This window comes from Variovorax sp. Varisp36 (assembly GCF_047304235.1).
Classification (GTDB): Bacteria; Pseudomonadota; Gammaproteobacteria; order Burkholderiales; family Burkholderiaceae_C; genus Variovorax.
The window spans coordinates 1-51,846 of the sequence record NZ_JBGLYU010000045.1 but is presented as its reverse complement, the minus strand read 5'-3'; the positions used below and the strand labels follow the sequence as shown (position 1 = coordinate 51,846).

Below are 51,846 nucleotides of genomic sequence, written 5' to 3'. Positions count from 1 at the left end.
CCGAACATGCCATGAGCGATGGTTGCGCCGCTTGCCCCCACCCCTGCCCTCCCCCCGGAAGGGGGAGAAATACCGGGCTCAGTCCGGCGTGAACTTCCTGTTGAAGATTTCCACGTCCGCCGCGTCCTCGAACGTCGCCACCTGCCCCATCCTCCCGTCGCTCATCCTGCAGGCCGAGAACAGGCTGTAGCGGCCCTTGAAGTAAAACTCATCCATCACGATCAGCGCGTACGGATACGGCACGAAGACCTGATGCTCGAAGATGATGCGATGCACGTTCCTCGGCGACGGGAAGAGCTTGTAGTCGTTGGTGTCGATCGACTTGGCGGTGGCCATGGTGTGCTCGCTCGCTTCTTCTGCGTTCAGGCCGGATCGCGCACGTCGGCCACGGGGTTGTTGCCGAAGTCTTCGCGCGCCAGGTAGTTGAGCACCTTGGCCGCTGCGGTGGCGGGGCTGTCGAGCCGGCCGTCCTCCTTCATGCTCACGAAGCGCGTGCGGTCCGGAAACTTCTCGGCCGATGCGCCGCGCAGCTGCACCTGCATGTCGGTGTCGATGATGCCAGGCGCCAGCGAGACGATGCGCGCACCGTTCGGTGCATTCGCTTCTTCCAGCGCCACGGCGCGCGAGAAATGGTCCATGCCGGCCTTGGACGCGCAGTAGGGCGCCTGGCTGCCCATGGCGTTGCGGCCCAGGCCCGACGAGATGTTCAGCACCTTGCGTGCACCACGCCATTCGCGCGTCGCGCCCAGGAACGCGGCCGTCAGCAGCATCGGCGCTTCGAGGCCGATGCGCAGGGCCAGCGACAGCTCGGCCTCGACGGCGCTGGACAGCGGCGCGGGGTTGCCGACGGTGCCGGCGTTGTTGATGAGCGTGACGCTGTCGAAGCGTAGCGCGTCAATGGTCTTGAGCCAAGCCGACACGCGGGCCGATGCGGCCACGGGGTCGGACAGGTCCTGCTCCCATTGCACGAGTTCGGCCCCGGCGGCCTTGGCTACCTCAGCAAGCGCCGGATCCTGCTTGCGCGAGATGCCCAGCACCGTGTGGCCGGCCTGCAGCAGCTGTTCGGCCATGGCACGGCCCAGGCCACGCGAGGCGCCGGTGATAAGGGTGAGGTGGGAAGCGGTCATCGGGAAGCTCTTTCTTGAACGAAGGCGGGGAGGTTAAGCGGTATCGAGAGGCCCTGGTGCTCAACCGGTACGGAACTGCTTGCGCAGGAAGTTGCGGTGGCGGGCGATGTGCTGCAGCTGCGCAGGCGCGATGGTGCCGTCGAGGTCGACCTCGTCTGCGCCGTTGAGTACCGCATTGGCATTGGCCATGGCACGCGCGACGACTTCTTCCTCGCTCACGCCGAGCTGCGCCGCAAGGTCGAGCGCCACGCGTCGCATCGCGCGCTGCGAGAGCATCCACATCGCGCCGAAGCGGTCCCACGCGAGCGCGGCCTCTTCGGACTTCTCGCGGTCGGCAAGAATTTCGCTGAGCGGCTTGGCCAGTATTTCGTTGAGCGCATCGAGCTTCTCGTTCAACGCGTCGTTGCGTTCGATGGCCTCCTGCAGCGTCGGGCCGGCGTCCTCGGCCTTCGTCTTCGGCGCCTCTGACGGCGAGATGAAGGCGGCTTCCGCGTTCGCGGGCACCACCTGGAGCTGGTCTTTGAGGGTCATGTGTTTTCCGTTTCCGCCGAGGCGTTCTTCTTGTTCGACATCGCGGTCGCGCGCAGGCCCGGCAGGTCGAGCACGCGCAGCCCACCGTACTCCACGCGGATCAGGCCCTGTGCCGAGAGGCCGTTCAGCGCCTCGTTCACGCGCTGGCGCGAGAGGCCGACCAGGTAGGCCAGCTCCTGCTGCGTGATGCGCAGCACCTCGCCTACGCCCGGGTACAGCACCGGATTGAACAGCGACACCAGGTTGCGTGCCACGCGCGCGTCAGGGTTGTTGAGCCGGTCGATCTCCAGCGCCGCGATGAACTGGCCCAGCCGCTCATTCAGCTGGTTCATCACGAAGCGGTTGAAGCCGATGGAGTGGTCGAGCAGCCAGTGGAAGCTTTCGATCGGCAGCCCCGCCACCAGGCTGCGCCGCAGCGCCTGGATGTTGTAGCGGTAGGGCTCGCGCTTCATCACCGTGCCTTCGCCGAACCAGCCGCCTGGCGGCACGCCTGTGTAGGTGACCGAGCCGCCGTCGGCGTTGTCGTTGCTCATCTTGAGCAACCCCTCGACCACGCCGAACCAATAGGTGGGCGAGCGCCCGACGCGGCACACGAGGTCGCCGGGCTCGGCCTCGCCCACAACCAGCGCGGCTTCGGCGCGGCGGCGCTCGGCGGGCGTGAGCGTGGGCAGCCAGGGGATGCCTTCGAGTTCCGCGGCATTGGCGGGACGCACGCGATCCTTGATCGAACCGCCGAGCACGTTGTGGTTGAGATTGCCGTGAGGCATCGGGAAACTCCGGGGAGTAGTGTCCCTAGGATTGTCGTTGGAATGACAACCGGGCGTCAAAGTGAGACCTACGATCCGCCCACTGTGCAAACAACCGCCCCCACCTTCCCCCGTCTGCTGCTCGCGCATGCCGAGGCCCAACCCGAGGCGCCCGCCGTGCGCGAGAAGGACCTCGGCATCTGGCAAACCTGGACCTGGAACGCCGTGGCGCAGGAAGTGCGCGAGATGGCCTGCGGCCTCGCGAGCCTCGGCTTCAAGGCCTTCGACAACCTCGCCATCGTCGGCGCCAACCGGCCACACCTCTACATGGCGGTGATCGCCGCGCAAAGCCTGCGCGGCGTGCCGGTGCCGCTGTACCAGGACGCGGTGGCGAGTGAAATGGTCTTCATGCTGCAGGACGCGGCCGTGGAGTTCGTGGTCGTCGAAGACCAGGAGCAGGTCGACAAGCTGCTCGAGTGCCGCGAGTTGCAAAAAGACCAGCAGCACGGCATCCGCCACATCATCTACGACGACCCCAAGGGCCTGCGCCACTACGACCAGCCGGGGCTGATGAGCTACGAACAGCTGCGCGCGCTGGGTCGCGAATTCGACAAGGCCAACCTGGGCTACTACGACCGCGCCGTGGCCGGCGGCGAAGCCACCGACGTGGGCGTGATCCTCTACACCTCGGGCACCACCGGGCGCCCCAAGGGCGTGTGCCAGACGCATGCGAGTTTCATCGCAGCGGGTCGCGGCGGCGTGGAGACCGACAGGCTCGGCCCCGGCGACAACATCATGAGCTACCTGCCGATGGCGTGGGTGGGCGACCACCTGTTCTCGGTGGCGCAGTGGCTGGTGGGCGGCTTCACGCTCAACTGCCCCGAGTCGGCCGAGACGGTGATGAACGACATGCGCGAGATCGGCCCGAGCTACTACTTCGGCCCGCCGCGCACCTTCGAAGGCTTGCTCACTGCAGTGTCGATCCGCATGGAAGACGCGGCGGCGCCCAAGCGCTGGCTGTACGCGAAGTTCATGGCCCTGGCACAGCGCGTGGGCGCGGACATCCTCAACGGCGCGCCCGTGGGCACCGGCGACCGGTTCATGTACAGCCTGGGCAACCTGCTGATCTATGGGCCGCTGCGCAACGTGCTGGGCATGAGCCGCATCCGCGTGGCCTATACGGCCGGTGCCGCCATCGGGCCCGACCTGTTCCGCTTCTACCGCTCCATCGGCGTGAACCTCAAGCAGTTCTACGGCCAGACCGAGACCTGCGCCTACGTGTGCCTGCAGCAGGACGGCAAGGTCAAGCTGCAGACCGTGGGCACGGCCGCGCCGGGCATCGAGCTGAAGATCGCCGAGGACGGCGAGGTGCTGGTGCGCGGCGTGTCGGTGCTCAAGGAGTACTACAAGCGCCCCGACGCCACCGCCGAGGTGCTCGATGCCAACGGCTACTTCCACACCGGCGACGCGGGCGTGCTCGACAGCGAGGGCCACCTGCGCATCATCGACCGCGCCAAGGACGTGGGCCGGCTCGTGGGCGGCGCGATCTTCGCGCCCAACTACATCGAGAACAAGCTCAAGTTCTTCCCGCAGATCAAGGAAGCCGTGTGCTTCGGCAACGGCCGCGACGAAGTGTGCGCCGCCATCAACATCGACTACGAGGCCGTCGGCAACTGGGCCGAGCGCCGCGGGCTGGCGTACGGCGGCTACGTCGACCTGGCCGGCAAGCCCGAGGTTCTGGCGCTGGTGGCCGACTGCATCGCCAAGGTGAATGCCGACCTTGCAAGCGAGGACGGCATGGGCGAGACGCAGATCGCGCGCTTCCTGGTGCTGCACAAGGAGCTCGATCCCGACGACGACGAGCTGACCCGCACGCGCAAGGTGCGCCGCGGCTTCATCGCCGAGAAATACGCGGTGCTGGTCAGTGCGCTCTACGGCGGCAAGACCGAGCAGTTCATCGAGACGCAGGTCAAGTTCGAGGACGGACGCACGGGCTCGGTGAGTGCCACGCTGAAGATCGTCGACGCGAAGCGCTTTCCACTGGTCAAGGCGGCCGCATGAACGCGCACAACCACACCGAGGCCTCCATGCTTGCAACAACGACCCGAGGCGGCCGCAAGGACGGCGAGGTCATCCTCGACGTCCAGAACATCTCGCTGAGCTTCGGCGGCGTGAAGGCGCTGACGGACATCAGCTTCAACGTGCGCGAGCACGAGGTGCGCGCCATCATCGGGCCGAACGGCGCGGGCAAGAGCTCGATGCTGAACTGCATCAACGGCGTGTACTGGCCGCAGCAGGGCTCCATCACCTTCCGGGGCCAGACCTTCAAGCACATGAACTCGCGCCAGGTGGCCGAGATGGGCGTGGCGCGCACCTTCCAGAACCTGGCGCTGTTCAAGGGCATGAGCGTGCTCGACAACATCATGACGGGGCGCAACCTCAAGATGAAGAGCGGCCTGTTCGCGCAGGCGCTGCGCTGGGGTCCGGCCGAGCGCGAGGAATTGCGGCATCGCGAGTTCGTCGAGCACATCATCGACTTCCTGGAGATCCAGGCGCACCGCAAGACGCCGGTAGGCCGCCTGCCCTACGGCCTTCAGAAGCGCGTGGACCTGGGCCGCGCGCTCGCGATGGAGCCGCAGGTGCTGCTGCTCGACGAGCCGATGGCCGGCATGAACGTGGAAGAGAAGCAGGACATGAGCCGCTTCATCCTCGACGTGAACGACGAGTTCGGCGCAACCATCGTGCTGATCGAGCACGACATGGGCGTGGTGATGGACATCTCCGACCGCGTGGTGGTGCTGGACTACGGCAAGAAGATCGGCGACGGCACGCCGGATGAAGTGCGCAACAACGAAGACGTGATCCGCGCCTACCTCGGCGTCGAGCACTGATCACGAAAGAACACGATGGGCTTTTTTCTTGAAACCCTCTTCGGCGGCCTCATGGTCGGCATGCTCTATTCGCTGATCGCCATCGGCTTCGTGCTGATCTACAAGGCCTCGGGCGTCTTCAACTTCGCACAAGGCGCGATGGTGCTGTTCGCGGCGCTGGCCATGGCACGCTTCTCCGAGTGGTTCCCGCTGTGGTTCGGCTTCCAGAACCAGATCCTTGCGAACATCCTGGCATTCGTTGCCGCGATGGCGGTGATGGTCGTGGTGGCCTGGCTGATCGAGCGGCTCGCGCTCAGCAAGCTGGTGAACCAGGAAGGCATCACGCTGCTGATGGCCACGCTGGGCATCGCCTACTTCCTCGACGGCGTGGGCCAGACGATCTTCGGCAACGACATCTACAAGATCGACGTGGGCATGCCCAAGGAACCGCTGATGGTGCTCGAAGGCACCTTCCAGGGCGGGCTGCTGCTGAGCCAGGAAGACCTGATCGCCGCGCTGGTGGCGGCAGGGCTCGTGGTGGTGCTGGCGATCTTCTTCCAGAAGACGGCCACGGGCCGCGCCCTGCGCGCGGTGGCCGACGACCACCAGGCCGCGCAGTCGATCGGCATCCCGCTCAAGCGCATCTGGGTGATCGTGTGGTCGGTGGCCGGCTTCTCGGCACTGGTGGCCGGGATCATCTGGGGCTCCAAGCTGGGCGTGCAGTTCTCGCTCTCGCTGGTGGCGCTGAAGGCGCTGCCGGTGGTGATCCTCGGCGGGCTCACATCGATTCCGGGCGCCATCATCGGCGGCCTGCTGATCGGCGTGGGCGAGAAGTTGTCCGAAATCTATCTCGGCCCCATGCTTGGTGGCGGCATCGAGATCTGGTTTGCTTATGTGCTGGCACTGGTCTTCTTGCTGGTTCGCCCGCAAGGCCTGTTCGGCGAAAAAATCATCGATCGGGTCTGAGCAATGTTCTATAGAGAAAACGGCCAGTTCAAGTCGAGCTACCGCGCCGACCAGCAGATCTTCCCGATCGCGCAGGACCGCCTCGCGATCCTCGTGCTGCTGCTCGTGGCTTTCGTCGTGGTGCCGCTCGGCGTGTCCGACTACTGGATGCGCGCCATCCTCACGCCCTTCCTCATTCTTTCGCTCGCGGCCCTGGGCCTCAACATCCTCGTGGGCTACTGCGGGCAGATCTCGCTGGGCACCGGTGCCTTCATGGCGGTGGGCGCGTACGCGGCCTACAACTTCCAGGTGCGCATCGACGGCATGCCGCTCATTGCCTCGCTGCTGCTGGGCGGCCTGTGCGCGACGGTGATCGGTGTGCTGTTCGGCATTCCGAGCCTGCGCATCAAGGGCCTGTACCTTGCAGTCGCCACGCTGGCCGCGCAGTTCTTCACCGACTGGGCGTTCCTGCGCATCCAGTGGTTCACCAACAATTCGTCCTCGGGTTCGGTGAGCGTGGCGGGACTCAACGTGTTCGGCGTGCCCATCGAGTCGCCGGTGCAGAAGTACCTGTTCTGCCTGATCTTCGTGGCGGTGTTCGCGCTGCTTGCAAAGAACCTGGTGCGCAGCGCCATCGGCCGCGAGTGGATGGCGATGCGCGACATGGACGTGGCCGCCGCCGTGATCGGCATCCGACCGGTGTACGCCAAGCTCACGGCCTTCGCGGTGAGCAGCTTCATCGTCGGCGTGGCCGGCGCGCTGTGGGGCTTCGTGCACCTGGGTGCATGGGAGCCGGCGGCGTTCAGCATCGACCGCTCGTTCCAGCTGCTGTTCATGGTGATCATCGGCGGGCTCGGCTCGATCATGGGCAGCTTCTTCGGCGCCGCATTCATCGTGCTGCTGCCGCTCTTTCTGAACCAGCTGCCGGGGTGGCTGGGCTTCTCGATCTCCACCGCGCTGGCCTCGCACCTGGAGACCATGATCTTCGGTGCGCTGATCGTGTTCTTCCTGATCGTGGAGCCGCACGGGCTGGCGCGCTTGTGGTCCACGGCCAAGGAGAAATTGCGGCTCTGGCCCTTCCCCCACTGAATTCCCGTTCGTACGTAAAAACCGGCACCGAGGTGCCCACATAAGGAGACAGGCATGAAACTGAAATCGCTCGCTCTGACCGCCGCCCTGGTGGCCAGCACCCTCGGCGCCCTGCTGGCGCCCTCGCTCGCGCAGGCACAGGCCAAGGAACAGTTCTTCCCGCTGCTGGTGTACCGCACCGGCCCCTATGCGCCCAACGGCACGCCCTGGGCCAACGGCAAGCAGGACTACATCAAGTACATCAATGCCACCGGCGGCATCAACGGCGTGAAGATCGCGTACGAAGAGTGCGAGACCGGCTACGCCACCGACAAGGGCGTGGAGTGCTACGAGCGCCTGAAGGGCCACCCCGGCGTGGCGTTGTTCGACCCGCAGGCCACCGGCATCACCTTCGCGCTGACCGACAAGGTGCCGACCGACAAGATTCCGCTGATCACGCTGGGCTACGGCCTCTCGGCCTCGCAGGACGGCGGCGTCTTCAAATGGAACTTCCCGCTGATGGGCTCCTACTGGACCGCGGCCGACATCCTGATCCAGCACATCGGGAAGAAGGAAGGCGGCATGGACAAGCTCAAGGGCAAGAAGATCACCCTCGTGTACCACGACTCGCCGTTCGGCAAGGAACCGATTCCGCTGCTGCAGGAGCGCGCGAAGCAGAACGGCTTCGAGCTCTCGCTGATCCCGGTGACCGCGCCCGGCGTGGAGCAGAAGTCGGCCTGGCTGCAGGTACGCCAGCAGCGGCCCGACTATGTGCTGCTGTGGGGTTGGGGCGTGATGAACTCCACCGCGCTCAAGGAGGCCGTGGCCACGGGCTACCCGCGCGAGAAGATGTACGGCGTGTGGTGGGCCGGCGCGGAACCTGACGTGAAGGACGTGGGCGCCAACGCCAAGGGCTACAACGCGCTCGCGCTCAACACCTCGGGCACGCAACCCAAGGTGATCCAGGACATCCTGAAGCAGGTGCATGACAAGGGCCAGGGCACGGGGCCGAAGGAAGAAGTGGGCTCGGTGCTCTACACGCGCGGCGTGATCATCCAGATGCTCGGTATCGAGGCCGTGCGGCGCGCGCAAGAGCGCTTCGGCAAGGGCAAGGTCATGACCGGCGAGCAGGTGCGCTGGGGCATGGAGAACCTCGCGCTCGACCAGAAGAAGCTCGACGCGCTGGGCTTCTCGGGCGTGATGCGCCCGGTGAGCACCTCGTGCCAGGACCACATGGGCTCGACCTGGGCGCGCGTGCACACCTGGGACGGTGCCAAGTGGGGCGGCATGTCCGACTGGTACGAGGCCGACAGCCAGATCATCAAGCCGATGGTGAAGGCCGCCGCCGACAAGTACGCAGGCGAGAAGAAGCTGACGCGCCGCGAAGCGGCGGACTGCAGCTCCTGACGCGCAGCTGATCCGTGGCGGCTCGCGAGAGCCGTCATTCGAAAGAGCAGCGTCGTCGTTGTTCTTTCGAATGCTTCGGACCACACCATGAGCGAACCCAACATCCTTCTCAACGTCAACGGCATCGAGGTCATCTACAACCACGTGATCCTCGTGCTCAAGGGCGTGTCGCTGACCGTGCCCGATGGCGGCATCGTGGCGCTGCTCGGCGGCAACGGCGCGGGCAAGACGACCACGCTGCGCGCGGTGAGCAACCTGCTCGCGGGCGAACGCGGCGCCGTCACCAAGGGCACCATCGAGCTGCGCGGCGAGCGCATCGAGGCGCTGTCGCCGGCCGAGCTTGTGAAGCGCGGGCTGATCCAGGTGATGGAAGGCCGCCACTGCTTCGCGCACCTGACGATCGAAGAGAACCTGATGACCGGCGCCTACACGCGCACCGATGGCAAGGCCGCGGTGCAGCAGACGCTGGAGAAGGTCTACGCGTACTTCCCGCGCCTGAAGACGCGGCGCACTTCGCAGGCGGCCTACACCTCGGGCGGCGAGCAGCAGATGTGCGCCATCGGCCGCGCGCTGATGGCCAATCCGAGCATGGTGCTGCTCGACGAACCCTCGATGGGCCTGGCGCCGCAGATCGTCGAAGAGGTGTTCGAGATCGTGAAGGACCTCAACGCCAAGGAGCGCGTGACCTTCCTGCTGGCCGAGCAGAACACCAACATGGCGCTGCGCTATGCCGACTACGGCTACATCCTGGAGAACGGCCGCATCGTGATGGACGGCGCGGCGCAGAGCCTGCGCGAGAACGAGGACGTGAAGGAGTTCTACCTCGGCGTTGGCGGTGCGGACCGCAAGAGCTTCCGCGATGTGAAGAGCTACAAGCGGCGCAAGAGGTGGTTGGCTTGACAGATGTGCGTGGTTCTTCGGGGCGCGCTCACGCCGACGGCGTGCTTCTTTTCTCGAATGTCCACCGCCCTTCGGGCTCCTCCTTTATTTCGCGAAAAGAAGCCCACCGCCGACGTGATCGTTCAGAGCAGTCGTTGAGGAGCCCGAAGTGCGGGGGACATTCGCGGAGGGGAGTACCCGGCGGCCTGTGCACGCGCCCCGCACAACCCCAGCGTAGTTGGAAAACCGAATTGAAAGACAAAGGGGACGGACATGACCGACCACTACGACAAGCTTGAAATCCGCGACCCCGCCGAACGCGAGCGCGACCTTCTGGCCGCATTGCCGAAGCAGATCGCGCAAGCGCAGACCGCCGCACCGGCGTTCGCGAAGATCCTCGACGGCGTCAAGCCCGCCGACATCACCACGCGCGAAGCCCTCGCCAAACTGCCTGTCACGCGCAAATCCGAACTGCTCGAGCTGCAGAAGGCACGCCGCGCGGACGATCCGTTCGGTGGCTTTGCCTCCATCGTGCGCGGGCCTCGCATGCTGCGCATCTTCGCGAGCCCCGGCACCATCTACGAACCCGAGGGCGAGGCCCGCGACTACTGGCGCACCGCGCGCGCGCTGCATGCGGCGGGCTTTCGCGCCGGCGAACTCATCCACAACAGCTTCAGCTACCACATGACGCCCGCGGGCTCCATCATGGAAAGCGGCGCGCGCGCCATCGGCTGCACCGTGTTCGCGGGCGGCACCGGCCAGACCGAACAGCAGCTCGAGGCCATCGCCGACCTGAAGCCCGAAGGCTATGCGGGCACGCCGAGCTTCCTGAAGATCCTGCTTGAGAAAGCTGCGGAGAAGGGCATGAAGCTGCCCTCGCTCACCAAGGCGCTGGTGTCGGGCGAAGCCTTTCCGCCGAGCCTGCACGACTGGATTGCCGCGCATGGCGTGAAGGGCACGCAGTGCTACGCCACGGCAGACCTCGGTCTCATCGCCTACGAAACCAGCGCGCGCGAAGGCCTGGTGATCGACGAAGGCGTGCTGGTCGAGATCGTGCGCCCCGGCACCGGCGATCCCGTGCCCGACGGCGAGGTCGGCGAGATCGTCGTCACCAGCTTCAACCCCGACTACCCGCTCGTGCGCTTCGGCACCGGCGACCTCTCGGCCGTGCTCGCGGGCACCTGCCCCACCGGCCGCACCAACAAGCGCATCAAGGGCTGGCTCGGCCGCGCCGACCAGACCACGAAGGTGCGCGGCATGTTCGTGCATCCCTCGCAGGTGGCCGAGATCGTGCGGCGCTTTCCCGAGGCGCGGCGCGCGCGGCTTGTGGTGTCGGGCGAGATGGGCGACGACAAGATGACGTTGACGCTCGAATGCGCGGGCGCCGTGCCCATAGGGTTTCAGGCCCGCGTGGGCGATGCGATTCGCGAAGTGACCAAGCTACGCGGCGAAGTGGTCGTCGTGGGCGCAGGCGAACTGCCCAACGACGGCAAGGTGATCGACGACGTGCGCAGCTACAAGTAGCGGCGGTACAGCCCGCGCGTGGTGGCGCGCATCAGCACCACCACGAGCACCGAATAGGCCAGCACGAGCGCCAGGGCGAAGCCGATGAGCCCGCCCGCGGAGTCATGGCCGCGCGCCCACATCGACAGTACCAGCCACGCCAGCGCGATGGCGATGCAGCTCGCCTGCACCAGCACGAAGGCCAGCACCGCCGCCGCCACGGCCCTGAAGGGGCGCACACGCACCAGCCCGGCGCTGGCGCCGAGCCAGCCGCCCCACAACGCGAGCGCGAAGGCCACCAGCGGCGGCACCATCCAGGCGAGCAGCAGCTCGAGCCCCTCCATGCCACTCGCCACGGAAGTCCAGCGGCTCACGACCACACCGCTCCACATCTGCAGCGACGCGAACAGCGAGGCACCCACCAACGCCACGGCGCGACGTGGCGATGAGCCGATGGCTTCGTCGTCTTGCATGGCAGAGGGTGCGGCGCGGCCTGCCCTCAGCGCGAACCAGGCTGCAACCCACACACCGAGCACGAGCACGATCAGCTGGACAACGGACTGCAGGAACATGAACGCGGCCATCGCAGTGCGCATGGAATCCGGGCCAAAGAAGTCCTGCAGGCGGCCGCCCGGCATGAAGAGCAGTTGCACTTCGTAGAGCAGCGGGCTCAGCGCGTAGAAGTTCAGCACCAGCACCACCGCGTATGCCGCGCCATAGCGGCTGCGGAGATGGGACAGCTGCGCCACGCTGTCCACGCCGCGCTTTTCGAGCGCGTTGCGCCCATGGCTCCAGGCCAGCGCCGCTGCCAGCAACCAGGCCATGCCGACACTGAACACCATTGGAATCCACACGCCCGGAAGGGCATAGGTGCTGCGCAGCTGCTTGCTGTCAGGCGAGTCGGGCCAGAGCAGCATGACCATGTTGACCGCCAGCATCGCGGCACCGATGGCCACGGTGACGAGCGCGAGATCGCGCGGCAGTCGCCGCGCACGTGCGTGAGAAGGGGTTGCCGTCATTGGAATACTTTCGCCTTGCAGGGCGCATGCCGCTGCATGCGAAGAGAGCAAGGGTATCGGATGACGGCGCGTGTGCGGTGCAGGTTCAGTGCACGAATGCGCCACGCGGCCAGCCGCGTCGGTCAATGAAGCTCAGGCTCGTGCGCCAGCTCGAAGAGCTTCGTCATCTCGCGGTTGAATGCCGGCAGGTCGTCGGGCTTGCGGCTCGTCACGAGCGCCTGATCGACCACGACATCCTTGTCGCTCCACTTCGCTCCGGCGTTCTTCAGGTCGGTGCGCAGCGAAGGCCACGAGGTCATCTTGCGTCCCTTGACGCCGCCCGCCTCGATGAGCGTCCACGGCCCATGGCAGATCGCCGCGATGGGCTTGCCCGCTTCGACGAAGGCGCGCACGAACGCCACGGCCTTCTCGTCGATGCGCAGCGCGTCGGGGTTCATGACGCCACCGGGCAGCAGCAGCGCGTCGAAGTCACCTGCGTCGGCGCGCTTCAGCGGCACGTCGACCGCAAAACTGTCGGCAGGCTCATGGTGGTGCCAGCCGCGCACGGTGCCGGCGAGCGGCGAGACGATCTCCGTCTGCGCACCGGCACCGTCGAGCACCTTGCGCGGCTCGGTCATCTCGACCTGCTCGAAGCCGTCCGACACGAGGATGGCGACCTTCATTCCGTCGAGGGAAGAGGAGGTGATGGGCATGAGTGAATCTCCTTCGGGGTTGCTGCATAAAAAAAGCAATGAAGATTCACCCTAGGCCACGCCCACCTCGCCCGCATCGTCCTGCGCCGGATCCGCCTGTCGGACAGTTCGACAGGCGGCAAACTCCTCTTACGAGCCGCAGGATTTGTTTGCCCGATTCCGCAGGGCAGACATATTTCACCCGAAGGAATCGTCGAGCCCGGGCGCCCTCGGCCCCCGGCCGCCTCTAAGGGCTATCCGGTATAGGTCAGGCTGTGGTCAGCCTTTAAGATCGCGGCCTTTTTATCCCCCTCCCGGAGACGTCATGAAGAAACTGTTCGCCCTCGCGGCGATTGCCGCCGCAGCCGCCGGTGTCCACGCCCAGGATTTCCCTGCGGGCAAGACCGTCACGCTGGTGGTGCCTTTCGCGGCCGGCGGCCCGACCGACCGTGTCGCACGCGACCTGGCGGAAGCCATGCAGAAGACGCTCGGCACCACCATCGTGGTGGACAACACCGCGGGCGCGGGCAGCTCCATCGGCACAGCCAAGGTAGCGCGCGCCGCGCCCGATGGCTACACGCTGCTGCTGAACCACATCGGCATGTCGACGATGCCGGCGCTCTACCGCAAGCTGCCCTTCAACGTCGAGAACGACTTCGAGTACCTCGGCATGGTCAATGAAGTGCCGATGACGCTGATCGGCAAGCCCGGCCTGCCCGCCAACAACTACAAGGAACTGACGGCCTGGATCGCCGCCAACAAGGGCAAGATCAACCTCGGCAACGCCGGCCTGGGCGCCGCCTCGCACCTGTGCGGCCTGCTGTTCCAGAGCGCGCTGAAGGTCGAGATGACGCCCGTGCCGTACAAGGGCACGGCCCCGGCCATCGCCGACCTGCTGGGCGGCCAGATCGACCTGCTGTGCGACCAGACGACCAACACCACCTCGCAGATCGAGGCCAAGAAGGTCAAGGCCTATGCGGTCACCACGAGCAAGCGCCTGACCACGCCGGCCCTGAAGGACCTGCCCACGCTCGACGAGTCGGGCCTCAAGGGCTTCGAGGTGACGATCTGGCACGGTGTGTATGCGCCCAAGGGCACGCCCGCGCCGGTGCTGAAGAAGCTCAACGAGGCCATCAAGGCCGCGATGAAGGACCCGGGCTTCGTCAAGCGCGAAGAGGCGCTGGGCGCGGTGATCACGACCGACAAGCGCACCGAGCCGGCCGAGCACAAGAAGTTCGTCTCGGCCGAGATCGCCAAGTGGGGCCCGATCATCAAGGCGGCTGGCGTGTACGCCGACTAGCTGTTGCTCGCCCCCCAGGCGGCGCGGCAAAGCCGGTTCCGCGGTGTTCCTGGATTTGAATTCGCAGAAGCCGCCGTACTCTTGAGGACGGCGGCTTTTTTCGTTGCGGCTACTTCGGCCGGATGGCGTCAGCCGTCCCCTGGATGAAGGCCTTGATGCTCTCGATCTCGTCGCCCGAGAGCTTGCCCGTGAAGTCAGGCATGCCGCGCACCATGGCCGGGCCCTTCAGGATGAACTTGTCGAGGTTCTCGATGTAGGCCGCATCCATGTAGCCGAGGTTCGGAATGTTGCCGCCGCGGTCCACACCGGGCACGCCGTGGCAGAAGACGCAGTTGCTCACGTACAGCATGGTGCCGGCCTGCACTTTCGCGGGGTCGTACTTCACGCCCTGCACCAGCTTGTCCATGCGGTACTGGACGAAGTCCGGCATCTTCGCCGTGCCGCCGACCGCGAAGGTGTAGACCGTGCCGGGCCCCTGACGCTCGGTGGCACGCTGCGCGAGGCCGTACACGCCGCCCCAGCCCACCGCGACCGACACGTACTGCTTGCCGTCGACCATGTAGGTCGAGGGCGCCGCCACCACGCCGGTGCCGGTGGGCGTTTCCCACAGCTTCTCGCCCGTCTTCGCGTCGTAGGCCAGCAGGCGACCGTCGGCCGTGCCCTGGAACACGAGATTGCCCGCGGTGGTGAGGGTGCCGCCGTTCCATGGCGAAGCGTAGTCGACGCCCCACGCTTCCTTCTGCGCGACCGGGTCCCAGGCCACGAGGCGGCCGAAGGGCTTGCTCTTGGGCGGCTCGGCATTGGCGAACTTGCCGAGGTTCCAGCCGAGGCCCGAGTGCGGTCGGCCCGGCACGTCCTCGTTGAACTTCCAGTCCTTGTCGTCCATCAGGTTGATCGGCACGTGCTGCGCAGGCAGGTAGGCGAAGCCGGTCTGCGGGTTGAACGACATCGGGTGCCAGTTGTGCGCGCCGAACGGCCCCGGAATGGAGTCACCGGGCTTGGTGGTGTCGCGCGCCGCGGCGATCTCGATGGGACGGCCGTTCTTGTCATAGCCCGTGGCCCAGTTCACTTCGACGAAGTTCTTCGCCGAGATGAACTTGCCGTTGGTGCGGTCGATGACGAAGAAGAAGCCGTTCTTCGGCGCATGCAGCAGCACCTTGCGCGGCTTGCCGCCGAGCTTCATGTCGGCCAGGATCATCGACTGCGTGGAGGTGTAGTCCCAGTTGTCGCCCGGCGTCTCCTGGTAGTGCCACACGTACTTGCCGGTGTCGGGATTGAGCGCCACCACCGAGCCGAGGTACAGGTTGTCGCCGCCCTTGGGACTGCGCGCCTTGTGCGACCAGGGCGAGCCGTTGCCGGTGCCCACGTACATCAGGTTGAGCTCGGCGTCGAAGGCGAAGCTGTCCCACGCGGTGCCGCCACCGCCGGCTTCCCAGTACTTGCCGCTCGGGTCCCAGGTCTTGGCGGCACGCGCCATCGATTCGTCCTCGAAGGGCTTGCTGGGGTCGCCCGGCACCACGAACCAGCGCCACCTCTGGTCGCCGGTCTTCGCGTCGTAGGCGGTGACGTAGCCGCGCACGCCGTACTCGGCGCCGCCGTTGCCGATGATGACCTTGCCCTTGAACACGCGCGGCGCGCCGGTGATGGTGTAGCTGCCCTTCTGGCCCTCGATGGTGTTCTTCTCCCAGACCTTCTGGCCGGTGGCCGCGTCGAGCGCGATGAGCCGCCCGTCGTAGGCCGCCACGTAGACCTTGCCCTCGTGGATCGCCACGCCGCGGTTCACCACGTCGCAGCAGCCCCTGAAGCCCTTGGACTTGTCGACCTGTGGATCGAAGGTCCACAGCTTCTGCCCGGTGCGCGTGTCGATGGCGTGCACCACGCTCCACGAGGCGGTGACGTACATGATGCCGTCCACCACCAGCGGCGTGGCTTCCACGCCGCGCGTGGATTCGAGGTTGTAAGACCAGACCAGCCCCAGCTGCTTCACGTTGCCGGCGTTCACCTGGTCGAGCCTGCTGAAGCGCGACTCCGAATAGTCGAGGCCGACGCTGGGCCAGTCGGGCGTCTTCTTCTGCGCCGCGTTGGCGCGGATGAAGCTGCCGTCGACGCGCTTGGTGGCAGCGGCTGCGCGGTCCTGTGCGTTCTGGGCCGAGGCCGTGATCGATGCGCCCAGGCACAGCAAGGCGCCGGCCAGCATGAGCAGCCCGGAGTGTGTTTTTTTCATCGCAGGTCTCCTTTGTCCCTCAAGGATCGTGCGCGCGGGCTCCGGGTTCACCCCCGGGATTTCCCCAGGCCGGCGCTGTTCCATTGCGGAACACATTCAGCGCTGGTCCCGACCCCGACCCCACCCAGGGAGGCAGCGAACCCATGGCCCTCGACAGAATCGGCACGCCGGACGCGCCGCGCCAGCTCTTTGCCAACACGCCCGCACAGCGCGTGGCGCTCGCGCGGCAGCAGTTCTTCGAGGAAGGCGTGCGCCCCTCGGGCCTCGTGGGCGAGGCGGTGATCCAGTCGTGGATGCGCTGCAGCCGCACGCACACCGACCGCCAGCGCATCGTGACCTTCGACGCGGTCACGCCGAGCCGCCTGCACGCCACGCTCGCGCGCAGCCGCGAGCTGCTCGATGCGGCGCGCCAGGAGCTGGCGCAGATGGAGCATGCACTCGCGGGCACCGACTGCCGCGTGATCCTCACCGACCGCGAGGGCGTGGTGGTGCACGTCACGCAGCAGCCCGCCGCCGCGCACCAGCCGGTGCTGCGCAAGACATCGCGCGTGGGCGTGAACATCTCCGAGCGCGTCGTCGGCACCACGGCGCCGGGCATCGTGGCGAGCACCGGGCAGGCCTGCGCGGTCGATGGCGCCGAGCACTATTTCGACGTGCTGGGCCACATGCAGTGCGCGGCGGCGCCGATCCGCGACGTGGCGGGGCAGCTCGCCGGCGTGCTCGACCTCACGGTGGAGGCGCGCCGCTTCGGCTTCGACGCGGCGTCGATGGTGGCGCTCCATGCCACGACGATCGAGAACCGGCTGCTGCAGGCGCAGTCGCGCGACCACCTGATCCTGCGCTTCCAGGCCAGCCCCACGCTGCTGGGCACGCCGCTCGAAGCGCTGGCAGGCGTCGCACCCGACGGCACGATCGCCTGGCTCAACAACGCGGGCGCGCGGCTGCTCGGGCGGCTGCCCGAGGCGGCGGACGAGCGCGACGTCGAATACCTGCTGGGACACGACCTCGCGAGCCTGCTGCGGCTCGGGCGGCGCGAGGCAGCGCAGCCGCTGCGGCTTGCGAGCGGGCTGGGCGTGTGGGTGCAGGCACGGCTGAAGGGCGCGGACGGCGCGGACTTCAGGCATGCGGTGGCGATGCCCGGCGAGGCGGCACCATTGGCCATCGAGCGGCAGGACGATGCGCGGATGCAGGCGCCCGAAGCCTGCGAGTGCACGAACCTTGTCGAATCCGCGTCTCCTGCGCAGGCGACGCTGCGCGAGCACAGCCGCAAGCTGATCGAGGAAACGCTCGCCGCGCATGGCGGCAATGTGTCGCAGGCGGCACGGCAGCTGCGCGTGTCGCGCGGCACGCTCTATCGGCGGCTGCACGGCTGGCGCGACAACAACGGCGCGGAAGAAGGCGCGTCGCCGGCCTGATCGATCAGGCCGCGGCGCGCGCCAGCGCACGCGCGCGGCGTGCCTTTGCGTCGGGCTGCAGCGGCCGCAGGTATTCGTGCAGCGCCAGCGCGGCCGCGCCCACTGCGGGCGCCAATGCGCCATAGCGCGCGGTGCGCAGGTCGGGCGGAGGCATGCCGGCACCGTCGGCGTGGCGCTTCACGCTCTCGAACGCTGCCTGCGCAAAGCCGCGATGGTCGGCGCAGGCCTTGCCGCCAAGCACGATCGCGCGCGGATTGAAAGTGACCCACAGGTTCTGCAGCAGCACGCCGAAGAAGGCCGCGGCGCGCTGCATGTCGGCGCCCTCGCGCTCCAGCACGCGCGAGCCGAAGAAGGCCTCGGCGCAGCCGCGGCGGCCGCACGAGCACAACGGCCCGTCGAGTTCGAGGATGGTGTGGCCGATCTCCCCGGCCATGCCCTGCGCGCCGGTGAAAAGCCGGTCGTTCAGCACCACGCCGGCGCCCACGCCCACGTCGCAGTTGACAAAAATCAGCGGGTCTTCGCCGTCCTGGCCTTCACTCGCCGCGAACTCGTACTCGCCAAGCGCGGCCGCATCGGCGTCGTTCTGCAGTTGCACGGTGACGCCGGGCAGGCCGACGGCGGCAAAGGCTTTCTCCAGCGCAGGCAGCAGGCTCACGTTGCGCCAGCCGAAGTTGGGCGCGAAGCGGACCACGCCGGTGCAGTCGTCCACCGCGCCCGGCACGCATACGCCGATGCTCGACAGGCGCAGGCCGAGCCGCTCGAGCACCACGAGCGCGGCGGCGGCCATGCGCGCGACCTGCGCGCACGCGCCGGCCGGCGAGCCGTCGGTCAGCGCACGGGTGTCGGCGTGCAGCACCTCGCCCTGCAGCGACACGCACACGAGGCGCACGGTCTCGACGGCGATCTCCACGCCCATCAGCGCGCGCACGCCGACGTTGATCTGCAGCGGCGTCGAAGGCCGGCCCATGCCGTCGGCCACCGTCGCGCCGGCCTCGCTGAGCCAGCCTTCCTCGAGCAGCTCGCGCACCAGCAGGCTGACGGTCGACTTGGTGAGCCCGCTCTCGCTCGCCAGCCGCGCGCGCGACAGGCCGGGCTGCGCGCGCAGCAACCGCAGCAGCACGCTGCGGTTCATGCGCTTCAACAGTTGCTGGTCGCCGATGGTGGTCACATCAGGAGAGCGCTGCGGTCTCGGCGTGATGGGCCTGCTCTTTGCCCTCGGGCCGCTTGCCGGCAATGATCATCCCGAGCACTTCGTCCTCGGTCACATCGGTGGTGCGGTAGGTGCCGACCAGCTTGCCGTTCTTCATCACCGCGAGGCGATCGCTCAGCGAGAACACGTCGGGCATGTCGTGCGTGATCAGGAAGATGCCCACGCCGTCGGCCTTGAGCTGCTTCACGAGCCCGCCGACCATTGCGGTTTCTTCCGGGCCGAGCGCCGCGCATGGCTCGTCCATGATGAGGATGCGCGCATTGAAGTAGAGCGCGCGCGAGATCGCCACCACCTGCCGCTGCCCGCCCGAGAGCCGGCGCACCGGCACGCGGATATTGGTGAAGTTCCTGTTGAGGCGATGGAATACCTTGCGCGCCTGCACTTCCATGAAGTGATCGTCGAGCGTGCGCCACGGCGTCATCTTCTCGCGGCCGAGGAAGAGGTTCGACACCGAGTCGAGGTTGTCGGCCAGCGCGAGCGTCTGGTAGATGGTCTCGATGCCCTGGGCCTGCGCTTCGGCGGGCGTGCGGATGTGGACCTTCTCGCCCGCGATCAGCGTGTCGCCCGAGTCGATGGGGTAGGCGCCCGCGAGCATCTTCATCAGCGTGGACTTGCCGGCGCCGTTGTGGCCCAGCAGCGCGACCACTTCGCCCGGGTAGAGGTTCACGCTCACGCCATCCACGGCCTTGACGCCGCCGAAGGCCTTGCGGATCTCGCGCAGCTCGACGAGCGGTTTTGTCTTGTCGATGTCGGCCATGTCAGTTCTCCCCGAACTTGCGGCGGTACAGAACGTCGAACACGACAGCCACGATCAGCACCTGCCCGATGATGACCATGCGCTTGCCGATCGGCACGTCGAGCAGCAGCATGCCGCTGTCGAGCGACTGCATGATCAGCGCGCCCAGCACCGAGCCGAAGATCGAGCCGCTGCCGCCCGCCAGCGCCGTGCCGCCGATCACGGCCGCGGCGATCACGTACAGCTCCATGCCCGTGCCCAGCGAATTGGTGCCCGCGTTGAGCCGCGCGATCGACACGATGGCCGCGACCGTGACCAGCACCGCCAGCAGCGCGAACAGCATCAGCGTGACGCGCTTGACCGGAATGCCCACCAGCGCCGCGGCATCGGGGTTGCCGCCCATCGCGAACACATAGCGCCCGAAGCGCGTGCGGTGCACGATGAACGACAGCACGATCGCCACCACCGCCCAGATCAGCACCGGGATCGGAATGCCCTGCGGCTCGCTCTTCGACGAGATCTGGTAGTTGTTCATGACCCACGCGAAGCCGAACACCACCGCCACCGGCACCGCGGTGATCAGCACGTCGAGCCACAGCGCCTCGGTCGGCATCTCGTAGCGCTGGCGCGCGCGGCGCTTCTGCAGCATGCGCCCGAACAGCACCAGCGCGACCAGCCCTGCGAGCACCCAGCTCGCCGTGACGCCGATGCCGCCGTCGTAGCCGCCGCCCAGCCGCTGGAAGAACTCGTCGTTCACCGGCTGCGTCTTGCCGTCGGCCACGAGGAAGGCCGCGCCGCGGAACGACATCAGCCCGCCGAGGGTGACCACGAACGAGGGCACGCCGAGCACCGCCGTGAGCCAGCCTTGATAGATCGACACGAGGAGTGCCACGGCAAGCCCCGCGAGGCAGGCCGTGGGCCACGACCAGCCCGAGGTGTATTGGAGGTACGCGATCAGCACGCCGACGAAGCCCATCACCGAGCCGACCGACAGGTCGATGTGGCGCGCGACGATGACGAGCACCATCACGGTCGAGACGATGCCGACCACGGCCGTCTGCTGCGCGACGTTGTAGAGGTTCTCGGGCGACAGGAATACGCCGCCCGACATGACGCTGAACACCACCGCCATCACGGCCAGCAGCACGCACATCAGGATCAGCCGCAGGTCGATGCCCGTGCGGCGCCACCAGCCCGGAGTTTCATTGCTCATTTTTGAAGGTGCCCCTTGGAACGGCAGGTGCGCGACCGCGTACCGGCCAGCCCCAGGGGCCGGCCGGACGCCGCGTGGCGCGGATTGGCAGACTCGTTACTTGCAGGCGGCGGGCGCGCTCGCACCCGTGGCACCCTTGCAGAGCTCGTCCTTATTGATCCAGCCGGCCTTGACGACCACGTCGAGGTTGTCGCGCGTGATCGGCACCGGCGTCAACAGGCGCGAGGACAGCGATATCTTCTTGGCGCCGCCGGCCCACGGTGCGGCCTTGTCGACCGGCTTGCCGGCGGCCAGCGCCATGGCGGCGGAGGCGGCTTCGCGGCCGAGTTCGCGCGAATCCTTCCAGACGGTGGCGGTCTGCGTGCCCAGCGCAATGCGGTTGAGCGCCGCGAAGTCGGCGTCCTGGCCCGACACCGGGATGCCGCGCAGGCCCTTGGCGGTGAGCGCCGCCACCGCGCCGCCGGCCGTGCCGTCGTTGGCCGCGACCACCGCGTCGACCTTGTTGCCGTTCTTGGTGAGCATCTGCTCCATGTTCTTCTGCGCGACCTCGGGCTTCCAGCCATCGGTGTATTCGTCGCCGACGATCTTGATGTCGCCCTTCTTGATCGCGGCGTCCAGCACTTCCTGCTGGCCGGCGCGCAGGAAGTCGGCGTTCGGGTCGCTCGGCGAGCCCTTGATGATCACGTAGTTGCCCTTGGGCTTGACCTTGAAGACTTCGCGCGCCTCCATGCGGCCGACCTCGACGTTGTCGAAGGTGATGTAGAACACGCCCGGCGCCTCGATCAGCCGGTCATAGGCCACCACGGGCACCTTCTGGCGCGTGGCCTTGGTGATGGCGGGCAGGATGGCGTCCTTGTCCATCGCCAGCACGATGAGCGCCTTGGCGCCCTTCGACATCAGGCCCTCGATGTCGCCCAACTGCTTCTCGGGCGAGCCGCCTGCATCGGCACTGATGTACTTGGCGCCGAGCTTCTCGAGCTGGGCCTTGATGGCGGCCTCGTCGGTCTTCCAGCGTTCTTCCTGGAAGTTGGACCAGCTCACGCCGACCACGGTTTGCGCCAGGGCGCCCACGGCCGTGAAACCGAAGGCCATGGCGGCCAGGGTGTGTTTCAGTTGCATCGATGTCTCTCCAGTGTTGGTGCGCCCCGCAGGAACCAGCGGTAAGAAATTAGTTAGTTTGAAGGGCGAACTAACTATCCCATCGGGGCGTGCCTCTGGGCATCCGGGAATTCCCGGAGCGCCATCCGGGCGAAGGCGCACGCGAAAAAGGCCGGGAGGTCCCGGCCTTCTCGTGAGCTCGCGCCGCTTCAGGCGGCGAAGCCACCGTCGATGTTCAGGCTGGCGCCGGTCACGAACGCGGCTTCCGGGCTGGCCAGGTAGCCGACCATGCCGGCGATTTCTTCGGGGCGGGCGTGGCGGGCGAGCGCCATCAGGCCGTGCATGGCAGCGGCGTTGGGGCCGTCGACCGGGTTCATGTCGGTGTTGACCGGGCCCGGCTGCACGTTGTTGACCGTGATGCCGCGCGGACCGAGGTCGCGCGACAGGCCCTGCACCAGGCCGACCAGCGCCGACTTGCTCATGGCATAGGCGCTGCCGCCGGGCCAGGGCATGCGCTCGGCGTTGGTGCTGCCGATGTTGATGATGCGGCCACCTTCGCCCATGTGGCGCGAGGCTGCCTTGGCCGCAACGAACACGGCGCGAACGTTGACGTTCAGCGTCTTGTCGAAGTCCTCGAGCGAGAAGTCGTCGAGGGTGCCGCCGAGGAACACGCCGGCGTTGTTCACAAGGATGTCGATCTTGCCGAGCGCGCGGGCCGCTTCGTCGATGCCGGCGGTGAGCGCGGCGGCATCGGCGCTGTCGATCTTCAGCGCAAGGGCACGGCCGCCTTCGGACTGAATGCTGCGCACCAGTTCGTCGGCCGGGGCGCTGGAACTGGCGTAGCTGAAGGCTACGGCGGCACCGTCGCGCACCAGCCGGCGCACGATGGCGGCGCCAATGCCGCGCGAACCGCCGGTGACGAAGGCGACCTTGCCGGCCAGGACAGGAGAAGAAGAAGCAGTGTTGGAGGCCATGATTTTTCCGTGCAGGTGGAGGAGGAAGGCCTTCAGTGTCGGCAATTCATTCCTGTGGCGGTAGCCATCAATCGAGGCAATCAAATTCAACCCGGAGTTGAAGATGGGAATGACAATGCGGCCATGGAACCGCTCAGTCACCTCGAATCCTTCGTGCAGAGCGCCGAGGGCGGCAGCTTCTCGGCAGCGGCCCGGCGCCTGGGGCTGACGCCGGCGGCCGTGAGCAAGAACGTTGCACGGCTCGAAGCACGGCTGGGCGTGCGGCTGTTCCAGCGCAGCACGCGCCGCCTCACGCTGACCGAGGGCGGCGAGCGCTTCCTGGCGCAGGTCGGCGGCGCGCTCGCCACGCTGCAGGAGGCGGTGGCCGGCATCGACAAGGACGACGGCCAGCCCGCCGGCACGCTGAAGGTGAGCATGGGCCAGGCCTTCGGGCGCGAGCACGTGCTGCCGATGATGGGCGACTTCCTCGCGCGCTACCCGGCCATCCTGCCGGACTGGCATTTCGACAACCAGCAGGTGGACCTGGTGGGCGAGGGCTTCGACGCGGCCATCGGCGGCGGCATCGAACTCGCGGCCGGGTTGATAGCGCGGGAGCTGGCGCGCATTCACGTGGTGGCCGTGGCATCGCCGCGCTACATGGAGGGGCGCGAGCGGCCCCGGCATCCCTCGGACCTGGCGGCGCTCGACACGTTGCTGCGCCGGTCCTCGCCCACAGGCCGGCTGCGCGGCTGGACGCTGCGGCATGCGCGCGGCGAAGAGGCCACGGTGGAGCTGCCCCGGCCGCGCGCGATCTTCAACGACCCCGAGGCCATCGCGCATGCAGCGTTGATGGGCCTGGGCGTGGCGATGCTGCCGATGCCCTTCGTGGAGCGCGGCCTGCGCAGCGGCGAGCTGCTGCGGCTGCTGCCCGACTGGCACCAGGATGCGGGCGCGGTGTGGCTCTACTACCCGAGCAAGAAGCTGCTGCCGCCGAAGACGCGCGTGTTCATCGACTTCGTGCTCGAACGTTTTCGCGACGAGCGGTTTGCGCAGCGGATGCAGGTGGCCTGAGCGGCCTGCCGGCCCACGGGGTTTTCACCCGCGACGTGCGCGGCGCGCGCCTGTACAAACGCGCGCATGACTTCTTTCTTCTGCTCTTCCTTCCGGACCCATCGCCGCGCCGCGCTGGCCGCTTCCGTCGCCACCGCCCTCACGCTGATGGCCGCTCCTTCGTGGGCCCAAGGCACCTGGCCGACCAAGCCCGTGCGCATCGTCGTGCCCTTCGCGGCCGGCGGCACCACCGACATCCTGGCGCGCGCCGTCGCGCCCGAGCTGTCGAAGGCCTTCGGCCAGCAGTTCATCGTGGACAACCGCGCGGGCGCGGGCGGCAACGTGGGCGCCGAGCTTGTGGCCCGCGCGCCGAACGACGGCTACACGCTGCTGATGGGCACGGTGGGCACGCACGGCATCAACCGCGCGCTGTACCCCAAGCTGCCCTTCGACCCGATCAAGGACTTCGCGCCGATCACGCTGGTGGCCGCCGTGCCGAATGTGATGGAGATGAATGCCGACAAGGCGAAGACGCTGAACATCCGCAATGTGCAGGACTTCATCAAGTACGCCAAGGCCAACCCGGGCAAGCTCAACATGGCGTCGAGCGGCAGCGGCACGTCGATCCATCTCGCCGGCGAACTGTTCAAGAGCATGACCGGCACGTTCATGGCCCACATCCCGTACAAGGGCTCGGGCCCGGCGCTGCTGGACATGGTGGGCGGCAACGCCGACGTCATGTTCGACAACCTGCCCTCGTCGATGGCACAGATCAAGGCCGGCAAGCTCACCGCGCTGGCCGTGACGAGCGCGCAGCGTTCGCCCGCGCTGCCGGACATTCCGACGGTGGCTGAAGCGGGAGGCCCGTCGCTCAAGGGCTACGAGGCAAGCTCGTGGTTCGGGCTGCTGGCCCCGGCCGGAACCTCACCGGAGATCGTGAACCGCATCCAGCAGGAAGTGGCCAGGTCGCTGGGCACGCCGGCCATCAAGGAAAAGATGCTCGCGCAGGGCGCGATCCCGAGCGGCAATTCGCCCGCCGACTTTACGAAGCTCATTGCGAGCGAGCACGTGAAGTGGGCCAAGGTGGTCAAGGACTCCGGCGCGAAAGTTGACTGACCCCCAGGCTTCGCGCACTTCGTGTCGCTGACGCCAACCCCCTTGCAGGGAGCAACGCCTGCGGCCCGGCAAAGCCGGTTCCGCGGCGTTTCGCGACTGGAACCGTTCGATCTGGTCGATCAGGTCTTCCAGGTCACGTCTTTTTTCTCGGCCAGCGAATCCTTGAGCATGTGCAGCAGCGGGATCGCACGCTGGTGCAGCCCGACATGCTGCTTCTCGGCCTCGCTGGCGTGGCCTTCGACCGCATAGTCGTCGTTGTTGTGCACGTTGGCGGCCTCGCGCGCCAGCGCGGCTTCGAGGGCCGCAATGGCGCCCGGGATCTGCTCGACCGTGATGATGCCTTGCGGCGCAATCGCCTTGCCGACGATGTCGAACAACTGCCGGGCATGCACTTCGAGCATCACGAAGTCGGGAGAGGCTCGGGACTGGAATCGATAGAGCATGGTGTTCTCACTCACTTGTAGATGTAGTCACGGGCAAAAGGGTACACCGATTGCGCGCCGCGCAGAACGCCGTGTTCGACCTTGCCGTCTGGCTTGGTGGACAGCATCTGGTGCAGCGAGATCCAGCCCTGCTCGAAACTCATGGCCGAGCCTGCGAGGTAGAGACGATAGGCCCGCAGGATGCGCTCGGCGTTGTCGCTCTGGCGGCCGCCGCTGCGCCGCAGCACTTCGCGCGCGGCGTCGAGCTGCGCCTCCAGCGCGTCCGACCAGGCCCAGAGCGTGCGCGCATAGTGCGGGCGCAGGCTCTCGGTATCGACCATCTCCAGGCCGGCCGCGGCCGTCTCGCGCAACACGTGCGTCACGTGCAGCAGTTCGCCGCCCGGGAAGATGTACTTCTCGATGAAGTCGCCCATGCCGGCGCCGAGCTGGCGGTAGTTGAGTTCGCCCGAGGTGATGCCGTGGTTCATCACCAGCCCACCCGGCCTCAGCAGCGAATGGATCTTGCGGAAGTAGGTCGGCATGTTGGCCGCGCCCACGTGCTCGAACATGCCGACCGAGGAAATCTTGTCGAAAGGCTGGCCGACCGACAGCTCGCGGTAGTCGCGCAGTTCGACGCGCACGCGGCCTTGCAGGCCCTTTTCCTCGATCAGGCGCTGCACGTACGCGTGCTGGTTCTTCGACAGCGTGATGCCGGTAGCGTCCACGCCGTAATGCTCGGCCGCCCACAGCAGTAACGCGCCCCAGCCCGAGCCGATGTCGAGATAGCGCTCGCCCGGCTGCAGCATGAGCTTGCGGCAGATGTGGTCGAGCTTGGCTTCCTGCGCCTGCGCCAGCGTGAGATCGGGCGTACGGAAGTACGCACATGAATAGACCCGGCGCGCGTCGAGCCACAGCGCGTAGAAGTCGTCGGACACGTCATAGTGGAACTCGATCTGGGCCGCATCCTTGCGCAGCGAATGCGAGCCGTGCGACTTGGCCATGTGCTGAAGGCGGCTCCACCAGCCTGTGTCGGTTTCGGCCGGGTTGCCGGGCAGCATGCCGACCGTGGCGTCGATCAGGTCGCGCATGGCCCCCTCGATCTGCACCTTGCCCTCGACATACGCCTCACCGATGGCGCCCACCTGCCGCGCTGCCAGCTTGGCGAGCACGGCCCACTCCTTGAAGGCCAGCGTGACGCGGGCTCCCGCCTGGGCAACACGCCGGCCATCGGGCAGTTCCAGCGCGATGGGGACAGGCAGCGAAGCCAGCTGCGACTCGATCTTGGGTATCAAGTTTTGCATGGAGCCCATGGTATTGATTTTTCAAAGTTTTTGCATGACTGCCCTTGTCGGCCGAAGCCGCGACCCGCGCGCCGGACGGCCGTTACGAATCGCCATTGACAGCAGATTGTTTATGTCTAAACTATTGAACCATGAACAGCCTAAGCCCGGTCAAACCCGCTCCCGCCTCGGACCTCCAACGCATCCTGTGCATCGGCGGCGGGCCGGCGGGCCTGTACTTCGCCCTGTTGATGAAGGCGCGCAACCCCGCGCTGCAGATCACGGTGGTGGAACGCAACCGCCCCTTCGACACCTTCGGCTGGGGCGTGGTGCTGAGCGACCAGACGCTGGGCAACCTGCGCGCGGCCGATGCGCCAACCGCGGCGCTGATCGGCAACGAGTTCCACCACTGGGACGACATCCAGGTCTTCTTCAAGGGCCGCCAGGTGCGCTCGGGCGGCCACGGCTTCTGCGGCATCGGCCGCAAGCGGCTGCTGAACATCCTGCAGGAGCGCTGCCTGGCACTGGGCGTCGAGCTGGTGTTCGAGACCGACGCCACCGACGACCAGGCGATCGCCGCGCAGTACAAGGCCGACCTCGTGATTGCCAGCGACGGCCTCAACAGCCGCATCCGCCAGCGCTATGCCGACGTGTTCAAGCCCGACATCGACCTGCGCAACTGCCGCTTCGTGTGGCTGGGCACGCACCAGACCTTCGACGCCTTCACCTTCGCCTTCGAGCAGACCGAGCACGGCTGGTTTCAGGCGCATGCCTACCAGTTCGACGACAAGACCTCGACCTTCATCGTCGAGACGCCCGAGGCCGTGTGGAAGGCCCACGGTCTCGACCAGATGGAGCAGCCCGAGGCCATCGCCTTCTGCGAGAAGCTCTTCGCCAAGTACCTGGGCGGCCACCCGCTCATCAGCAACGCCACGCACCTGCGCGGCTCGGCCAACTGGATCCGCTTTCCGCGCGTGGTGTGCGAGCGCTGGACGCACCGCATCGACGTCGAAGGCCGCTCGGTGCCCGTCGTGCTGATGGGCGACGCCGCGCACACGGCGCATTTCTCGATCGGCTCGGGCACCAAGCTCGCGCTGGAAGACGCGATCGACCTGGCCAACGAGTTCGCGCAGGGCGGCACGGTCGACCATGTGCTCGAAGGCTACGAGGCGCGCCGCAGCGTCGAGGTGCTGAAGATCCAGAACGCCGCGCGCAACTCCACCGAGTGGTTCGAGAACGTGCCGCGCTACACGGGCATGCAGATCGAGCAGTTCGCCTACTCGCTGCTCACTCGCTCGCAGCGCATCAGCCATGAGAACCTGCGCGTGCGCGACACGCAGTGGCTCGGCGGCTACGAGCAGTGGCTCGCAGGCGGCAAGGCGATGGCGCCGATGCTCATGCCCTACAAGGTGCGCGGGCTCACGCTGAAGAACCGCATCCTCGTGTCGCCGATGGCCACCTATAGCGCGGTCGACGGTGTGCCGCAAGACTTCCTGCTGGTGCACCTGGGCGCACGCGCGCTCGGCGGCGCCGCGATGGTGTTCGTCGAAATGACGAGCCCGACGCCCGAAGGCCGCATCACGCCGGCATGCACGGGCCTGTACAACGACGCGCAGCAGGCCGCCTTCAAACGCATCGTCGATTTCGTGCACACGCAGTCAAGCGCGAAGATCGCCATGCAGCTCGGCCACAGCGGCCCCAAGGGCTCGACCCGCGTGGGCTGGGAAGGCACCGACGAACCGCTCGAAAGCGGCAACTGGCCGGTGCTCGGCGCAAGTGCCGTGCCTTACGGCGAGCAGAACCAGTTGCCCGCAGCGATCACCCGCTCCGAGATGGACACGCTGCGCGAGCAATTCGTAGCCTCCACCCGCCGCGCCGCCGAATGCGGCTTCGACTGGCTCGAGCTGCACTGCGCGCACGGCTACCTGCTGTCGGCCTTCATCAGCCCGCTCACCAACCTGCGCACCGACGAATATGGCGGCGACATCGAGGCGCGCTGCCGCTACCCGCTCGAAGTGTTCCGCGCCATGCGCGCGGTGTGGCCCGCCGACAAGCCGATGAGCGTGCGCATCTCCGCGCACGACTGGGCGCCCGGCGGCAACACCGATGCCGATGCGATCGTGGTCGCACGTCTTTTCAAGGAAGCCGGCGCCGATTTCATCGACGTGTCGTCGGGCCAGACCACGCGCGCCGCGAAGCCGGTGTACGGGCGCATGTACCAGACGCCGTTCTCGGACCGCATCCGCAACGAGGTCGGCATCTCGACCATCGCCGTGGGCGCCATCACCGACGCCGACCAGGCCAACAGCATCATTGCCGCCGGCCGCGCCGACCTCTGCGCCGTGGCCCGCCCGCACCTCGCCGACCCCGCGTGGACGCTGCACGAGGCCGCAAAGCTGCAGAGCCGCGACGTCGATTGGCCCAAGCAATACCTGAGCGGCCGCGACCAGATGTACCGCGAGATCGCGAAGCAGCAGCAGATGGCCGCGGCTGCAGTGACGGCACAGAACAACGAGGAGACGCACTGACATGGACCTCGAAGCCCGCGCCCACAGCGAACACCCCGAGGCCCTGCGCCTCTGGCTGCGGCTCCTGACCTGCACCCAGCTCATCGAGAAGCAGGTGCGCAACGAACTGCGCTCCCAGTTCGCCACCACGCTGCCGCGCTTCGACCTGATGTCGCAGCTCGAGCGCTCGCCCGACGGGCTGAAGATGAACGAGCTCTCGCGCCGCATGATGGTGACGGGCGGCAACGTGACCGGCATCACCGACCAGCTCGTGGCCGAAGGACTGGTCGAACGAATCAACGTCGAAGGCGACCGGCGCGCGTGGCGCGTGCGGCTCACCGCGCGCGGGCGCAAGCTCTTCAACGAGATGGCGCAGCAGCATGAAGACTGGATCGTCGAGGCCTTTGCGGGCCTCAGCGGCAAGGAGATCGCGCAGCTCCACAAGCTGCTCGGCAAGGTCAAGCAACACTCACACAACCAACTATTGATGGCGGAGACCGAATGAAGCACTACATCGGCGCAGGCAACCCCATGCGCGCGCAATTCGAGGCGAAGGCGGCCTACAAGGCCGAGCACTTCGCGTGGAGTTTTGAAGCCGGTGTCGGCACCATCACGCTGAACCGGCCCGAGCGCAAGAACCCGCTGACCTTCGACTCGTACGCCGAACTGCGTGACCTGTTCCGCGCACTGGCCTACGCCACCGACGTGAAGGTCATCGTCGTGACCGGTGCGGGCGGCAACTTCTGCTCGGGCGGCGACGTGCACGAGATCATCGGCCCGCTGACCGGCATGCGCATGCCCGAGCTGCTGGAGTTCACGCGCATGACGGGCGACCTGGTCAAGGCGATCCGCGCCTGCCCCCAACCGATCGTCGGCGCCATCGACGGCGTGTGCGCCGGTGCCGGCGCGATGATCGCGCTGGCCTGCGACCTGCGCTACGGCTCGCCCGCCACGCGCACCGCATTCCTGTTCACGCGCGTGGGCCTGGCCGGCGCGGACATGGGCGCGTGTGCACTGCTGCCGCGCGTGATCGGCCAGGGCCGTGCGTCGGAACTGCTGTTCACCGGCCGCGCCATGACCGCGCAGGAAGGCCATGCCTGGGGCTTCTTCAACGCCCTGCACGAAAGCGATGCGTTGCTCGAAGCCGCCATCAAGGTGGCGCGCGACCTGGCGGAAGGTCCGACCTTCGCGCATGGCATGACCAAGACCATGCTGTCGCAGGAATGGTCCATGACCATCGACCAGGCCATCGAGGCCGAGGCGCAGGCGCAAGCGATCTGCATGCAGACCGAAGATTTCAAGCGGGCGTACGAGGCCTTTGCGGCCAAGCGCAAACCCGTGTTCGGTGGAGATTGACGCGATGATGACCAAAGCACCTGCACCGCCATCGACCGCGCACCTCGCGCTGCCGTTCTTCGACGATGCACATCGCGCATTGGCCGATGGCCTGCTGCCCTGGGCCGCCGCGCAGGAGGTGGACGAGCGCGACGACCGCGCGGCGTGCCGGGACTGGGTGAAGCGGCTCGGCGACGGCGGCTGGCTGCGCTATGCCGTGCCCGGCAGCGCTGGCGGTGCGCTCGAGCGCCTCGACTCGCGCGCACTCGTGCTGCTGCGCGAGACGCTGGCCTTCCATTCGCCGCTCGCCGACTTCGCCTTCGCCATGCAGGGTCTCGGCAGCGGTGCGATCACGCTCGCTGGCACGCCAGAACAGCATGCAAGCTACCTGACTGCCGTGGCGAAGGGCAGCAAGATCGCGGCCTTCGCGCTCAGCGAACCCGAGGCAGGCTCCGACGTGGGTGCAATGGCCATGCGCGCCGAAGCGGCCGCCGACGGCTGGCGCCTGAACGGCGAGAAAACCTGGATCAGCAACGGCGGCATCGCCGATTTCTACTGCGTGTTCGCGAAGACCGATCCCACGGGCGGCACGCGCGGCATCACGGCCTTCATCGTCGACGCGACGACGCCCGGCCTCGACACCTCCGCGCACATCGACGTGATGGCACCGCATCCGCTCGCCACGCTGCGTTTCGAGAACTGCATCGTGCCGCGCACGGCGCAGCTCGGCGAACTCAACGGCGGCTTCAAGCTCGCGATGCGCACGCTCGACATCTTCCGCGCCTCGGTGGCGGCGGCAGCGCTCGGCATGGGTCGCCGCGCACTGGCCGAAGCCATCTCGCATTCGAAGAACCGCCGCATGTTCGGCCAGACGCTCGCCGACTTCCAGCTCACGCAGGCCAAGCTTGGCGAGATGGCCGCGCTGATCGACAGCGCGGCGCTGCTCACCTACCGCGCCGCATGGATGCGCGATGACGCCGAGCAGCGCGGCGCGCCTGCGGTCGGCGATGTGTCAGCCGCTGCCGCAATGGCCAAGATGTGCGCCACCGAGAACGCCAGCCGCGTGATCGACATGGCACTGCAGATGCATGGCGGCCTCGGCGTGAAGGTTGGCACGAAGATTGAGAGCCTCTACCGCGACATTCGCTCGCTGCGCATCTACGAAGGCGCGACGGAGGTTCAACAACTGATCATTGGCAAATCCGTTCTGCGGGGATAAACACCGTGTCTGCCCAAGTCGACCGCTTCGTTCACGACCGCCTGCCGCCCGCCGAGCAGCTGCCCGTCTTTCGCTACGACCTGCCCGAGCTGCAGTTGCCCGACCAGCTGAACCTGGTCGAGGAACTGCTCGACAAGGCCGCGTCGAAGGGCTTCGGCGACAACCCGATGCTGCGTTCACCGCAGGGCACGCTGACGTATGCGCAGGCCGCCATCGAAGTCAACCGCATTGCGCAGGTGCTGACCGAGGATCTCGGACTCGTGCCGGGAAATCGCGTGCTGCTGCGCGGTGGCAACTCGGTGGCCATGGCTCTGTCGTGGCTCGCGGTGGTGAAGGCCGGACTGATCGCGGTGGCGACGATGCCGCTGCTGCGCGCAAAGGAGCTGGGCGACATCATCGAGAAGGCGCAGCCCGTTGCTGCGCTGTGCGATGGCCGCCTGCTCGACGAACTCGCGATCGCACAGCGCGAGCACCCCGTGCTGGCCACCGTGATCGCATTCAACAGGCCCGAAGCGCCGGACTCGCTCTCCGCGCGCGCGGCGAAGAAGAGCGGCGTGTTCACGGCCTGCCCCACGGCTTCCGACGACATCGCGCTGCTGGCCTTCACCTCGGGCACCACGGGCAAGCCCAAGGCGCCCGTCACCACGCACCGCGACGTGCTCGCAATGTGCGAGACCTGGCCGCGCCACGTGTTGCGCGCGCGCAGCGACGACATCGTGATCGGCTCGCCGCCGCTGGCTTTCACCTTCGGGCTCGGCGGGCTGCTCGTGTTCCCGATGTGGGCCGGCGCTTCGGTGTACTTTGCCGACGCGCCGTTCACACCAGAAGGGCTGGTGAAGCTCATCAACGAGGTGGGCGCGACGATCTGCTACACGGCGCCGACCTTTTATCGCCAGATGGCGCCCTTCGTGAAGCAGCACGGCATGCCCAGCCTGCGCATCAGCGTGAGTGCGGGCGAGGCGCTGCCCGACGCCACACGCCAGCTGTGGAAGGAAGCCACCGGCATCGAGATGCTCGACGGCATTGGCGGCACCGAGGTGTTCCACATCTACATCTCCGCCGCGGGCGGCGACGTACGCCGCGGCGCGGTGGGCAAGGTGGTTCCCGGCTTCACCGCCAAGGTGGTGGACGACGAAGGCAACGAAGTGCCGCGCGGCACGGTTGGCAAGCTTGCGCTGCAAGGCCCGGTGGGCTGCCGCTATCTCGACGATCCGCGCCAGGCCGACTACGTAAAGAACGGCTGGAACTACCCGGGCGATTCCTTCGTGCAGGACGACGACGGCTATTTCTTCTACCAGGCGCGCGCGGACGACATGATCATCACAGCCGGCTACAACGTCGGCGGGCCGGAGGTCGAAGACGCGCTGCTGAAGCACCCGGCGGTCGCCGAGTGCGGCGTGATCGGCAAGCCCGACGCCGACCGCGGCATGATCGTGAAGGCATTCTGCGTGCTCAAGCCAGGGCACGAAGGCGATGCGGCCCTCGTGAAGGCGCTGCAGGACCATGTGAAAGCGACGATCGCACCGTTCAAATACCCGCGGGAGATCGAGTTCGTCGCGGTGCTGCCGCGCACCGAAACCGGCAAGCTCCAGCGATTCAAACTGAGACAACTCAACACCACACCATGATCAACAAACTCCTGCAGCCTGAAGGCTGGCTGCCTCCCAAGGGCTATGCAAACGGTGTCGCTGCACGCGGCACGATGCTGTTCGTCGGCGGCCAGATCGGCTGGAATGCACAACAGCAGTTCGAGTCGGACGACTTCATCGAGCAATGCGGCCAGGCACTGCGCAACATTGCCGAGGTGTTGCGCGCAGGCGGCGCGGGCCCCGAGCACATGGTGCGCATGACCTGGTACGTGACGGACCGCGACGAATACAGCCGCCGGCTCTCCGAGCTCGGCCCCGTCTATCGCGATGCCATGGGCCGCAACTTCCCGGCCATGACCTGCGTGCAGGTGGCGGCGCTGGTCGAGCACCGCGCAAAGGTGGAGATCGAAGTCACGGCAGTCGTTCCCGACTGATTGGGCGGCAACGGCCGGCGGAAATAAAAATGCCCTCTTCGAGAGGGCATTTTTATTAATTCAGCGACAAAAGAAAAAGGCCCTTTGAATTTCAAAGGGCCTTTTAAATTGGTTGCGCGAGCAAGATTTGAACTTGCGACCTTTGGGTTATGAGCCCAACGAGCTACCAGGCTGCTCCATCGCGCGGCAAGATAGAATTATAACTTATTCTGCAGCGCTTTGCTCGGCTGCTTCTTCTTTAATTTCAGCACGGTCGACCAGTTCGACGAGCGCCATCGGGGCATTGTCGCCCACGCGGAAACCCATCTTCAGGATGCGGGTGTAGCCGCCCGGACGCGCTGCGAAACGCGGGCCGAGTTCGCCGAAGAGCTTGACGACGCTGTCGCGGCTGCGCAGGCGGTCGAAGGCCAGGCGCTTGTTGGCGAGCGTGGGCTTCTTGGCGAGCGTGATCATCGGTTCGATGACGCGGCGCAGTTCCTTGGCCTTGGGGACCGTGGTCTTGATGACTTCGTGCTCGATGAGCGAATTCATCATGTTCTGCAGCATCGCGAGGCGGTGCGAGCTGGTGCGGTTGAGTTTGCGGAGTCCGTGTCCGTGACGCATGGTGCTTTCCTTTACTTTATAAAAACAGGCAGCCGTGTCAGGTACTGCCCGGTGCACTGGCCCTTTCAGGGGCCAAATTCAAAAATTCAAATCAACGCTTGTCGAGACCGGCCGGCGGCCAGCTTTCGAGCTTCATGCCCAAGGTCAGGCCGCGCGAAGCGAGGACTTCCTTGATTTCGTTGAGCGACTTGCGACCCAGATTCGGGGTCTTGAGCAGCTCGTTTTCGGTGCGCTGGATCAGATCACCGATGTAGTAGATGTTTTCGGCCTTCAGGCAGTTGGCCGAACGCACCGTCAGTTCGAGTTCGTCGACAGGGCGCAGCAGGATCGGATCGAATTGCTGTGCGCTGCGCGGTGCGGGTGCATCGAATGCAGCGAGTTCGCCGCCTTCGAGCTGCGCAAACACGGCGAGCTGTTCGACCAGGATTTTAGCCGAAGCGCGCACGGCATCTTCGGCGGTGATCGCACCGTTGGTCTCGATTTCGACCAGCAGCTTGTCCAGGTCGGTACGCTGTTCGACACGGGCGCTTTCGACCGTGTAGCTCACGCGCTTGACCGGCGAGAACGAGGCGTCCAAGACGATGCGGCCGATCGACTTGGTCGGCTCGTCGGCGTAGCGGCGCATCGTGCCGGGCACGTAGCCGCGACCCTTTTCAACCTTGATCTGCATGTCGAGCTTGCCGCCTTGCGACAGGTGCGCGATCACGTGGTCGGGGTTGATGATCTCGACGTCGTGCGGGGTCTGGATGTCCGATGCCAGGACCGGACCTTCGCCGTCCTTGCGCAGGCTCAGCGTGACTTCGTCGCGGTTGTGGAGCTTGAACACCACGCCCTTGAGATTCAGCAGGATGTTGACGACATCTTCCTGCACGCCGTCGATCGACGAGTACTCATGCAGAACGCCGGCGATCGTGACTTCGGTGGCCGAATAGCCCACCATGGACGACAGCAGAACGCGACGCAGCGCGTTGCCGAGCGTGTGGCCATAGCCGCGCTCGAAAGGCTCGAGCGTCACCTTGGCCTTGTTGGCCGCAAGTTGCTCGACCTGGATGGTCTTGGGTTTCAGCAGGGTGGTTTGCATGCAGACTTCCTCTCAATACCCCCGGCTCGTTACACCGGTAAGGCTGGTGAAGCACCTGATCCGCGACGAAGCGCGGAGCAGGAACGTGAACAACAATAACAATCTCCCACACGCGCCGAAGGGCGGGTGCGGGTAGAAAAAATCAACGCGAATACAGTTCGACGATCAGCGATTCGTTGATGTCGGCTGCGAATTCGTCGCGATCGGGCACCTTCTTGAACGTGCCTTCGGCCTTGTCGGCATTCACATCGACCCAAGCCGGGATACCGACTTGCTGGGCGAGTTGCAGCGCTTCGACAATGCGGTTCTGCTTCTTGGACTTGTCGCGCACGGCGATCACGTCACCGGTCTTGACCAGGTACGACGGGATGTTGACCGACTGGCCGTTCACCGTGATCGCCTTGTGCGACACGAGCTGGCGTGCTTCAGCGCGGGTCGAGCCGAAGCCCATGCGGTAGACGACGTTGTCCAGGCGCGATTCGAGGATGAACAGCAGGTTGGCGCCGGTGTTGCCACGGCGACGATCGGCTTCTTCGAAGTAGCGGCGGAATTGCTTTTCGAGCACGCCGTACATGCGCTTGACCTTCTGCTTTTCACGCAGTTGCAGGCCGTAGTCGGAAGTGCGCTGACCCGAGGTGCGACCGTGCTGGCCGGGCTTGGAGTCGAACTTGGCCTTGTCCTGGATCGAACGGCGGGCGCTCTTCAGGAACAGGTCGGTGCCTTCACGGCGGGAAAGTTTGGCCTTGGGGCCGAGGTAACGTGCCACGATTCTTCCTTTGTGTATCTGCCGCAGTTGCCTGCGGGAGCCACTTGCGAAACGCGAGTGGCGGTGGGCTTAGATAAAAAACAAATGCGCAGCCGCTATTCAAAGCCGGCTGCGCCTTGCGGACTGACGATCAGATGCGGCGACGCTTCTGGGGACGGCAGCCGTTGTGCGGAACGGGCGTCACGTCGGCAATGGAATTGATCCGGATGCCGAGCGCAGCCAGTGCGCGCACCGACGATTCGCGACCGGGGCCCGGGCCCTTGATCTCGACGTCGAGGTTCTTGATACCTTGTTCGACAGCAGCACGGCCGGCCACTTCGGAAGCGACCTGCGCAGCGAACGGGGTCGACTTGCGCGAGCCCTTGAAGCCCTGGCCACCCGACGAAGCCCACGACAGGGCGTTGCCCTGGCGATCGGTGATCGTGATGATGGTGTTGTTGAACGAGGCATGCACGTGGGCGATGCCGTCCGCAACGTTCTTGCGAACCTTCTTGCGAACGCGCTGTGCGGCGTTGTTTGCAGGTGCTTTAGCCATGCTTGTCTATCCTTATTTCTTCAGGGACTGCGCTGCCTTGCGCGGACCCTTGCGGGTGCGGGCATTGGTGCGCGTGCGCTGGCCGCGCATCGGCAGGCCGCGACGGTGACGGAAGCCGCGATAGCAGCCGATGTCCATCAAACGCTTGATGTTCATCGTCGTCTCGCGACGCAGATCGCCTTCGATGGTGAACAGAGCGATCTGGTCGCGGATCTTCTCGAGATCGGCGTCGGTCAGATCCTTGATCTTCTTCGAATATTCGATGCCGCTCGCTTCGCAGATCTGACGGGCGCGGGTGCGACCGATGCCGAAGATGGCGGTCAGGCCGATTTCAGCGTGCTTGTGCGGCGGAATGTTGATGCCAGCAATACGTGCCATGTGCGTCCTCTAATACTCTTCAATCAACCCTGGCGCTGCTTGTGGCGCGGGTCGGTGCAAATCACACGCACCACACCTTTACGGCGGATGACCTTGCAATTACGGCAGATGGTTTTGACCGAAGCCGAAACTCTCATTTCATTCTCCTAAAACTGTTTAACGTGGCGGTCTACCGCCCGGACTCAATACTGCAACACAGCCCTACGATGTCTTGAAGTTCGCCTTCTTCAGCAGCGATTCGTACTGCTGGGACATCATGTAGTTTTGCACCTGGGCCATGAAGTCCATCGTGACGACCACGATGATCAGCAGGGAGGTACCACCGAAGTAGAACGGCACGTTGTACTTCAGGATCAGGAACTCGGGCAGCAGGCAGACGAAGGTGATGTACACCGCGCCGGCCAACGTCAGGCGAACCAGAATCTTGTCGATATAGCGAGCGGTCTGGTCACCCGGGCGAATGCCAGGAATGAATGCACCACTCTTCTTCAGGTTGTCGGCCGTTTCCTTGCTGTTGAACACGAGTGCCGTGTAGAAGAAGCAGAAGAAAACGATCGCGGCAGCATACAACAGCACGTAGATCGGCTCGCCAGGACGCAGTGCGCCGGCAACGTCCTTGATCCAGCGGAAACCACCTTCACCGGTGCTGAACCAGCCAACCACCGTTGCGGGCAGCAGGATGATCGACGAAGCGAAGATCGGCGGAATCACACCGGCCATGTTCAGCTTCAAGGGCAGGTGCGACGATTGGCCGCCATAGACCTTGTTGCCGACCTGGCGCCGCGCATAGTTCACGAGGATCTTGCGCTGGCCGCGTTCCACGAACACCACGAAGTAGGTGACCAGCACCACGACAGCGATGATGAAGAGCGCAATGATCGGATTCATCGCACCGGTCGTCACCAGCGAAGCCAGGCCGCCGATGGCGTTGGGCAAACCGGCCGCGATACCCGCAAAGATCAGGATCGAGATGCCGTTGCCCAGGCCGCGCTCGGTGATCTGTTCGCCGAGCCACATCAGGAACATCGAACCTGCCGTCAGGCTCACCATGGCGGTCAGGCGGAAGCCGAAACCGGGGGCGATGACCAGACCGGCCGACGACTCGAGGGCCACTGCGATGCTGAACGACTGGAACAGTGCCAGACCCAGCGCGCCGTAGCGCGTGTACTGCGTGATCTTGCGGCGGCCGGCCTCGCCTTCCTTCTTCAATTGCTCGAAGGTCGGAAGCACGTAGGTCATCAGCTGCATGATGATCGACGCCGAGATGTACGGCATGATCCCCAACGCGAACACGGTGAAGCGCGACAGCGCACCGCCCGAGAACATGTTGAACAGGCTCAGAATGCCGCCCTGCTGGCCCTGGAACAACGCCGCCAGCTGGTCCGGGTTGATACCCGGCACAGGAATGTGCGCGCCAATCCGGTAGACCACGAGCGCGAGCAGCAAAAAGACGAGCCGACGACGGAGGTCGCCGAACTTGCCTGTTTTTGCGATCGTTGCCGCGTTAGTTGCCACGAAGAACTTCTTTCAGTCCGATGGTGATCAGGCGATGCTGCCGCCGGCCGCTTCGATAGCAGCCTTGGCGCCAGCCGTTGCGCCCACGCCCGTCAGCTTGACGGCCTTGGTGAGTTCACCGGTCTTGACGACCTTGACGACCTTGGCGAGCTGGCCCACGAGGCCGGCTTGCTTCAGCGCCAGGACATCCACTTCAGCCAGACCGAGCTGCTCGAGGGCAGTCAGCGTGACTTCGGCGTTGAACTTCAGCAGGTGCGACTTGAAGCCACGCTTCGGCAGGCGACGCTGCAGCGGCATTTGACCGCCTTCGAAGCCGACCTTGTGGAAACCGCCTGCGCGCGACTTCTGACCCTTGTGACCGCGGCCTGCGGTCTTGCCGATGCCGGAGCCGATACCGCGGCCGACGCGACGCTTCGCGTGCTTGGCGCCGGCTGCCGGCTTGATGCCATTGAGTTCCATATCAGTCTCTCTTACAGAACCTTGACCAGATAACTGATCTTGTTGATCATGCCGCGCACCGCCGGGGTGTCCTGCAGCTCGCTCACGCTGTTGAGCTTGCGCAGGCCGAGGCCACGCACGGTCGCGCGATGCGATTCCTTGGTGCCAATCGGGCTCTTGACCAGTTGCACCTTGAGGGTTTGTTGTTGCGTCGTCATTTGAATGCTTCCTTCAGCCTTGCGAGAGCTTGCGCTCAGGCGAAGATTTCTTCGACGGTCAGGCCGCGCTTGGCAGCCACATCGGACGCGGTCGTCGAGTTCTTCAACCCGTCGAGCGTGGCGCGAACCATGTTGTAGGGGTTCGACGAACCATGGCTCTTGGCCACGATGTCGGTGATGCCCATGACTTCGAACACGGCGCGCATCGGACCGCCGGCGATGATGCCAGTACCCTTCGGGGCGGGGATCATGACGACCGAAGCGGCGCCATGGTGACCCGTCACGCGGTGATGCAGCGTGCCGTTCTTGATCGGAGCCTTGAACAGGTTGCGACGGGCTTCTTCCATTGCCTTCTGCACTGCAGCAGGCACTTCCTTCGACTTGCCCTTGCCCATGCCGACGCGGCCGTCGCCGTCGCCCACGACGGTGAGTGCTGCGAAACCGAGGATACGACCACCCTTCACCACCTTGGTGACGCGGTTGATCGCGATCATCTTCTCGCGCAAACCGTCTTCAGGGCCTTCGTTCTGCGTTCTTGCTTGAATCTTTGCCATTTTGAATCTCGTGTCCGGTTAGAACTGCAGACCGGCTTCGCGAGCCGCCTCGGCCAGCGCCTTGACGCGGCCGTGGTACGCAAAACCTGCGCGGTCGAAGGCGACCTTCTCGACGCCGGCAGCCTTCGCCTTTTCAGCGATGCGCTTGCCGACGGCGGTCGCAGCAGCGGCATTGCCGCCCTTGCCCGAACCGCCGAGCGAGGTACGCACTTCGGCTTCGGCCGTCGATGCGGTTGCAATCACCTTGGTGCCGTCGTCGGAGATGACGGTGGCGTAGATGTGCAGGTTGGTGCGGTTCACCGTCAGACGGGCCACGCCCTGCGTCGCGATGCGGATGCGGGTCTGGCGCGAGCGGCGAAGACGCTGTGCTTTTTTGGTCAACATCATTTTGCTGCCCCTTACTTCTTCTTGGTCTCTTTGATCACGATCTTCTCGTCCGAATAACGGATGCCCTTGCCCTTGTAAGGCTCAGGCGGACGAACAGCGCGGATCTCAGCGGCGATTTGACCAACGCGCTGACGGTCAGCACCCTTGATCACGATTTCGGTCGGGGTCGCGGTGGCCACCGTGATGCCTTGAGGCATGTCGATGTTGACCGGGTGCGAGTAACCGACTTGCAGGTTCAACTTGTTGTTGGAGGCTGCAGCCTTGTAGCCGACGCCGACCAGGTTGAGCTTCTTCTCGAAGCCCTTGGTCACGCCAACCACCATGTTGTTCACCAGCTGGCGGATCGTGCCGCTCATCGCATTCGCTTCACGCGATTCGTTGGCAGGTTCGAAATTCAGCTTGCCGTCATTGCTGACGATCTTGACCAGTGCATTGCGCGCGAGGTTGAGCGTGCCGCCCGTGCCCTTGACGCTGATCTGGTCTTCCTTGATCGACACATCCACGCCAGCGGGGATGGTGATCGGCATTTTTCCTACTCGGGACATTTCAGTGACTCCTCGATGTCTCGGTTAGGCGACGTAGCACAGAACTTCGCCGCCGACACCGGTGGCGCGCGCCTTGCGGTCGGTCATCACGCCCTGGGGGGTCGTGACGATCGCAACGCCGAGGCCGTTCTGGACTTGCGGAATGGACGAGCTTGCCTTGTAGACGCGCAGGCCGGGGCGGCTCACGCGCTCGATGCGCTCGATGACCGGACGGCCAGCGTAGTACTTCAGAACAATTTCAAGTTCGCTCTTGCCGGCTTCGGTCTTGACCTGGAAGCCGTCGATGTAGCCTTCGTCCTTTAGGACTTGTGCGATCGCGACCTTCACCTTGGAAGACGGGACCGACACGGTGGGCTTCGCCACCATCTGCGCGTTACGGATACGCGTCAGCAGGTCGGCAATGGGATCACTCATGCTCATGTTGTTTGCTCCTGCCTGGCTTACCAGCTGGCCTTGGTGACACCGGGGATGTCGCCAGCGAAGGCCAGTTCACGGATCTTGGCGCGAGCCAGACCGAATTGACGGAAGGTGCCACGGGGGCGACCAGTGATTTCGCAACGGTTGCGCTGACGCGTGGGGTTCGCGTTGCGCGGGAGCTTCTGCAGGCCCAGGCGGGCAGCAGCGCGCTCTTCGTCGGTCTTCTTCACGTCGTTGGAGATCGCCTTCAGTTCCGCGTGCTTCGCAGCGAACTTGGCAACCAGCTTGTCGCGCTTGAGTTCGCGCTGGATCAGGGATTGTTTTGCCATGATTCGCCTCAGTTCTTGAACGGGAAACGGAAACCAGCGAGAAGAGCCTTGGCTTCTTCGTCGGTCTTGGCCGTCGTCGTGATGCTGATATTGAGACCGCGCAGGGCGTCGACCTTGTCGTACTCGATCTCAGGGAAAATGATCTGCTCCTTGACGCCGATGTTGTAGTTGCCACGACCGTCGAAGGCACGACCCGAAATACCGCGGAAGTCACGAACGCGCGGCAGCGCGATGGTCACGAAACGGTCCAGGAATTCATACATCTGAACGCCGCGCAGCGTGACCATGCAGCCGATCGGTTGCATTTCGCGAATCTTGAAGCCGGCAATGGCCTTCTTCGACTTGGTCACCACGGGCTTCTGGCCAGCGATCTTGGTCAGGTCGGCGACAGCGTTGTCGAGAACCTTCTTGTCGGCGACTGCTTCACCCACGCCCATGTTGAGCGTGATCTTGGTGAGGCGCGGGACCTGCATCGGCGACTTGTAGCCGAACTTTTCCGTCAGGTCTTTCGCGATCTTTTCGCGATAGTGTTGTTGGAGACGTGCCATGTGAGTACCTCTTAGGCGAACTTGATTTCGTCGCCGCTCGACTTGAAGACGCGAACAGCCACGCGCTTGCCGTCGGCACCCTGGGTGATCTTGATGCCCACGCGATCGGCCTTGCCGGTCGCGGCATTGAAGATCGCCACGTTGGATTGGTGAATGGGCATGGACTTCTCGACGATGCCACCGGTCGTACCCTTGAGTGGGTTCGGCTTGGTGTGCTTCTTGACGAGGTTCAGGCCTTCGATGACGACGTGCGAGTCATCCTTGCGCAGCGAGATGACGCCCCGCTTGCCCTTGTCACGACCGGCCAACACGATGACCTGGTCGCCTTTGCGAATCTTGTTCATGGCGTTGTTGTCCTTACAGAACTTCGGGTGCCAGCGACACGATCTTCATGAACTTCTCGGTGCGCAGTTCGCGCGTGACCGGTCCGAAGATGCGGGTGCCGATGGGCTCCAGCTTGGCGTTGAGCAGCACGGCGGCATTGCCGTCGAACTTGACGAGCGAACCGTCGGCGCGACGGATGCCCTTGGCGGTACGGACCACCACTGCACTGTAGATCTCGCCCTTCTTGACGCGACCACGTGGAGCGGCTTCCTTGATGCTGACCTTGATGACGTCGCCCACGCTGGCATAACGCCGCTTGGAGCCACCGAGCACCTTGATACACAGGACGGATTTCGCGCCCGTGTTGTCGGCCACTTCGAGCCGGGATTCAGTTTGGATCATTTCTTGATATTCCCAACTTGTACCGATGTGCCTCCAGGAGGGAGGCACCGCGGTCAGTCTTGGGCCCGTCGTCCATGCCTCGAACCACTCGAGGCACTTCCGCTTTGGGCTGAAAGCTTCGCCTTTTGAAAGCGAAGCCAGCGATTGTGGCACGCACTACTGCCGATGTCAACAACCCCATTACATCACCGCGCGCTGGTACTAGACTCCAGGCGGTGCGCGACGCCTTGAATTCCTACCTTCCCCAGCCGAAGCGTCGGCGCGTGCTGGCGGGCGCGGCCGGCCTGCTGGCGTTGGGCCTGGCCGGCTGCCAGAGTGCCGCGCCGAACCCGGACCCCGGCCGGCTGCGGCGCATCGCGGAGGCCCGCTGGGCGCACCGCTTCGATATAGAGGGCACCGTGGCCGGAGGCCTCTCGGGCATCGACTACGACCCAATCCGAGGTGAGTACCTGCTTATCAGCGATGATCGATCGGACCTCGCGCCTGTGCGCTACTACATCGCCCGATGGCCCCAGCCGCAAGCCGCGCGCCCCGAGCCCCTCGGCGTGGTGCAGCTGCAACGCCCCGGCGGCGGCCCCTGGCCCAACAGGCGCCGGGCGGTCGAGGGACTTCCGGTTCCCGACCCCGAAGCATTGCGGCTGCGGCCTGCAACCAACACCTTGCTGTGGACCAGCGAGGGCGACATCGCCCGCGGCTTCGGCCCGGCGCTGTACGAGTCGGCTCGCGACGGCCGCTTTCTGCGTGAATTCTCCCTTCCGGCCATGTTCAGGCCCGACCCCGCCCAGCGCCGCGGCCCGCGCGACAACCTGACGCTCGAAGGACTGGCCCTCACGCCCGATGGCCGCTTCGCCTGGCTCGGCATGGAAAACGCCCTGATCCAGGACGGCCCCGAGCCCACCACCGGCGCCCCAGGCGGGCCTTGCCGCTTCACCCGGATCGATCTGGAAACCGGCCAGGCCGACCGCCAGATCGCCTACGTTCCCGACGCCATCCCCCTGCGCCCGCTGATTCCCGGCAGCTACGCCGACAACGGCGTGAGCGAGATCCTGATGCTCGATGCGGACCGCATGCTGGTGCTGGAGCGCGCCTACGCCACCGGCGCCGGCAATTCGCTGCGCCTGTATGAAATCGACACCCGTGCCGCCAGCGACGTGCTCGCCATCGACGCACTGGCGCCGGGCAACCACCGGCCGGCGGCCAAGACCCTGGTGGCCGACTTCGCCGCGCTCGGCCTGTCACGCCTCGACAACACCGAGGGCATGTGCTGGGGACCACCCCTGCCCGATGGCAAGCGCATGCTGGTCGTCGTGAGCGACGACAATTTCAATCCGCTTCAAATCACCCAGTTCGCCGCCTTCGAATACGCCGACCGACCATGACCATCGCCGTGACCTTCCTGCCCCGCACCGGCCCCGCGCCGCTGCCCCCCGTCGCCTTCATCGGAGGCGGCAACATGGCCAGCGCCATCATTGGCGGCCTGATCCAGCAAGGCACCCCGGCGGATGCGTTCGAGGTGGTCGAGCCCTTCGAGGAGGCCCGCACCAAGCTGGCCCAGTCCTTCGGCATCGCCGCGAAGGCCGACGCGGGCGAGGCGCTGTCGCGCTGCGGGGTGGTGGTGTGGGCAGTCAAGCCCCAGGCCTTTGCCGAAGCAGCCCGTCCGGTGCGCGGCTTCACTGAAGACGCGCTGCACCTGAGCGTGGCCGCGGGCATCCCGTCCGACAGCATCGCCCGCTGGCTCGGAACGGAGCGCGTGGTGCGCGCCATGCCCAACACGCCGGCACTTGTGGGCAAAGGCATGACGGGCCTGTACGCCCGACCCGGCGTCGAAGGGGCCGACCGCTCGCTGGTCGGGCAGCTGCTGGCGCCGACCGGCGAGCTGATCTGGGTCGACGCCGAATCGGCACTCGACGCCGTGACCGCCATGTCAGGCTCGGGCCCGGCGTACGTCTTCTATTTCATCGAGGCGATGACCGAAGCCGGCGTCGAGATGGGCCTGACGCCCGAGCAGGCCCAGCGGCTGGCCATCGGCACCTTCACCGGCGCCTCGGCGCTGGCGCACAGCGCAACCGAACCGCCGTCGGTGCTGCGCGAGCGCGTGACCTCCAAGGGTGGCACCACGTACGCGGCCATCACCTCGCTGCAGCAGGCCGACGTGAAGGCGCAGTTCAAGACCGCGATCCGCGCCGCGCAGAAGCGCGCCGCCGAACTGGGCGAGGAATTCGGCCGCGGCTGATTTCAGGCCGGCGGCAGCGCGCCGGGCCCGAGGAAGAACAGCCACTCGGCGGCCAGCGTGACGGTGCCGTCTTCCAGTTCGAGCAGCACCTCCTCCTTCACCATGAAGCTGTCGCCGGGCTTGGGCGTCACATCCACGATGTGCACGCGCGCCCGGAAGCGCGCGCCCACCGGCATCGGCCGCACGAAGCGCAGGCGGTCGAAGCCGTAGTTCAGCGCGTAATTCGAATCGAAGGGCAGCAGCGTGCGCATGGCCTCACCGGTCAGCCGGACCAGGTGCGAGACCTGGAAGAAGCCCTGCACGATGGTGCCGCCGTAGTCCGCCTCGCGCGCCGCGCGCTCGGGATCGAGATGGATCCACTCGCCTTCGCCGTCGCCCGACAGCTCCGAATAGCGCTGGACCATCTCCTGCGTGATGAAGTGCCATCCGGAGAAGCCCTCCTGGCCGATCTTTCGCTTCAACTGTTCCAGCATGCGGGCACTCTCAGCGGACGGCGTAGCCGACCACTATGCCGGCGAACACCGTGAAGCCCAGCCAATGGTTCAGACGGAAGGCCTTGAAGCAGCCCTCGCGCGTGCGCTCGCGGATCAGCCGCCAGTGCCACAGCGCCTGCACCGCGGCCGCGGCGATGCCGGCGTAGAACAGCGTGCCCAGCGAGTTGCTCGCGCCGGCCCAGGTCCAGACTGCGAGGAAGATCGCGTAGCTCGCCATCACCGCCGCCACATCGAAGCGGCCGAAGGTGATGGCCGAGGTCTTCATGCCGATCTTGAGGTCGTCGTCGCGGTCGACCATCGCGTACTCGGTGTCGTAGGCCAGCACCCAGAACAGGTTGCCCGCCAGCAGCCACGCAGCGAAGACCGGCACGGTGGACTGCACCGCCGCGAAGGCCATCGGAATGCCGAAGCTGAAGGCAATGCCCAGCACCGCCTGAGGGACCGAGACGAAGCGCTTGGCGAACGGGTAGATCAGCGTGATGGCCAATGCCGCGAACGACCACAGCACCGTCGCGCGGTTGGTCGTGAGCACCAGCCCGAAGGCCGCCAACGCCAGCACCACGCCCAGCCCCAGCGCCTCCTTGACCGACATCGCGCCGCTGGTGACGGGCCGCTGCGCCGTGCGCTTCACATGGCGGTCGAAGTCGCGGTCGGCCACGTCGTTGACGCAGCAGCCCGCGCTGCGCATGAGGAAGGTGCCGAGCGTGAATACCACCAGCAGGTGCCAGCCGGGCCAGCCGCCCGCCGCGAACCAGAGCGCGCCCAGCGTGGGCCACAGCAGCAGCAGCCAACCCGCCGGACGGTTCCAGCGGATCAGGTCGAGGTACAACGCAAAACGCCCGCGAGGAGGCACGGGCGCGGTGTTGGGGGGAGCGGACTCAGTCTTCAAGGAGCGAACGCAGCATCCAGGCCGTCTGATCGTGCACCGTGCAGCGCGCGGTCAGCATGTCGGCCGTCGGGTCGTCGCCTGCTTCTTCGGCGACCGGAATGAATTCGCGCGCGATGCGCGACACGGTTTCGTGGCCCTTCACCAGGATGCGCACCATCTCCATCGCCTTGGGCGGGGTCTGCGGCACGTCGGGCACGGTGGCGATCTTGCTGAACTCGGCGTACGAGCCCGGCGCATAGTGGCCCAGCGCGCGGATGCGCTCGGCCAGCACGTCGGTCGCGCCCCACAGCTCGGTGTACTGGCCCATGAACATCGCATGCAGCGAGTTGAAGTGCGGGCCGGTCACGTTCCAGTGGAAATTGTGCGTGGTGAGGTAGAGCGTGTAGGTGTCGGCCAGCACGCGGCTCAGGCCTTCGGCGATGGCGGCGCGGTCCTGGCGCTCGATGCCGATGTTGATGATCGGCGCATTGCGGCTGCCCGACTCCTGCGCGACCACCGTGCCGCCCTTCTTGGGCGCCTTGCCGGCGGAGGAGGCGGACGACGATTTCTTCGAGGCTTTGGCCATGGCGGGAAGTCTTTCTTCAAATTGGGAGGAGTGGACACCCCGATTCTGAAAGCCGGCATGCGGCTTCGCAACAGCGCCACTCTATCTCAGCGATCAACGATTCAGAACGGCCGGCGCGCAGGCCGACCCCGCAAATGCTGCTACGAAAGGCGCTTCACGCCCGGCAGCTCGCAGGCATAGATCGCGTTGCGCAGCGCCGCGATCGCCTCGTAGCGCGTGAAGGTGCGCCGCCATGCGAGCACCACGCGGCGCGTGGGCGGGTCGCGGTCCTGCGCGTCGCGCACCGGCAGGTAGCGCACCATCTGCTCGAGTTCCTTGCGGCCCTTGAGCTTGGGCTTGAGTGCATCGGCAGGCACCGACAGGCGCGGCACCAGCGTCACGCCCATGCCCGAGGCCACCATGTGCTTGATGGTCTCCAGCGACGAGCCTTCGAAGCTCTTGCGGATGCCCTCAGCGTTGCTGGAGAAGCGCGCGAACTCCGGGCACACCTCCAGCACGTGGTCGCGAAAGCAGTGGCCGGTGCCCAGCAGCAGCATGGTCTCGCTCTGCAGTTCTTCCGAGGTGATCGATTCGCGGTCGGCCAACTTGTGCTTGTTGGGCAGAGCCGCCATGAAGGGCTCGTCGTACAGCGGCGCCATCGCGAGGCCGGTGTCGGGAAAGGGCTCGGCCATGATGGCGCAGTCGATCTCGCCGGCGCGCAGCATCTCGAGCAGCTTGACGGTGAAGTTCTCCTGCAGCACCAGCGGCATCTGCGGCGTGCGCGCGATCACCTGCCGCACGAGGTCGGGCAGCAGGTACGGCCCGATGGTGTAGATCACGCCCAGGTTCAGCGGACCGGCCAGCGGGTCCTTGCCGCGCTTGGCGATCTCCTTGATGCTGGCCGCCTGGTCGAGCACGCTCTGGGCCTGCTGCACGATCTGCTCGCCGAGCGGCGTGACGGTCACTTCGCCGGCGCTGCGCTCGAAGAGCTTGACTTCGAGCTCGTCCTCGAGCTTCTTGATGGCGACCGACAGGGTCGGCTGGGAAACGTAGCAGGCCTCGGCCGCCTTGCCGAAGTGCCGTTCGCGGGCCACTGCGACGATGTATTTGAGTTCGGTGAGAGTCATAGCTTGCGTCAATTATGCGCAAGGGTTTGTGACCCGACCGTATAGGGTTTTAGGAGCGCTCATCACGAGTCCCCTTCAAGCGGATATGGTCGACGAGATCAAGGGATTGGCCTTGCTGCTTGCCTCCCCCGCTTCTGTCATTCCTGTCGATGGGGCACCACCGCGCGGTAGAGGCCCCTTCGACGGGAAACCGCTACTTCAAGGCAGCACCGCTTCCCGCGAGGTACTGCGCTGAAAGACGCGCGAACTGACCGCCATCCGTGCTGATCGAGGTCTGGTGGCTGCCTCCTGCGCTGAAGACGATCCCGAAGGTGTGCATATCGCCGTATTCCTGGGTATTGCGCAGCATGTAGTCGACGTGGTTGTCGCGGTAGTGCTGGTCGGTGCCGCCGGGCGTGTCGGAAGGCACGCCCATCGGTGTCTGCCACCACAGGATCGGCAGGCCGTTGCCCAGCGCCGCGCGGTAGTCCGAATACTGCTTCTGCGAATCGTGGAAGTTCGGGCTGGTCTTGTTGCTCGCGTCCCAATAGAACGGAGCGCTTCCGTTCTGGCATTCCGCGGGCGGCGATGCGGCTTCCCTGCAGCCCGCGTCACGGTCGCTGGTCTGGGCGACGATGAAGTCCGCCTGGTTCGCCCCGGCCGTGCGCATCTGGGCGGCAATCTCCGCAGGCGTACCGCTCCAGAAGGCGGGCGGGAATCCGAGCAGCGCCTTGGGCGCGACCTTCCGGCCCATCTGCACGAAGCACTGGCCGAGACCCGCGACGGTGTTCGGCAGCGTGCTGCATTCCGGCTGGCCGCTCACGGCGGCGGCCATCTTCGTCAGATCGCGACCAGGCGCCTGCGACGCGGCGAAGCCCCAGAAGTCCGGCTCTACATTGACCAGGGCAGGCTTGCCCCATTCCGCGATGCGCTGGTACATCAGCCGGACCTGCCCCCAATACTTGTCCATGAAGGTCGCATCGCTGATGCCGCTCAGATTGCCCTCGCCGTTCGCCGTCATCTGGTAGAGCGTGAACATGGGAACCGCACCATAAGCCTCGGCGGCTTGCGCGGAGAAGGTGACGTAGGCCCCATCGGGACTGTTCCACGTGGGCCACGACCCCGCGCCGACGCCCACCAGATAGCGCTCCACGATGTCGGGGTGAATGTCCTGGCTCTTCATGTCGTCGATGGAAGTGGCGCCCAAGCCAACCAGCACGCGAGAGGGCTTGCCAAGCTTTGCGACCAGGGCGGCCGACGCCGCAACGGGTGCAGCGTCGCCGCCCGGGTTGCCCGTAGTGCCACCACCGGTCTGAGTACCACCGCCAGTCGTGCCGCCGCCGCCAGTCGTGCCGCCGCCGCCAGTCGTGCTGCCACCGCTGCCTTGGCTGCCGCTCTGGCCGGCATTGGATGGACCGCCGCTGCCGGACTGACCTGTCGGGCTGCCGACCAGCGCAACGCCGGCTCCGCTACCGCCCCCGCCTCCGCCGCCACAGCCGAAAAGCAGCAGCGAAGTCATCAGTGCGCAAGCGCATCGTCGAGAAGCAAAGTTCATGGGAAAGTCTGTTTAGGTGGAAGAATGCCCCGGCGCGCCCAGGAACGCGCGCGCGGTTCGGTTGTCGGTTGCGCCGCGCGGCTATCCGGCAGCCGTCAGCGGGCGAGGTCCGCGATGAAGGCCGCGTCCTGCGCGCCGCTGTAGATGCGGAAGTCCTGCATGCGGCCCTTGAAGTACGGATCGCCGCCATACTGCGAACGGCCCAGCCAGGTCCGGGTGGTGTTGCCCAGCTGGAAGGGATTGACCCAGATGCCGTCCGCGGTGGCGACCTGCGCGCCGTCCATGTAGAGCGTGCCCACGGTGCCCGACAGCGTGACCGCCAGGTGCACCCAGCGCCCGGTGGGCGTCTCGCCGCCGGCTACCGACTCTTCCTTCCAGAACTGATTGCGCGAGGCTGAAAAGCGCAGCTGTTTGTTCTGGTCGCGCAGGATCAGGATCATGTAGGCCACGTCGTTGGAACCGAAGTCGAAAACGCGCGCGATGACCGAGGCCGTATCCCAATAGACCCACACCGCGATCGTGAAATCGCCCAGGCCCGACACGGCCCCGTCGGGCAGCTGGACGTGGCCGCTGCGGCCGTCAAGCTGCACGGCGCTTCCGCCGTTGCGTCCTTCGCCCCAGCTCGTGCCGCCCTTCAATTGCGCATGCAGGCCGCGGCCGCTGGCATCGTTGGCATCGCCGCTGAGCGGCAGGTGCAGCCACAGTTCGCCGGGGACCGCCACGCGCAAGGTATCCGCACCGGTCATCTCCCCGGCGTCGGTCACCGCGTCAATCCGGTAGTACCAGGTGCCCTGGCCAGGGTCGTCGGTGTAGGTGCGCGGCTCGGTGACCGGCGCGAGGGTCGTGAAGGGACCGTTCGGCGAGGCCGCGCGCTGCACGAGGTACTGCGAAGCGCCTGCGGTGCCCCACCACGACAGCTGCACCTTTCCATCGTTAAGGAACGCGCTCAGCCCGCTGGGCCTGGCGGCAGGGACCGGATCGCGCGCATAGAGGAGTGTGCCGATGCCCGGCTGGTCGCCGCCGTCGACGCGCTCGGGCCGGATCTTGTCGAGCATCGCCTTACTCCAGGGTGCCGAGAGTCCCTTGCGGCTCACATAGTGGCTGTAGATGAGGTCCCAGTTGGGCCGCAGGCTGTTCGTGCCCGCAGCAGCGGTCCCCGATCCGTGGACGCCCTCGTAGGGGGCGAACGGCATCGTGTACAGCGCGTTGCCATTGGCATCCGCGAGGTTCGTCTTGGCCACGTACTCCGCGCCGGCCAGCAGCCGGTTGTTCCAGTAGCCGAAGAGGTCCTCGCCCTGGTTCCAGGCCATTTGACACAACATGCCGGCCAACGAGATGCCGAGGGTCGAGTGGCCCTGGTCGCGATGGCTCTCCTGCCATTGCCCCAGATAGCCGGGATGCACGTGGTAGACGTTGTTGGCGCTCGCGCCGTTGCCGCGGCCGCTTTTGTAATAGTTGCTCGCTTCGGCGACCAGGTCGGGCCGGTCGCAGAACACGCCGATCGCGTAGACGGCGCAGATGTTGGCCAGGTCCCAGTTGGCCCAGTAGTGGGTGACCTTCCTGATCTCCGTGCCGTTGTGGTTGATCAGGAACTCGTGGGCCTTCGGGTAGAACACGTTCAGCAGCATGGCCTGGAAGCGCGCGACGTCTTCCTTCGCCCAGCCGGAATAGGTCCGCATTAGTTCCGCGGCGTTGGCCCACTGGTTGCCGTAAAGGCCCGAGGCCAGGTAGACGTTCGAGTTGCCGCCCAGCTCGGTCAAGGTCGAAGACCATGCGTTGAGGAACTCCACCGCCTTCTTCGCGTAGCTCTCGTCGTTCGAGATCTTCCAGCGCAATGCGAGGTGAAGGGCGCGCACCATGTCGCCGATCATCTGCCAATAGTTCTCGCCGTCCACACCCCGCGTCACCAACGCCAAGGGGCGCGGCTTCGCATCGAGGTTCGTGTTGTTCGTCCTGAGCATCATGTTCAAGCCGCCCACCCAGGGCTCCGCATTGGCGGCCAGCTTGTTGCGGATGCGCTGCAGGTCGTCTTCAGTGACGAGCAGGCCGGGGTGCACGATCTTGCGTACTGCGGGCTCGGGGGTGGTCGGCTCGGCCGCAGGGGTTTCGGGGGTATTG

The 51,846-nt window shown here is 66.0% G+C and carries 56 protein-coding genes and 1 tRNA gene; 19 read left to right on the top strand and 38 right to left on the bottom strand.

Annotation, left to right across the window (positions count from 1 at the left end):
• Positions 1 to 78 precede the first annotated feature (78 nt).
• Genes ACCD11_RS22625 through ACCD11_RS22610 form a run of 4 tightly spaced genes read right to left on the bottom strand, consistent with a single transcriptional unit; the run spans position 79 to position 2,425 of the window.
• Entirely contained in the window at positions 79 to 336 is a 258-nt protein-coding gene (locus tag ACCD11_RS22625) for a hypothetical protein (RefSeq protein WP_413315520.1), read from the bottom strand.
• A gap of 26 nt (positions 337 to 362) precedes the next feature.
• Positions 363 to 1,127 (bottom strand): SDR family NAD(P)-dependent oxidoreductase, encoded by a 765-nt coding sequence (locus ACCD11_RS22620; protein WP_413315519.1) that lies wholly within the window; start codon positions 1,125 to 1,127, stop codon positions 363 to 365.
• A gap of 60 nt (positions 1,128 to 1,187) precedes the next feature.
• A complete protein-coding gene (locus ACCD11_RS22615) occupies positions 1,188 to 1,658 on the bottom strand; it encodes a hypothetical protein (RefSeq protein WP_007830563.1) in 471 nt (156 codons plus the stop codon).
• A complete protein-coding gene (locus ACCD11_RS22610) occupies positions 1,655 to 2,425 on the bottom strand; it encodes a Crp/Fnr family transcriptional regulator (RefSeq protein WP_007830562.1) in 771 nt (256 codons plus the stop codon). The genes ACCD11_RS22615 and ACCD11_RS22610 overlap by 4 nt, the downstream gene beginning before the upstream one ends.
• Positions 2,426 to 2,467: 42 nt before the next feature.
• Here ACCD11_RS22610 and ACCD11_RS22605 point away from each other — a divergent pair, with 42 nt between their 5' ends.
• From ACCD11_RS22605 to ACCD11_RS22575, 7 genes are all read left to right on the top strand, one after another.
• Positions 2,468 to 4,465, top strand: coding sequence for an AMP-binding protein (locus tag ACCD11_RS22605; protein ID WP_007830561.1), 1,998 nt, complete (start codon positions 2,468 to 2,470; stop codon positions 4,463 to 4,465).
• Positions 4,462 to 5,295 (top strand): ABC transporter ATP-binding protein, encoded by an 834-nt coding sequence (locus ACCD11_RS22600; RefSeq protein WP_413315518.1) that lies wholly within the window; start codon positions 4,462 to 4,464, stop codon positions 5,293 to 5,295. The genes ACCD11_RS22605 and ACCD11_RS22600 overlap by 4 nt, the downstream gene beginning before the upstream one ends.
• Before the next feature lie 15 nt (positions 5,296 to 5,310).
• Positions 5,311 to 6,240 carry a branched-chain amino acid ABC transporter permease gene (locus tag ACCD11_RS22595; protein WP_413315517.1) on the top strand — a complete coding sequence of 310 codons (930 nt, stop codon included), beginning with the start codon at positions 5,311 to 5,313 and terminating at the stop codon, positions 6,238 to 6,240.
• A gap of 3 nt (positions 6,241 to 6,243) precedes the next feature.
• Complete coding sequence (locus tag ACCD11_RS22590; RefSeq protein ID WP_007830558.1) at positions 6,244 to 7,308, top strand: branched-chain amino acid ABC transporter permease; 1,065 nt, start codon at positions 6,244 to 6,246, stop codon at positions 7,306 to 7,308.
• A gap of 54 nt (positions 7,309 to 7,362) precedes the next feature.
• On the top strand, positions 7,363 to 8,694 hold the full coding sequence (locus ACCD11_RS22585) for an ABC transporter substrate-binding protein (protein ID WP_007830557.1): 1,332 nt from the start codon (positions 7,363 to 7,365) through the stop codon (positions 8,692 to 8,694).
• An 87-nt stretch (positions 8,695 to 8,781) separates the two neighbouring features.
• On the top strand, positions 8,782 to 9,594 hold the full coding sequence (locus ACCD11_RS22580) for an ABC transporter ATP-binding protein (RefSeq protein WP_007830556.1): 813 nt from the start codon (positions 8,782 to 8,784) through the stop codon (positions 9,592 to 9,594).
• A gap of 252 nt (positions 9,595 to 9,846) precedes the next feature.
• Positions 9,847 to 11,097, top strand: a complete 1,251-nt coding sequence (locus ACCD11_RS22575) for a phenylacetate--CoA ligase family protein (RefSeq protein WP_007830555.1) — start codon at positions 9,847 to 9,849, stop codon at positions 11,095 to 11,097.
• Here the strand turns inward: ACCD11_RS22575 and ACCD11_RS22570 are convergent.
• Positions 11,088 to 12,095 (bottom strand): hypothetical protein, encoded by a 1,008-nt coding sequence (locus tag ACCD11_RS22570; RefSeq protein WP_413315516.1) that lies wholly within the window; start codon positions 12,093 to 12,095, stop codon positions 11,088 to 11,090. The genes ACCD11_RS22575 and ACCD11_RS22570 overlap by 10 nt on opposite strands.
• Before the next feature lie 122 nt (positions 12,096 to 12,217).
• On the bottom strand, positions 12,218 to 12,787 hold the full coding sequence (locus ACCD11_RS22565; protein ID WP_413315515.1) for a type 1 glutamine amidotransferase domain-containing protein: 570 nt from the start codon (positions 12,785 to 12,787) through the stop codon (positions 12,218 to 12,220).
• Positions 12,788 to 13,091: 304 nt separating this feature from the next.
• Between ACCD11_RS22565 and ACCD11_RS22560 the strand changes: the two genes are divergently transcribed.
• A complete protein-coding gene (locus ACCD11_RS22560; RefSeq protein WP_007830551.1) occupies positions 13,092 to 14,066 on the top strand; it encodes a tripartite tricarboxylate transporter substrate-binding protein in 975 nt (324 codons plus the stop codon).
• A 109-nt stretch (positions 14,067 to 14,175) separates the two neighbouring features.
• On the opposite strand, the gene ACCD11_RS22555 is transcribed toward ACCD11_RS22560, so the two are convergent.
• A complete protein-coding gene (locus ACCD11_RS22555) occupies positions 14,176 to 16,290 on the bottom strand; it encodes a PQQ-dependent dehydrogenase, methanol/ethanol family (RefSeq protein ID WP_413315514.1) in 2,115 nt (704 codons plus the stop codon).
• Between the two features lie 143 nt (positions 16,291 to 16,433).
• Between ACCD11_RS22555 and ACCD11_RS22550 the strand changes: the two genes are divergently transcribed.
• A complete protein-coding gene (locus tag ACCD11_RS22550; RefSeq protein WP_007830549.1) occupies positions 16,434 to 17,705 on the top strand; it encodes a helix-turn-helix domain-containing protein in 1,272 nt (423 codons plus the stop codon).
• A 4-nt stretch (positions 17,706 to 17,709) separates the two neighbouring features.
• On the opposite strand, the gene ACCD11_RS22545 is transcribed toward ACCD11_RS22550, so the two are convergent.
• From ACCD11_RS22545 to ACCD11_RS22525, 5 genes are all read right to left on the bottom strand, one after another.
• Positions 17,710 to 18,873 (bottom strand): ROK family transcriptional regulator, encoded by a 1,164-nt coding sequence (locus ACCD11_RS22545; protein ID WP_413315513.1) that lies wholly within the window; start codon positions 18,871 to 18,873, stop codon positions 17,710 to 17,712.
• 1 nt (position 18,874) lies between these two features.
• Positions 18,875 to 19,672: an ATP-binding cassette domain-containing protein gene (locus ACCD11_RS22540; RefSeq protein WP_007830541.1), complete on the bottom strand. Its 798-nt coding sequence runs from the start codon at positions 19,670 to 19,672 to the stop codon at positions 18,875 to 18,877.
• A 1-nt stretch (position 19,673) separates the two neighbouring features.
• On the bottom strand, positions 19,674 to 20,864 hold the full coding sequence (locus ACCD11_RS22535; RefSeq protein ID WP_007830539.1) for a sugar ABC transporter permease: 1,191 nt from the start codon (positions 20,862 to 20,864) through the stop codon (positions 19,674 to 19,676).
• A gap of 96 nt (positions 20,865 to 20,960) precedes the next feature.
• Positions 20,961 to 21,983, bottom strand: coding sequence for a D-xylose ABC transporter substrate-binding protein (gene xylF / locus ACCD11_RS22530; protein ID WP_007830537.1), 1,023 nt, complete (start codon positions 21,981 to 21,983; stop codon positions 20,961 to 20,963).
• Positions 21,984 to 22,171: 188 nt separating this feature from the next.
• Positions 22,172 to 22,936, bottom strand: coding sequence for an SDR family oxidoreductase (locus ACCD11_RS22525; protein WP_413315512.1), 765 nt, complete (start codon positions 22,934 to 22,936; stop codon positions 22,172 to 22,174).
• Between the two features lie 123 nt (positions 22,937 to 23,059).
• Here ACCD11_RS22525 and ACCD11_RS22520 point away from each other — a divergent pair, with 123 nt between their 5' ends.
• Together ACCD11_RS22520 and ACCD11_RS22515 are read left to right on the top strand one after the other, a co-directional pair.
• Positions 23,060 to 23,986: a LysR family transcriptional regulator gene (locus tag ACCD11_RS22520; RefSeq protein WP_007830533.1), complete on the top strand. Its 927-nt coding sequence runs from the start codon at positions 23,060 to 23,062 to the stop codon at positions 23,984 to 23,986.
• Between the two features lie 66 nt (positions 23,987 to 24,052).
• The gene (locus tag ACCD11_RS22515) at positions 24,053 to 25,081 is read left to right on the top strand and encodes a Bug family tripartite tricarboxylate transporter substrate binding protein (protein ID WP_413315511.1); all 1,029 of its coding nucleotides are present in this window, start codon (positions 24,053 to 24,055) and stop codon (positions 25,079 to 25,081) included.
• 119 nt (positions 25,082 to 25,200) lie between these two features.
• Here ACCD11_RS22515 and ACCD11_RS22510 read toward each other — a convergent pair whose 3' ends face one another.
• Entirely contained in the window at positions 25,201 to 25,524 is a 324-nt protein-coding gene (locus ACCD11_RS22510; protein ID WP_009124842.1) for a DUF1840 domain-containing protein, read from the bottom strand.
• 11 nt (positions 25,525 to 25,535) lie between these two features.
• Positions 25,536 to 26,804: a class I SAM-dependent methyltransferase gene (locus ACCD11_RS22505; protein WP_413315510.1), complete on the bottom strand. Its 1,269-nt coding sequence runs from the start codon at positions 26,802 to 26,804 to the stop codon at positions 25,536 to 25,538.
• Between the two features lie 131 nt (positions 26,805 to 26,935).
• On the opposite strand from ACCD11_RS22505, the gene ACCD11_RS22500 reads away from it, so the two are divergent.
• From ACCD11_RS22500 to ACCD11_RS22475, 6 genes are read left to right on the top strand one after another with little or no spacing between them, the layout of a single operon-like run.
• Positions 26,936 to 29,311: a bifunctional salicylyl-CoA 5-hydroxylase/oxidoreductase gene (locus ACCD11_RS22500; protein WP_413315509.1), complete on the top strand. Its 2,376-nt coding sequence runs from the start codon at positions 26,936 to 26,938 to the stop codon at positions 29,309 to 29,311.
• A 1-nt stretch (position 29,312) separates the two neighbouring features.
• Positions 29,313 to 29,795, top strand: a complete 483-nt coding sequence (locus ACCD11_RS22495) for a MarR family winged helix-turn-helix transcriptional regulator (RefSeq protein WP_009124835.1) — start codon at positions 29,313 to 29,315, stop codon at positions 29,793 to 29,795.
• Complete coding sequence (locus tag ACCD11_RS22490; protein ID WP_009124832.1) at positions 29,792 to 30,646, top strand: enoyl-CoA hydratase family protein; 855 nt, start codon at positions 29,792 to 29,794, stop codon at positions 30,644 to 30,646. The genes ACCD11_RS22495 and ACCD11_RS22490 overlap by 4 nt, the downstream gene beginning before the upstream one ends.
• A gap of 4 nt (positions 30,647 to 30,650) precedes the next feature.
• Positions 30,651 to 31,844 carry an acyl-CoA dehydrogenase family protein gene (locus tag ACCD11_RS22485; RefSeq protein ID WP_413315508.1) on the top strand — a complete coding sequence of 398 codons (1,194 nt, stop codon included), beginning with the start codon at positions 30,651 to 30,653 and terminating at the stop codon, positions 31,842 to 31,844.
• Between the two features lie 5 nt (positions 31,845 to 31,849).
• Positions 31,850 to 33,472 carry an AMP-binding protein gene (locus ACCD11_RS22480; protein WP_413315507.1) on the top strand — a complete coding sequence of 541 codons (1,623 nt, stop codon included), beginning with the start codon at positions 31,850 to 31,852 and terminating at the stop codon, positions 33,470 to 33,472.
• Positions 33,469 to 33,867: a RidA family protein gene (locus ACCD11_RS22475; protein WP_056516702.1), complete on the top strand. Its 399-nt coding sequence runs from the start codon at positions 33,469 to 33,471 to the stop codon at positions 33,865 to 33,867. The genes ACCD11_RS22480 and ACCD11_RS22475 overlap by 4 nt, the downstream gene beginning before the upstream one ends.
• Positions 33,868 to 33,976: 109 nt before the next feature.
• Here the strand turns inward: ACCD11_RS22475 and ACCD11_RS22470 are convergent.
• From ACCD11_RS22470 to rplN, 18 genes are all read right to left on the bottom strand, one after another.
• Positions 33,977 to 34,053: transfer RNA gene (locus ACCD11_RS22470), tRNA-Met, on the bottom strand.
• Positions 34,054 to 34,071: 18 nt separating this feature from the next.
• Positions 34,072 to 34,470, bottom strand: a complete 399-nt coding sequence (gene rplQ / locus ACCD11_RS22465) for a 50S ribosomal protein L17 (RefSeq protein WP_009124828.1) — start codon at positions 34,468 to 34,470, stop codon at positions 34,072 to 34,074.
• Between the two features lie 91 nt (positions 34,471 to 34,561).
• On the bottom strand, positions 34,562 to 35,551 hold the full coding sequence (locus ACCD11_RS22460) for a DNA-directed RNA polymerase subunit alpha (RefSeq protein WP_009124827.1): 990 nt from the start codon (positions 35,549 to 35,551) through the stop codon (positions 34,562 to 34,564).
• A gap of 142 nt (positions 35,552 to 35,693) precedes the next feature.
• Positions 35,694 to 36,317: a 30S ribosomal protein S4 gene (rpsD, locus tag ACCD11_RS22455; RefSeq protein WP_009124826.1), complete on the bottom strand. Its 624-nt coding sequence runs from the start codon at positions 36,315 to 36,317 to the stop codon at positions 35,694 to 35,696.
• A 130-nt stretch (positions 36,318 to 36,447) separates the two neighbouring features.
• Positions 36,448 to 36,852 (bottom strand): 30S ribosomal protein S11, encoded by a 405-nt coding sequence (rpsK, locus tag ACCD11_RS22450; protein WP_009124825.1) that lies wholly within the window; start codon positions 36,850 to 36,852, stop codon positions 36,448 to 36,450.
• A 12-nt stretch (positions 36,853 to 36,864) separates the two neighbouring features.
• Positions 36,865 to 37,230 carry a 30S ribosomal protein S13 gene (gene rpsM, locus ACCD11_RS22445; protein ID WP_013544105.1) on the bottom strand — a complete coding sequence of 122 codons (366 nt, stop codon included), beginning with the start codon at positions 37,228 to 37,230 and terminating at the stop codon, positions 36,865 to 36,867.
• A 23-nt stretch (positions 37,231 to 37,253) separates the two neighbouring features.
• Positions 37,254 to 37,367 (bottom strand): 50S ribosomal protein L36, encoded by a 114-nt coding sequence (rpmJ, locus tag ACCD11_RS22440; protein WP_013544106.1) that lies wholly within the window; start codon positions 37,365 to 37,367, stop codon positions 37,254 to 37,256.
• 64 nt (positions 37,368 to 37,431) lie between these two features.
• A complete protein-coding gene (gene secY, locus ACCD11_RS22435; RefSeq protein ID WP_009124822.1) occupies positions 37,432 to 38,745 on the bottom strand; it encodes a preprotein translocase subunit SecY in 1,314 nt (437 codons plus the stop codon).
• 27 nt (positions 38,746 to 38,772) lie between these two features.
• Positions 38,773 to 39,204: a 50S ribosomal protein L15 gene (rplO, locus tag ACCD11_RS22430; protein WP_009124820.1), complete on the bottom strand. Its 432-nt coding sequence runs from the start codon at positions 39,202 to 39,204 to the stop codon at positions 38,773 to 38,775.
• 11 nt (positions 39,205 to 39,215) lie between these two features.
• Complete coding sequence (gene rpmD / locus ACCD11_RS22425; RefSeq protein WP_009124818.1) at positions 39,216 to 39,401, bottom strand: 50S ribosomal protein L30; 186 nt, start codon at positions 39,399 to 39,401, stop codon at positions 39,216 to 39,218.
• Positions 39,402 to 39,436: 35 nt separating this feature from the next.
• Positions 39,437 to 39,955: a 30S ribosomal protein S5 gene (gene rpsE / locus ACCD11_RS22420; RefSeq protein ID WP_009124813.1), complete on the bottom strand. Its 519-nt coding sequence runs from the start codon at positions 39,953 to 39,955 to the stop codon at positions 39,437 to 39,439.
• 18 nt (positions 39,956 to 39,973) lie between these two features.
• A complete protein-coding gene (rplR, locus tag ACCD11_RS22415) occupies positions 39,974 to 40,339 on the bottom strand; it encodes a 50S ribosomal protein L18 (RefSeq protein WP_042672913.1) in 366 nt (121 codons plus the stop codon).
• Between the two features lie 14 nt (positions 40,340 to 40,353).
• The gene (gene rplF / locus ACCD11_RS22410) at positions 40,354 to 40,887 is read right to left on the bottom strand and encodes a 50S ribosomal protein L6 (RefSeq protein ID WP_009124809.1); all 534 of its coding nucleotides are present in this window, start codon (positions 40,885 to 40,887) and stop codon (positions 40,354 to 40,356) included.
• Between the two features lie 24 nt (positions 40,888 to 40,911).
• Complete coding sequence (gene rpsH, locus ACCD11_RS22405; protein WP_009124808.1) at positions 40,912 to 41,307, bottom strand: 30S ribosomal protein S8; 396 nt, start codon at positions 41,305 to 41,307, stop codon at positions 40,912 to 40,914.
• Between the two features lie 20 nt (positions 41,308 to 41,327).
• Positions 41,328 to 41,633: a 30S ribosomal protein S14 gene (rpsN, locus tag ACCD11_RS22400; RefSeq protein ID WP_009124806.1), complete on the bottom strand. Its 306-nt coding sequence runs from the start codon at positions 41,631 to 41,633 to the stop codon at positions 41,328 to 41,330.
• A gap of 8 nt (positions 41,634 to 41,641) precedes the next feature.
• A complete protein-coding gene (gene rplE, locus ACCD11_RS22395; protein ID WP_009124804.1) occupies positions 41,642 to 42,181 on the bottom strand; it encodes a 50S ribosomal protein L5 in 540 nt (179 codons plus the stop codon).
• Between the two features lie 11 nt (positions 42,182 to 42,192).
• Positions 42,193 to 42,525, bottom strand: a complete 333-nt coding sequence (gene rplX / locus ACCD11_RS22390; RefSeq protein WP_009124803.1) for a 50S ribosomal protein L24 — start codon at positions 42,523 to 42,525, stop codon at positions 42,193 to 42,195.
• Positions 42,526 to 42,538: 13 nt separating this feature from the next.
• Entirely contained in the window at positions 42,539 to 42,907 is a 369-nt protein-coding gene (gene rplN / locus ACCD11_RS22385) for a 50S ribosomal protein L14 (RefSeq protein WP_009124801.1), read from the bottom strand.
• Positions 42,908 to 43,134: 227 nt separating this feature from the next.
• On the opposite strand from rplN, the gene ACCD11_RS22380 reads away from it, so the two are divergent.
• Together ACCD11_RS22380 and proC are read left to right on the top strand one after the other, a co-directional pair.
• A complete protein-coding gene (locus ACCD11_RS22380) occupies positions 43,135 to 44,286 on the top strand; it encodes an esterase-like activity of phytase family protein (protein WP_009124799.1) in 1,152 nt (383 codons plus the stop codon).
• The gene (gene proC, locus ACCD11_RS22375; RefSeq protein WP_009124798.1) at positions 44,283 to 45,140 is read left to right on the top strand and encodes a pyrroline-5-carboxylate reductase; all 858 of its coding nucleotides are present in this window, start codon (positions 44,283 to 44,285) and stop codon (positions 45,138 to 45,140) included. The genes ACCD11_RS22380 and proC overlap by 4 nt, the downstream gene beginning before the upstream one ends.
• A 2-nt stretch (positions 45,141 to 45,142) precedes the next feature.
• On the opposite strand, the gene ACCD11_RS22370 is transcribed toward proC, so the two are convergent.
• The 6 genes from ACCD11_RS22370 to ACCD11_RS22345 form a co-directional block, all read right to left on the bottom strand.
• Positions 45,143 to 45,613 carry a MaoC/PaaZ C-terminal domain-containing protein gene (locus tag ACCD11_RS22370; protein WP_009124797.1) on the bottom strand — a complete coding sequence of 157 codons (471 nt, stop codon included), beginning with the start codon at positions 45,611 to 45,613 and terminating at the stop codon, positions 45,143 to 45,145.
• Positions 45,614 to 45,623: 10 nt separating this feature from the next.
• Positions 45,624 to 46,523 carry a 4-hydroxybenzoate octaprenyltransferase gene (gene ubiA / locus ACCD11_RS22365; protein ID WP_413315506.1) on the bottom strand — a complete coding sequence of 300 codons (900 nt, stop codon included), beginning with the start codon at positions 46,521 to 46,523 and terminating at the stop codon, positions 45,624 to 45,626.
• Positions 46,513 to 47,088 (bottom strand): Dps family protein, encoded by a 576-nt coding sequence (locus ACCD11_RS22360; protein ID WP_413315505.1) that lies wholly within the window; start codon positions 47,086 to 47,088, stop codon positions 46,513 to 46,515. Before ACCD11_RS22360 ends, ubiA begins: the two co-directional genes overlap by 11 nt.
• Before the next feature lie 140 nt (positions 47,089 to 47,228).
• Entirely contained in the window at positions 47,229 to 48,194 is a 966-nt protein-coding gene (locus tag ACCD11_RS22355) for a LysR substrate-binding domain-containing protein (protein ID WP_009124794.1), read from the bottom strand.
• Between the two features lie 193 nt (positions 48,195 to 48,387).
• Positions 48,388 to 49,692: a hypothetical protein gene (locus ACCD11_RS22350; RefSeq protein WP_413315504.1), complete on the bottom strand. Its 1,305-nt coding sequence runs from the start codon at positions 49,690 to 49,692 to the stop codon at positions 48,388 to 48,390.
• 131 nt (positions 49,693 to 49,823) lie between these two features.
• Positions 49,824 to 51,846: LamG-like jellyroll fold domain-containing protein (locus ACCD11_RS22345; RefSeq protein WP_413315503.1), on the bottom strand; the 2,023-nt coding region annotated here is incomplete at its 5' end.

Excerpts from the sequence above, each read along its gene's own strand:
- ACCD11_RS22625 (WP_413315520.1), bottom strand. The coding sequence starts at position 336 with ATGGCCACCGCCAAGTCGATCGACACCAACGACTACAAGCTCTTCCCG.
- ACCD11_RS22620 (WP_413315519.1), bottom strand. The coding sequence starts at position 1,127 with ATGACCGCTTCCCACCTCACCCTTATCACCGGCGCCTCGCGTGGCCTG.
- ACCD11_RS22615 (WP_007830563.1), bottom strand. The coding sequence starts at position 1,658 with ATGACCCTCAAAGACCAGCTCCAGGTGGTGCCCGCGAACGCGGAAGCC.
- ACCD11_RS22610 (WP_007830562.1), bottom strand. The coding sequence starts at position 2,425 with ATGCCTCACGGCAATCTCAACCACAACGTGCTCGGCGGTTCGATCAAG.
- ACCD11_RS22605 (WP_007830561.1), top strand. The coding sequence starts at position 2,468 with ATGACAACCGGGCGTCAAAGTGAGACCTACGATCCGCCCACTGTGCAA.
- ACCD11_RS22600 (WP_413315518.1), top strand. The coding sequence starts at position 4,462 with ATGAACGCGCACAACCACACCGAGGCCTCCATGCTTGCAACAACGACC.
- ACCD11_RS22595 (WP_413315517.1), top strand. The coding sequence starts at position 5,311 with ATGGGCTTTTTTCTTGAAACCCTCTTCGGCGGCCTCATGGTCGGCATG.
- ACCD11_RS22590 (WP_007830558.1), top strand. The coding sequence starts at position 6,244 with ATGTTCTATAGAGAAAACGGCCAGTTCAAGTCGAGCTACCGCGCCGAC.
- ACCD11_RS22585 (WP_007830557.1), top strand. The coding sequence starts at position 7,363 with ATGAAACTGAAATCGCTCGCTCTGACCGCCGCCCTGGTGGCCAGCACC.
- ACCD11_RS22580 (WP_007830556.1), top strand. The coding sequence starts at position 8,782 with ATGAGCGAACCCAACATCCTTCTCAACGTCAACGGCATCGAGGTCATC.
- ACCD11_RS22575 (WP_007830555.1), top strand. The coding sequence starts at position 9,847 with ATGACCGACCACTACGACAAGCTTGAAATCCGCGACCCCGCCGAACGC.
- ACCD11_RS22570 (WP_413315516.1), bottom strand. The coding sequence starts at position 12,095 with ATGACGGCAACCCCTTCTCACGCACGTGCGCGGCGACTGCCGCGCGAT.
- ACCD11_RS22565 (WP_413315515.1), bottom strand. The coding sequence starts at position 12,787 with ATGCCCATCACCTCCTCTTCCCTCGACGGAATGAAGGTCGCCATCCTC.
- ACCD11_RS22560 (WP_007830551.1), top strand. The coding sequence starts at position 13,092 with ATGAAGAAACTGTTCGCCCTCGCGGCGATTGCCGCCGCAGCCGCCGGT.
- ACCD11_RS22555 (WP_413315514.1), bottom strand. The coding sequence starts at position 16,290 with ATGAAAAAAACACACTCCGGGCTGCTCATGCTGGCCGGCGCCTTGCTG.
- ACCD11_RS22550 (WP_007830549.1), top strand. The coding sequence starts at position 16,434 with ATGGCCCTCGACAGAATCGGCACGCCGGACGCGCCGCGCCAGCTCTTT.
- ACCD11_RS22540 (WP_007830541.1), bottom strand. The coding sequence starts at position 19,672 with ATGGCCGACATCGACAAGACAAAACCGCTCGTCGAGCTGCGCGAGATC.
- ACCD11_RS22535 (WP_007830539.1), bottom strand. The coding sequence starts at position 20,864 with ATGAGCAATGAAACTCCGGGCTGGTGGCGCCGCACGGGCATCGACCTG.
- xylF (WP_007830537.1), bottom strand. The coding sequence starts at position 21,983 with ATGCAACTGAAACACACCCTGGCCGCCATGGCCTTCGGTTTCACGGCC.
- ACCD11_RS22525 (WP_413315512.1), bottom strand. The coding sequence starts at position 22,936 with ATGGCCTCCAACACTGCTTCTTCTTCTCCTGTCCTGGCCGGCAAGGTC.
- ACCD11_RS22520 (WP_007830533.1), top strand. The coding sequence starts at position 23,060 with ATGGAACCGCTCAGTCACCTCGAATCCTTCGTGCAGAGCGCCGAGGGC.
- ACCD11_RS22515 (WP_413315511.1), top strand. The coding sequence starts at position 24,053 with ATGACTTCTTTCTTCTGCTCTTCCTTCCGGACCCATCGCCGCGCCGCG.
- ACCD11_RS22510 (WP_009124842.1), bottom strand. The coding sequence starts at position 25,524 with ATGCTCTATCGATTCCAGTCCCGAGCCTCTCCCGACTTCGTGATGCTC.
- ACCD11_RS22505 (WP_413315510.1), bottom strand. The coding sequence starts at position 26,804 with ATGCAAAACTTGATACCCAAGATCGAGTCGCAGCTGGCTTCGCTGCCT.
- ACCD11_RS22500 (WP_413315509.1), top strand. The coding sequence starts at position 26,936 with ATGAACAGCCTAAGCCCGGTCAAACCCGCTCCCGCCTCGGACCTCCAA.
- ACCD11_RS22495 (WP_009124835.1), top strand. The coding sequence starts at position 29,313 with ATGGACCTCGAAGCCCGCGCCCACAGCGAACACCCCGAGGCCCTGCGC.
- ACCD11_RS22490 (WP_009124832.1), top strand. The coding sequence starts at position 29,792 with ATGAAGCACTACATCGGCGCAGGCAACCCCATGCGCGCGCAATTCGAG.
- ACCD11_RS22485 (WP_413315508.1), top strand. The coding sequence starts at position 30,651 with ATGATGACCAAAGCACCTGCACCGCCATCGACCGCGCACCTCGCGCTG.
- ACCD11_RS22475 (WP_056516702.1), top strand. The coding sequence starts at position 33,469 with ATGATCAACAAACTCCTGCAGCCTGAAGGCTGGCTGCCTCCCAAGGGC.
- rplQ (WP_009124828.1), bottom strand. The coding sequence starts at position 34,470 with ATGCGTCACGGACACGGACTCCGCAAACTCAACCGCACCAGCTCGCAC.
- ACCD11_RS22460 (WP_009124827.1), bottom strand. The coding sequence starts at position 35,551 with ATGCAAACCACCCTGCTGAAACCCAAGACCATCCAGGTCGAGCAACTT.
- rpsK (WP_009124825.1), bottom strand. The coding sequence starts at position 36,852 with ATGGCTAAAGCACCTGCAAACAACGCCGCACAGCGCGTTCGCAAGAAG.
- rpsM (WP_013544105.1), bottom strand. The coding sequence starts at position 37,230 with ATGGCACGTATTGCTGGCATCAACATTCCGCCGCACAAGCACGCTGAA.
- rpmJ (WP_013544106.1), bottom strand. The coding sequence starts at position 37,367 with ATGAGAGTTTCGGCTTCGGTCAAAACCATCTGCCGTAATTGCAAGGTC.
- rplO (WP_009124820.1), bottom strand. The coding sequence starts at position 39,204 with ATGGAACTCAATGGCATCAAGCCGGCAGCCGGCGCCAAGCACGCGAAG.
- rpmD (WP_009124818.1), bottom strand. The coding sequence starts at position 39,401 with ATGACGACGCAACAACAAACCCTCAAGGTGCAACTGGTCAAGAGCCCG.
- rpsE (WP_009124813.1), bottom strand. The coding sequence starts at position 39,955 with ATGGCAAAGATTCAAGCAAGAACGCAGAACGAAGGCCCTGAAGACGGT.
- rplR (WP_042672913.1), bottom strand. The coding sequence starts at position 40,339 with ATGTTGACCAAAAAAGCACAGCGTCTTCGCCGCTCGCGCCAGACCCGC.
- rplF (WP_009124809.1), bottom strand. The coding sequence starts at position 40,887 with ATGTCCCGAGTAGGAAAAATGCCGATCACCATCCCCGCTGGCGTGGAT.
- rpsH (WP_009124808.1), bottom strand. The coding sequence starts at position 41,307 with ATGAGCATGAGTGATCCCATTGCCGACCTGCTGACGCGTATCCGTAAC.
- rpsN (WP_009124806.1), bottom strand. The coding sequence starts at position 41,633 with ATGGCAAAACAATCCCTGATCCAGCGCGAACTCAAGCGCGACAAGCTG.
- rplE (WP_009124804.1), bottom strand. The coding sequence starts at position 42,181 with ATGGCACGTCTCCAACAACACTATCGCGAAAAGATCGCGAAAGACCTG.
- rplX (WP_009124803.1), bottom strand. The coding sequence starts at position 42,525 with ATGAACAAGATTCGCAAAGGCGACCAGGTCATCGTGTTGGCCGGTCGT.
- rplN (WP_009124801.1), bottom strand. The coding sequence starts at position 42,907 with ATGATCCAAACTGAATCCCGGCTCGAAGTGGCCGACAACACGGGCGCG.
- proC (WP_009124798.1), top strand. The coding sequence starts at position 44,283 with ATGACCATCGCCGTGACCTTCCTGCCCCGCACCGGCCCCGCGCCGCTG.
- ACCD11_RS22370 (WP_009124797.1), bottom strand. The coding sequence starts at position 45,613 with ATGCTGGAACAGTTGAAGCGAAAGATCGGCCAGGAGGGCTTCTCCGGA.
- ACCD11_RS22360 (WP_413315505.1), bottom strand. The coding sequence starts at position 47,088 with ATGGCCAAAGCCTCGAAGAAATCGTCGTCCGCCTCCTCCGCCGGCAAG.
- ACCD11_RS22355 (WP_009124794.1), bottom strand. The coding sequence starts at position 48,194 with ATGACTCTCACCGAACTCAAATACATCGTCGCAGTGGCCCGCGAACGG.
- ACCD11_RS22350 (WP_413315504.1), bottom strand. The coding sequence starts at position 49,692 with ATGACTTCGCTGCTGCTTTTCGGCTGTGGCGGCGGAGGCGGGGGCGGT.